The 50,210-nt window shown below is 47.9% G+C and carries 47 protein-coding genes (1 of these 47 running past the window's edge); 14 read left to right on the forward strand and 33 right to left on the reverse strand.

The window, feature by feature from the left end:
- From KQI32_RS00905 to KQI32_RS00925, 5 genes are all read left to right on the forward strand, one after another.
- Positions 1-519, forward strand: partial view of a DUF4091 domain-containing protein gene (locus KQI32_RS00905; protein ID WP_216423565.1) — the 3' end only. The gene continues 1,008 nt to the left of window position 1, outside the view; only the last 519 of its 1,527 coding nucleotides appear in the window; its start codon lies off the left edge, out of view; the stop codon is at positions 517-519.
- Positions 507-1,376: a hypothetical protein gene (locus tag KQI32_RS00910; protein WP_216423566.1), complete on the forward strand. Its 870-nt coding sequence runs from the start codon at positions 507-509 to the stop codon at positions 1,374-1,376. The genes KQI32_RS00905 and KQI32_RS00910 overlap by 13 nt, the downstream gene beginning before the upstream one ends.
- 197 nt (positions 1,377-1,573) lie before the next feature.
- Positions 1,574-2,704, forward strand: a complete 1,131-nt coding sequence (locus KQI32_RS00915) for a nucleotidyltransferase (protein ID WP_177692000.1) — start codon at positions 1,574-1,576, stop codon at positions 2,702-2,704.
- A gap of 178 nt (positions 2,705-2,882) precedes the next feature.
- The gene (locus KQI32_RS00920) at positions 2,883-4,067 is read left to right on the forward strand and encodes an RHS repeat-associated core domain-containing protein (protein ID WP_216423567.1); all 1,185 of its coding nucleotides are present in this window, start codon (positions 2,883-2,885) and stop codon (positions 4,065-4,067) included.
- Positions 4,068-4,069: 2 nt separating this feature from the next.
- Complete coding sequence (locus KQI32_RS00925) at positions 4,070-5,005, forward strand: DUF5050 domain-containing protein (RefSeq protein WP_216423568.1); 936 nt, start codon at positions 4,070-4,072, stop codon at positions 5,003-5,005.
- Between the two features lie 216 nt (positions 5,006-5,221).
- On the opposite strand, the gene KQI32_RS00930 is transcribed toward KQI32_RS00925, so the two are convergent.
- The 7 genes from KQI32_RS00930 to KQI32_RS00960 are packed head-to-tail and all read right to left on the reverse strand — an operon-like array spanning position 5,222 to position 14,434.
- Positions 5,222-5,521, reverse strand: coding sequence for a phage holin family protein (locus KQI32_RS00930; RefSeq protein ID WP_216423569.1), 300 nt, complete (start codon positions 5,519-5,521; stop codon positions 5,222-5,224).
- 39 nt (positions 5,522-5,560) lie between these two features.
- Positions 5,561-6,760 carry an N-acetylmuramoyl-L-alanine amidase gene (locus KQI32_RS00935; RefSeq protein WP_216423570.1) on the reverse strand — a complete coding sequence of 400 codons (1,200 nt, stop codon included), beginning with the start codon at positions 6,758-6,760 and terminating at the stop codon, positions 5,561-5,563.
- Positions 6,761-6,779: 19 nt separating this feature from the next.
- On the reverse strand, positions 6,780-7,913 hold the full coding sequence (locus KQI32_RS13330; protein ID WP_253290959.1) for a phage tail protein: 1,134 nt from the start codon (positions 7,911-7,913) through the stop codon (positions 6,780-6,782).
- A gap of 11 nt (positions 7,914-7,924) precedes the next feature.
- Positions 7,925-10,759, reverse strand: coding sequence for a hypothetical protein (locus KQI32_RS00945; RefSeq protein ID WP_216423571.1), 2,835 nt, complete (start codon positions 10,757-10,759; stop codon positions 7,925-7,927).
- An 11-nt stretch (positions 10,760-10,770) separates the two neighbouring features.
- Complete coding sequence (locus KQI32_RS00950) at positions 10,771-12,117, reverse strand: hypothetical protein (RefSeq protein ID WP_216423572.1); 1,347 nt, start codon at positions 12,115-12,117, stop codon at positions 10,771-10,773.
- Between the two features lie 11 nt (positions 12,118-12,128).
- Positions 12,129-12,518: a holin family protein gene (locus KQI32_RS00955; RefSeq protein WP_177692009.1), complete on the reverse strand. Its 390-nt coding sequence runs from the start codon at positions 12,516-12,518 to the stop codon at positions 12,129-12,131.
- 17 nt (positions 12,519-12,535) lie between these two features.
- The gene (locus KQI32_RS00960; protein WP_216423573.1) at positions 12,536-14,434 is read right to left on the reverse strand and encodes a hypothetical protein; all 1,899 of its coding nucleotides are present in this window, start codon (positions 14,432-14,434) and stop codon (positions 12,536-12,538) included.
- A gap of 163 nt (positions 14,435-14,597) precedes the next feature.
- On the opposite strand from KQI32_RS00960, the gene KQI32_RS00965 reads away from it, so the two are divergent.
- Both KQI32_RS00965 and KQI32_RS00970 read left to right on the forward strand, forming a co-directional pair.
- Positions 14,598-15,656 carry a hypothetical protein gene (locus KQI32_RS00965; RefSeq protein WP_216423574.1) on the forward strand — a complete coding sequence of 353 codons (1,059 nt, stop codon included), beginning with the start codon at positions 14,598-14,600 and terminating at the stop codon, positions 15,654-15,656.
- Between the two features lie 62 nt (positions 15,657-15,718).
- A complete protein-coding gene (locus tag KQI32_RS00970; RefSeq protein WP_216423575.1) occupies positions 15,719-16,807 on the forward strand; it encodes a hypothetical protein in 1,089 nt (362 codons plus the stop codon).
- Between the two features lie 118 nt (positions 16,808-16,925).
- Here the strand turns inward: KQI32_RS00970 and KQI32_RS00975 are convergent, their stop codons facing one another.
- Both KQI32_RS00975 and KQI32_RS00980 read right to left on the reverse strand, forming a co-directional pair.
- Positions 16,926-18,926 (reverse strand): hypothetical protein, encoded by a 2,001-nt coding sequence (locus KQI32_RS00975; RefSeq protein WP_216423576.1) that lies wholly within the window; start codon positions 18,924-18,926, stop codon positions 16,926-16,928.
- A gap of 243 nt (positions 18,927-19,169) precedes the next feature.
- Complete coding sequence (locus KQI32_RS00980) at positions 19,170-19,442, reverse strand: hypothetical protein (protein ID WP_216423577.1); 273 nt, start codon at positions 19,440-19,442, stop codon at positions 19,170-19,172.
- 210 nt (positions 19,443-19,652) lie between these two features.
- Between KQI32_RS00980 and KQI32_RS00985 the strand changes: the two genes are divergently transcribed.
- Complete coding sequence (locus tag KQI32_RS00985; RefSeq protein WP_216423578.1) at positions 19,653-20,432, forward strand: stalk domain-containing protein; 780 nt, start codon at positions 19,653-19,655, stop codon at positions 20,430-20,432.
- A gap of 24 nt (positions 20,433-20,456) precedes the next feature.
- Here the strand turns inward: KQI32_RS00985 and KQI32_RS00990 are convergent, their stop codons facing one another.
- Positions 20,457-21,656 carry a hypothetical protein gene (locus tag KQI32_RS00990; RefSeq protein ID WP_216423579.1) on the reverse strand — a complete coding sequence of 400 codons (1,200 nt, stop codon included), beginning with the start codon at positions 21,654-21,656 and terminating at the stop codon, positions 20,457-20,459.
- A gap of 463 nt (positions 21,657-22,119) precedes the next feature.
- On the opposite strand from KQI32_RS00990, the gene KQI32_RS00995 reads away from it, so the two are divergent.
- The gene (locus KQI32_RS00995; protein ID WP_216423580.1) at positions 22,120-22,896 is read left to right on the forward strand and encodes a stalk domain-containing protein; all 777 of its coding nucleotides are present in this window, start codon (positions 22,120-22,122) and stop codon (positions 22,894-22,896) included.
- 27 nt (positions 22,897-22,923) lie between these two features.
- On the opposite strand, the gene KQI32_RS01000 is transcribed toward KQI32_RS00995, so the two are convergent.
- From KQI32_RS01000 to KQI32_RS01080, 19 genes are all read right to left on the reverse strand, one after another.
- On the reverse strand, positions 22,924-25,494 hold the full coding sequence (locus KQI32_RS01000; protein WP_216423581.1) for a hypothetical protein: 2,571 nt from the start codon (positions 25,492-25,494) through the stop codon (positions 22,924-22,926).
- 5 nt (positions 25,495-25,499) lie between these two features.
- Positions 25,500-28,346 (reverse strand): hypothetical protein, encoded by a 2,847-nt coding sequence (locus tag KQI32_RS01005; protein ID WP_216423582.1) that lies wholly within the window; start codon positions 28,344-28,346, stop codon positions 25,500-25,502.
- Positions 28,346-28,726: a hypothetical protein gene (locus KQI32_RS01010; protein WP_177690166.1), complete on the reverse strand. Its 381-nt coding sequence runs from the start codon at positions 28,724-28,726 to the stop codon at positions 28,346-28,348. The genes KQI32_RS01005 and KQI32_RS01010 overlap by 1 nt, the downstream gene beginning before the upstream one ends.
- Positions 28,723-29,211 (reverse strand): hypothetical protein, encoded by a 489-nt coding sequence (locus KQI32_RS01015; protein WP_216423583.1) that lies wholly within the window; start codon positions 29,209-29,211, stop codon positions 28,723-28,725. Before KQI32_RS01015 ends, KQI32_RS01010 begins: the two co-directional genes overlap by 4 nt.
- Before the next feature lie 251 nt (positions 29,212-29,462).
- On the reverse strand, positions 29,463-29,810 hold the full coding sequence (locus KQI32_RS01020) for a hypothetical protein (RefSeq protein ID WP_216423584.1): 348 nt from the start codon (positions 29,808-29,810) through the stop codon (positions 29,463-29,465).
- Positions 29,811-29,856: 46 nt separating this feature from the next.
- The gene (locus tag KQI32_RS01025; RefSeq protein ID WP_177690172.1) at positions 29,857-30,702 is read right to left on the reverse strand and encodes a hypothetical protein; all 846 of its coding nucleotides are present in this window, start codon (positions 30,700-30,702) and stop codon (positions 29,857-29,859) included.
- A 406-nt stretch (positions 30,703-31,108) separates the two neighbouring features.
- Positions 31,109-32,275: a hypothetical protein gene (locus KQI32_RS01030; protein WP_216423585.1), complete on the reverse strand. Its 1,167-nt coding sequence runs from the start codon at positions 32,273-32,275 to the stop codon at positions 31,109-31,111.
- A gap of 115 nt (positions 32,276-32,390) precedes the next feature.
- Complete coding sequence (locus KQI32_RS01035) at positions 32,391-32,723, reverse strand: hypothetical protein (protein WP_177690176.1); 333 nt, start codon at positions 32,721-32,723, stop codon at positions 32,391-32,393.
- Entirely contained in the window at positions 32,713-34,644 is a 1,932-nt protein-coding gene (locus KQI32_RS01040; protein WP_216423586.1) for a hypothetical protein, read from the reverse strand. Before KQI32_RS01040 ends, KQI32_RS01035 begins: the two co-directional genes overlap by 11 nt.
- A 117-nt stretch (positions 34,645-34,761) precedes the next feature.
- Entirely contained in the window at positions 34,762-34,887 is a 126-nt protein-coding gene (locus tag KQI32_RS13490) for a hypothetical protein (protein ID WP_256443618.1), read from the reverse strand.
- 33 nt (positions 34,888-34,920) lie between these two features.
- Positions 34,921-36,681, reverse strand: a complete 1,761-nt coding sequence (locus KQI32_RS01045; protein ID WP_216423587.1) for a hypothetical protein — start codon at positions 36,679-36,681, stop codon at positions 34,921-34,923.
- Positions 36,632-37,150 (reverse strand): hypothetical protein, encoded by a 519-nt coding sequence (locus KQI32_RS01050; RefSeq protein ID WP_216423588.1) that lies wholly within the window; start codon positions 37,148-37,150, stop codon positions 36,632-36,634. The genes KQI32_RS01045 and KQI32_RS01050 overlap by 50 nt, the downstream gene beginning before the upstream one ends.
- Before the next feature lie 9 nt (positions 37,151-37,159).
- On the reverse strand, positions 37,160-37,285 hold the full coding sequence (locus tag KQI32_RS13495) for a hypothetical protein (protein WP_256443619.1): 126 nt from the start codon (positions 37,283-37,285) through the stop codon (positions 37,160-37,162).
- Positions 37,272-37,451: a hypothetical protein gene (locus tag KQI32_RS01055; RefSeq protein ID WP_216423589.1), complete on the reverse strand. Its 180-nt coding sequence runs from the start codon at positions 37,449-37,451 to the stop codon at positions 37,272-37,274. Before KQI32_RS01055 ends, KQI32_RS13495 begins: the two co-directional genes overlap by 14 nt.
- Positions 37,452-37,631: 180 nt before the next feature.
- Entirely contained in the window at positions 37,632-37,916 is a 285-nt protein-coding gene (locus tag KQI32_RS01060; RefSeq protein WP_216423590.1) for a barstar family protein, read from the reverse strand.
- A 13-nt stretch (positions 37,917-37,929) separates the two neighbouring features.
- Positions 37,930-38,346 carry a ribonuclease domain-containing protein gene (locus KQI32_RS01065; RefSeq protein ID WP_216423591.1) on the reverse strand — a complete coding sequence of 139 codons (417 nt, stop codon included), beginning with the start codon at positions 38,344-38,346 and terminating at the stop codon, positions 37,930-37,932.
- 718 nt (positions 38,347-39,064) lie between these two features.
- Entirely contained in the window at positions 39,065-40,792 is a 1,728-nt protein-coding gene (locus tag KQI32_RS01070; protein ID WP_216423592.1) for a terminase large subunit domain-containing protein, read from the reverse strand.
- An 81-nt stretch (positions 40,793-40,873) separates the two neighbouring features.
- On the reverse strand, positions 40,874-41,782 hold the full coding sequence (locus KQI32_RS01075; RefSeq protein ID WP_216423593.1) for a hypothetical protein: 909 nt from the start codon (positions 41,780-41,782) through the stop codon (positions 40,874-40,876).
- Between the two features lie 84 nt (positions 41,783-41,866).
- Entirely contained in the window at positions 41,867-42,196 is a 330-nt protein-coding gene (locus KQI32_RS01080) for a DUF1492 domain-containing protein (protein ID WP_216423594.1), read from the reverse strand.
- A gap of 101 nt (positions 42,197-42,297) precedes the next feature.
- On the opposite strand from KQI32_RS01080, the gene KQI32_RS01085 reads away from it, so the two are divergent.
- Both KQI32_RS01085 and KQI32_RS01090 read left to right on the forward strand, forming a co-directional pair.
- Positions 42,298-42,438, forward strand: coding sequence for a hypothetical protein (locus KQI32_RS01085; protein WP_177691754.1), 141 nt, complete (start codon positions 42,298-42,300; stop codon positions 42,436-42,438).
- On the forward strand, positions 42,431-42,613 hold the full coding sequence (locus KQI32_RS01090) for a hypothetical protein (RefSeq protein ID WP_177691753.1): 183 nt from the start codon (positions 42,431-42,433) through the stop codon (positions 42,611-42,613). Before KQI32_RS01085 ends, KQI32_RS01090 begins: the two co-directional genes overlap by 8 nt.
- A 362-nt stretch (positions 42,614-42,975) precedes the next feature.
- Here KQI32_RS01090 and KQI32_RS01095 read toward each other — a convergent pair whose 3' ends face one another.
- Both KQI32_RS01095 and KQI32_RS01100 read right to left on the reverse strand, forming a co-directional pair.
- Positions 42,976-43,341 (reverse strand): single-stranded DNA-binding protein, encoded by a 366-nt coding sequence (locus KQI32_RS01095; protein WP_177691752.1) that lies wholly within the window; start codon positions 43,339-43,341, stop codon positions 42,976-42,978.
- 96 nt (positions 43,342-43,437) lie between these two features.
- Positions 43,438-44,382 (reverse strand): Lin1244/Lin1753 domain-containing protein, encoded by a 945-nt coding sequence (locus tag KQI32_RS01100; protein ID WP_216423595.1) that lies wholly within the window; start codon positions 44,380-44,382, stop codon positions 43,438-43,440.
- A 529-nt stretch (positions 44,383-44,911) separates the two neighbouring features.
- On the opposite strand from KQI32_RS01100, the gene KQI32_RS01105 reads away from it, so the two are divergent.
- Genes KQI32_RS01105 through KQI32_RS01115 form a run of 3 tightly spaced genes read left to right on the forward strand, consistent with a single transcriptional unit; the run spans position 44,912 to position 46,570 of the window.
- On the forward strand, positions 44,912-45,517 hold the full coding sequence (locus KQI32_RS01105; protein WP_177691750.1) for a LexA family transcriptional regulator: 606 nt from the start codon (positions 44,912-44,914) through the stop codon (positions 45,515-45,517).
- A 29-nt stretch (positions 45,518-45,546) separates the two neighbouring features.
- Positions 45,547-46,182, forward strand: a complete 636-nt coding sequence (locus KQI32_RS01110) for a GyrI-like domain-containing protein (RefSeq protein ID WP_216423596.1) — start codon at positions 45,547-45,549, stop codon at positions 46,180-46,182.
- A 28-nt stretch (positions 46,183-46,210) separates the two neighbouring features.
- Positions 46,211-46,570 carry an MmcQ/YjbR family DNA-binding protein gene (locus KQI32_RS01115; protein WP_177691748.1) on the forward strand — a complete coding sequence of 120 codons (360 nt, stop codon included), beginning with the start codon at positions 46,211-46,213 and terminating at the stop codon, positions 46,568-46,570.
- 337 nt (positions 46,571-46,907) lie between these two features.
- On the opposite strand, the gene KQI32_RS01120 is transcribed toward KQI32_RS01115, so the two are convergent.
- The gene (locus tag KQI32_RS01120; RefSeq protein ID WP_216423597.1) at positions 46,908-47,471 is read right to left on the reverse strand and encodes a glycerol-3-phosphate responsive antiterminator; all 564 of its coding nucleotides are present in this window, start codon (positions 47,469-47,471) and stop codon (positions 46,908-46,910) included.
- Complete coding sequence (locus tag KQI32_RS01125) at positions 47,468-49,714, reverse strand: EAL domain-containing protein (protein ID WP_216423598.1); 2,247 nt, start codon at positions 49,712-49,714, stop codon at positions 47,468-47,470. Before KQI32_RS01125 ends, KQI32_RS01120 begins: the two co-directional genes overlap by 4 nt.
- Positions 49,715-50,210 lie beyond the last annotated feature (496 nt).

Genomic DNA, 50,210 nt, shown 5'->3' on the forward strand with positions numbered 1-50,210 from the left:
GATATTCTGATCCCTACCACCCGCTTTTATCAGCTAAACAGAGAAGTGTTTGAGCAATACCGAAAAAATGGGAAAACGCTGTGGCTCTATACCTGCTGCTGGCCTTCCGCCCCCTATTTAAACCGCTTTTTGGATATGCCTCTGCTGGATGTGAGGCTGATTCACTGGCTGAATTTTCTGCTGGACTGCGACGGTTACCTGCACTGGGGCTTTTGTTTCAATCCCGACGCACAGGATCCGTGGAAGGAGCCGTCCATCCCCTTCAAAATATTTGACGACAGCTTGGAACAGTTTCTGCCCCCGGGAGACACTCACATTATTTATCCTTATCAGGGAAAGCCGCTTGGAAGCGTCCGGCTGGAAATGCAGCGCGCGGGGGTTGAGGATTTTGAACTGCTCAGCCAAATATCCGACCGGGAAAAAGCCCTTCAAATCGTCCGAAAATGTATCAGCGAGGACTTCACAGGGAACCGGCAAGCCTTCCGGGAGGCGTATCTGGAGCTGTTATGTACGCCCTGATCCTGCTTCCTATTCTGGCGACCGTGGCGGACGGCTGTGTCTCCAAGACGTTCACCCAAGCGCCGCACACAGAGAAAGCCATTCTTTTTTTCTGCGCCGGAAAGCCTTTTTTCGGCGCCCTCCTTTTCTTGATCCTTCCGCTGTTTTCCGGCGTTCCCGGACAATTTCCTCTCCGCGCGCTGGCCGCCGGAACTGCGGGAGGCATTGTCATCAGCCTCACCACCTATTTTGTGATAAAGGCGATGAACCAAGGCCCCATGTCCCTGACCGTGCTGTTCCTGTCCTCCGGCTTTCTCGTTCCATGCCTGGCGGGACCGCTGCTGCTGGGGGAAAAGGCTACTCTGTTCTCCGCTCTCGGCGTCGCGGCGCAGCTTGCGGGTCTTGTGCTGATATCCAATGTAGATCTGAATTTCAATGTAAAAAATAAGAGAACATATCTGTTCTATCTCATCCTGTGCCTGGCCGGGAACGGAACCTTTATGCTGTTTCAGAAAATTCCCTCGGTATTTTTCCCGGAGGCGGGACTGACGCAGTATACTGCAGTTATGCTGGGGACAGCCTGCCTTTTCTCCCTGTTTCTTGCGCTCTTTCCAAAGGGAAGGATGGAAAAAGGAGAAATGCGGGCGGCGGCGAAAACTTCCTTTCTGTCAGGCATATGCCTGGCGGTTGTCACCATCAGCAACCTGTTTCTGGGAAGATTCCTCACCGCAGGCATGAGTTTCACGGTTCAAAGCGCGGGGATTCTTATTCTGAATCTTTTGACAGGAATGATGATCTACCAAGATCGTCTGACGATAAAAAAAGGGGTCGGAGCGCTTCTCTCCCTTTCCTCGATCCTCCTGCTCTCCATTCAATAAGCATTAGGGAGTCAACCGGCAGCGCCCGGCGGAAATATGGAAAACACGGTCTTTCCATAGCTCCGCCGGGCGCTGTTTTTTCATGTTTTTCTTATCCGGATATTGATTTTTCCAGATATTTATATTAATATGAATCTATCAAACAGAAACGCCGCTTCATACGGCGTTTTTCAAGACTTGGAAAGGCGGTGGCTCAATTGGATACCGTAGGAATTGTCGCGGAATACAACCCGTTTCACAACGGGCATCTCTATCACCTGAAGCAGGCAAAGAAAAGGACGGGATGCGGGTACAGCGTCGCCGTGATGAGCGGAAATTTTGTCCAGCGGGGCGAACCCGCCCTGTTCGACAAATTTACCCGTGCCGAACTGGCGGTAAAATGCGGGGTGGATCTGGTTTTGGAGATTCCGCCTGCCAACGCGGTTGCCTCGGCGGAATATTTTGCCCGGGGCTCCGTCTCCATTCTGGAAGCAACAGGAATCGTTGACGCACTCTGCTTTGGAAGTGAAAGCGGAGATCTCCGGGAGCTGAAGCAAACCGCAAGGCTTCTTCTCTCCTCGGAAATACAGGAGAAGATCCATCATGAAATGAAAGGCGGTATTCCCGTTTACCAGGCAATGCAGAAAGCGCTGCCCTGCTATCCCTCCTCGCCCAACGACATCCTGGGAATTGAATACTTAAAGGTGCTGGAAAGCCGGAAAAGCCGTATCAAGCCCTATGCCATACAGCGCATCGGGACAGGTTACCACGACCGGGAAGCCAGCGGAACCATCGCCTCCGCCACCGCAGTTCGGGAACGTTTCGCAAAGGGCGAAGAGATCGGAAGCCTTCTCCCCTATGACCGTCTTCCCTTCTCCGCGGCTGTGGAAAAGGAATTGGAGCCTGCCCTGCTGTATGCCCTGCGGATCAAAACGCCGGAACAGCTGAAACGATACGCCGACGTGAGCGAGGGGCTGGAAAACCGAATTTATGAAGCCTGCCGGAAATATGACCGCATCGAGGATATCATTCTCGCCGTGAAGTCCAAGCGGTATTCCTACACCCGTATCCGGCGGGTTCTTTACAATATCTTTCTGGACATCCCCCGTGAAACGCGGGAGAAGAAGCCGGAATTTATCCGTGTGCTCGCCTTCAGCCGGAAGGGGCAAATACTTTTGAACCGGATGAAGGAGACCGCAAATCTTCCGGTTATCAACGGTTATGCCAAAAAGGATTTTTACCAGTATGAGACGGCACGGCTGGACAAAAAAGAAAACGACCTGTATGCACTGGCCCTGCCTGGAAAGAAAATTTTTGAGGGAGGGCTCAGGGCGGTTATGGTGCCCTGAGAATAAAAAAGTTTTTCCTTCCGAAAAACACAGACGCGCTTCGCACGCTGTTTTTTGAAACATGCAATTGCCCACGATTCCGCGCAATTTCCTATGTTATAAAAAATGAAATATAAGGTCATTTTTCTGCTCTTGCTTTTTCTGGTTCTGACGCCCGCTTGGCAAAGCGAAAAGACGGATGACGAAAGCAACCATAAACAATGTGACAACGACCTACACCTATGACGCCAACGGCCTGCGCCAGAGCAAAACCACCAACGGCGTGACCACCAGCCATATCTATGACGGGCAGAATATTGTCATGGACGACAAGGCCGGGGAAAAGCAGGTGTTTGTCAGAGGCCTCTCCCCTATCTCCCGAACAGTAAACGGAGGAAGCAAGGAGTATTATACCTTCAATACCCACGGAGATACAACAGCCTTGGTCAACGCAAGCGGAACCATATTAAAAGATTATACCTATGATGCGTTCGGGAACCAGAAGCAGGAACAGTCAGAAGACACCAACCCATTCCGTTACTGTGGAGAATATTTCGACAATGAAACCGGATTTATCTACCTCAGGGCAAGGTATTATGATCCGAGCATGGGACGATTTATTACGGAGGATCCAGCAAAAGACGGTGTGAATTGGTTTGTGTATTGTGGGAATAATCCGGTGAACTTGTGGGATCCGACTGGAACAATACGCGAAGGACAGTGGATTGATGGTCAATGGATTGAAAATCCAGATGCTTGGGAATTTGGAGAGCATTCTGATACTTATAAAATTCTTAAAGATTTGGGTGAACGATGGACTTATGTTAGAAATTCTGGTGGAGATCCTTCTGCATATGCTTATGAAGCAAATAGAGTAAGAAGATTGGCTAGAGAAGGAACACCTGTTCAATATGCACAGGACAAAATTATGAATGAACTTCATTCTGGAGTTAAATGGGCAAAATCAATGTTTAATGAATATATGGATGCAAATGATAGATACCTAATCTTAACAAAAAGATTCTATACTCCCAGTGAAAGCAATGCAGGTGGAACTGATGGTTGGAATTATAAATGGAAAAGTGAATGGAGAGTACCATATGCAAAGTATAACTGGAATGAAGATGGTACTGACTCAGATATGAATGCTTATACTTCAGGGGGGTGGTTTGGAGAAGGAAGCTACCCTAAAAATTGGATGCCATGGATGTATTTTGATGGAATGTTCTTGTCAGGAGCAGATATGGGAAATTTAGCATTAGGTTATATTATGAAAAGTATGGGATATGAACCATCTGAATATCATCCATGGAATGATAAAAAAGGCGATAGAGATTGGAATTTAATTGAATATGGTGCTGCAATGGCAAGTCAAGGGAGATAGACATGAAAAATAATATAATCAAACTATTTGTGATAATTTTAATCATTACAACAGTTAGCTGTTGTTCGCCTATGATATCGGACAAAAATCTATTAGAACAAGGCAATTCAAATGGAAATATTAAACAGATGGGGTATGTGGTTGAAAGAGAGGGATGGTTTTATTATTGTGATCCAACTGGAAATGGTGAATATAAGTTAAAAGATTGCTTGTTCAAGAAAAGAACTGATGGAAGTAACGTTCAAAATTTGAGTAAAAATATAGCTTATCAAATTAATGTGGTCGGGAACTTTATATATTATATAAGTGGTGATCCGGGGCCTATATATAAAGTTAATAAGAATGGGGGAACAACTAAAAAACTTGAGGATAAACGTGCAAGTAATCTTATCGTTTTAGGAAATGAGATTTTTTACATAAGTGAAGGCTCATTGTATAAAATGGATGTTAACGGTCGAAATAAAAAGAAATTAAAGGATAATGTATTAGAATTTAGTATATGTGATAAGTTTATTTATTTTACTAGTTATAGTGAGCAATCTTTATATAAATTTAATTTAGAAGGAGAAAATATTCAAAAGTTAAGTAATGATTATGCAAAAGATATTAATGTTGCAGATGGATGGATCTATTATTGGGAATTTAATAATTCTAAAATTTATAAGCTGAAAGAGGATGGTACCGAAAAAATAATTTTAAGCGATGATATATGTAGAAACTTAAATTTACATCAAGGTGTTTTATATTATCGTAATCAAGAAACAAATTCATCAATATATAAAATAAATATAGATGGAACAGGACGGACTAAAATTATTGATGGAAATATAGTTAACATCAATATTATAAACGATTTTATTGTATTCTATAAAATTACAGAAGGGAAAGGATATTATCGGATTAATACTAACGGCAAGAATCTGGAGTTGTGGCCATAGAATATAGTTGACAACACCTCGGATATGTTAAACTGGATCAGGGTACGAAAATAATGTCACCTGTCGTCAGACATCAAATTCGTCTCCTGTCTTTTCCTCTGTATTTACCTATACGTGAAAAACTGATAACCAATACAGCTAACAATCACATCTCATTTATCAAAAACTTGTAAAAAATGGGACTAGAGTAATTTCTAGTCCCCATTTTTTCTCTTATCAGCCTTCATCATTCTTTGAGCTCTGTTTTATTACCTGATTCACATAAACGCTTCCACCCGCTAACAAAATTCCTTGAGTGATTCCTGTAAATATCATAATAGCTACATCTTTATATGTATTTACATCAACCGTTGCAATTAAATAAATGACGGATAAAAGTATCCCGAATGCACCGAGAAGTAACGGAATAAAGTTATCGGAAATACTAGACTTTTTAATTGCCATTCCAATAAAATAGAGAACAGGAATCAGAACAAGAAGCTCCGGTTTTAAGTATTGCTGAATTAATTCATACATAATCGTTTCCTCCGTTTATTAATATTTTAATGATTACTATCAATGCCACATTCCGACATTGTTGATTCTTCTATTACCATCCGTTGTTTCAATAATCTCACCATTGCTGAGAACAAAACTTCCTCCACCATCTAATTTCACAACATCGGTGAGCCCAAGTGAAACCATCAGCCAATGCATTTCTTCATAGGCACATTTTTTTGCTACAAGGTAAATATCATTCCCCGAAATACCTAAAAAGTTGTGCCAAGTATTATATAACTCAGATCCGTCATATCCTTCGGATTTTATTTCGTCCATTGACACCTGCTTTCGATTTCTAGTAATCGGAATGCCGGAAATAGCAGTCTTAATGTTCTTATTCTCTAAATTAGCCATTTTAGATATACCAAAAGTTCCATCATTCTTCACATACAAGGTAGTCAATTCTTTTCCGGCCACGTTAATCCAACTGGGATTGTCCTTGGATTGTGCATAGATGATTCCACTGTCAACCAAGTTCCCCACAGGAATTGTACCTTTATCCGTCCATGCAAAGAATCCGGCGTTAAAATAATTGTCTACATCCACATTATTCTTTGGACAGTCGCATTGACAAAACCCCAAATTAGGAGGATAAATTTCCTGCTTGTAGGTATCTGTAATTTTATAAATGGTTCTTGGTTTACTCACAGTTACATTCTCCTTTTTGTGTCCAACGTGTTCAAACAGTCCGTCTGCAATTGCCTGTGCAAAATCCTGTTGCTTGTTTAATAGCAATTCTTCCTCTGATGGATTGCTAATGAATGCAGTTTCAACAAGGATAGCAGGGCAGTAGGTTTCACGAAGTACCTGCAAATTGCCTGTTTTTACGTCTCTGTCGGATGTCCCCATTCTTGTTATAATTTTTTCTTGAACTTTCTTTGCCAGTTTTTCTGCGTTTCCTCCAAATGCGCATACATATGTCTCTGAACCTTCTGCTTCTTCCGATTCGGAAGCATTACAATGAATTGATATAAAATATTCTGCACCAAAAGCATTCGATATTTTTGCTCTTTGTGCCAAACTGGAATGTAAGCTTGTCCCCAGACAATCGCTTTGTTTCTCCCTTGTCATTTTTACTTCAAAACCGTTGGCGGTCAAAATATCCCGGAGGACGGAGGCAATCCCGTATGTAATGTCCTGCTCCCGTGATTTTCTACCGTTTGCCCCGGTATCGTGGCCGCGATCATTGTGTCCCGCGTCTATACAGATTTTCATGATTCCGCTCCCCCTTTCTTTAATATTTGATGCATGCAAGCATGGCCACGTTTCGCGGTCTGACACGGATAGAACTGCTGGAACCTGCGGAACTGCTTGTACCCGATATTTTGGAAGAGGAAGCGTTATCTGCATTTTCTTCGCCGTCCGTTCCATACCAAGTGGCATTGAATGAGCCTAAATACAACTGTGTTCCTTCCTGGCTGTTTCCGAATACCCTGCCCGAGTCTATTCCTCTTCCATCGTCATAGCCGCGGAGAAACTCTGCCCGCAAATCCGGCAGTTGGAACGTGGTGCTTCCGTCGCCGGCACCGTAAGTCGTCCCGATAACTGCGAACAAAGCGCTGTATGCCGTTCTGCTGACAGCGCTTCCGTCGCATTTCAGATAACCGGCCGGAGGCGTGGCCGCCGCATAATAGATAACGGTGCCTGCCGGCACGCCTGTGTTTGCGTGAAGTTCATTGATTGCGGCTACCACCGACGTTTTCACCGTTGTCAAAAGACCGGAGAGCGCCCCCACATCGGTCAGGCTCCCGTCCGCTTCCACAATCCGCTTGTCATATACCTGCATGGTTTTCGCCGTGTTGTTCGTACCTGTCCCAAGTTGGATAGCGTCGATCGGTGTTCCATCATTTATGGTCACACAATTTGCTCCATTTCCACATGCAACGCCATCACTCGTTGAAGCGCCTGCACCTACTGCACAGCCGGCGTTCGCCATTGAAAATTCGCCAATCGCTCCACCAGATGTGGTTGTTGCATTATCGCCCATTGCTCCTCCGCTTGTTGATACAGCGCCATACCCTACTGAACCTCCATACTCTGAATTTGCATTTTTTCCAATAGCTCCGCCTCTATTTGTATGTGCGCTATCACCGACCGCGCCGCCTTCTGTGGCAGAAGCTTGATTTCCTATTGCACCACCATATCCTGCACTAGCGCTTGATCCGCCTTCAAAACCACCATCTGCTGTACAAACATAAGCTTTTTCATTCAAAGCTGCTTGTGTCTGTGTGCTTATCGGCTTGTTTAAATCGCTTGTATTGTCCACGTTTCCAAGCCCAACCTTTGATTTTGCAATGGTACCGTTTTTATATGCGGTCACCGCGTTGTCCAAATCCTGCCCGCTGTTTTGCATAATATAATTTGCCATGTTAAACCTCCTTAAAATTGAATCACTGTTTTCCCATCGTTTGTCACAACCTTTTCCCCGTCGGAAGTGAGCAGATAATCTGCGGATAACTCGCTGCTGTTTTCCGTGAGGGAGGGATAAAGAACCCGCATTCCGCCCGTCTGTTTATCGGCGGAAAGGCAGGTGTAATATTGTGCTGTTTTGAGTTTCAAAAGCTCCTGCGCCCAAGTTTCGGCAGAGTAATCCGTCTCAACCGGAGTGTTTAAGACATACTGTACAGTAACCGGAGTTCCCAGAGTCTTTTGACTGCTGCAATAATTACGCATTGCGTCCCCCGCCTCGGTTGTGGTAGGGGTGCTTGTAAAACCAAGTGCCGACCAAGGAACACGTATATATGATTTATAGTTATAACTTTCTCCTAAAATAGTTAAATCGAATCCATGAGATGTAAATCCCGTTGTACCATATTTACATGTGTCATAATTATCATTAAACTTTATAAAGTACCAACAATATTGCTGTGTTTCCGAACCCACCGTATTAAGCACACAACGGTTTAAATTGGCGTCAAGCTCAAATTGTCTTATATGCTGATATTTTTTAACCGCGTTCCCATCGCAAATCAGATAATCCTTGTCATCCGATATAGATCCCAGGCTGAGCGGTATCTCCGCGCTGGTGCAGCGGTATTTGTCGACAAACGGTATCGTGTCACCTTCCACAAACATGGATTTTGTGATGTTGGTAATCCTCTGTCCGTTTCCGCCGGTTCCGTACAGCACAAAGGTATTCTCTGTAAAATCCCAATCGACCGGGATTTGTTTTGCTGTGCCTATGCTAAATCTTACCCACTTTGTTTGGCTGCTGTTGTATAAAAGCAGATTCCCGATGTTGTCATTCTCCGTCCCGCTTACAACTTCATAATCACAGCGCCATGTGTAGGTTTTGCCAGCCTTTAGGCATGTCATATCGACATATTCTGTCACATTATTCGCATACTGGTTAAGCGTGATATTCCCGCCGGAAAACAGATTTTTCCCCCTGCTCGTCACTGTCACATTCGATAAGTCATAGAATTTCTGCGGATAATCTGACGATGGTGTGATTGATTCCGGCGGTGTGGGGTTAAAAGGCTCATAGCTTCCACTGTAAGAGCTTCCTAATTCTCCTGTAAACTGTGTTACTGTTTTCCCCACTAAACTAGAGTTCGTGTATAATCTAACGGTGTCTGCTCCTAGTAAATCCTCTGTGATGGTGATTGCTCTGTTTGGAGATTTATTATAGACCTGTACCCCGTCTTTTAAGATGATAAATGCAGAGTTATTACTGTTGATTGCAGTTCCGTCGTCGCAAACACCTCCTCCAAAGTAATAGGTTTCCCCAAGCACAAAAGGGGGTGCTGGCCAGTCCTTTGTAGTTGACCCAGTGCCATTTGTCGTGTACGGTTCAAAAGGTATTAACTGCTTTCCGTAAGCCGTCCACGGCAATACAGGCAATGTGCTTGACTCGACTTTTGTAAAGGTTAAGACGGTTTTTAAAGGGGTTGTCCGCGGAAGGATAGCTATAGGATCGTTTTCATTCAGCCATCTTAAACATGACTGCCTGCATATCTCTCTATCGCTAAAGTCTGTGATATCCAGATGTTCTTTCAAAATGTCAAAAAATAAAACTTGTGGTGTGTCCGTTCCTAAATATAGCCGAATGTTATCTCGGTTATAATAGGAATAAGAGACAAACTTAAAATGGCTACACTCCAACTGATTTGCTTTAATTTTCGCTTTGTCGATGTCGGCTCTTTGTGCAAAATGGAGCGCATCGTCCGTCAGAACACTAAAGCTTGCTGTAGAATTATCCTTTAAGTGATGTTCTTGCGTGTTTTGCTCCAAATATCCTGTTCCGCTCACGCTGTCAAATCGGATAAAATCCCGGTATGTATCATCCAATCCCCGCAAATCCTCTGTCAATGTCACCTCATAAATCCCGTTTTCCGTGGGTATCTGATAGCTTCCAGCGGAGATGTGGGAGGTTAATTCAGAGGGATAAGCAGGAGAAGGTTTGCTGTATTCATACTCCTGATACGTTTTTGATGTGTCGCCTTCCACAATCATCAGATTGCTTATTGTTAATGTTTGACTCAGACAAAACGGATAGATATAAAATTTATAATCCCCTTCCTCCGGTACTGTTATAACCCCGTTACAATTTCCCCAAATCGGTTCTGATATGCCGGAAAAACCAACACTATCAAGCGTTCCGCTCTCAAGATTTCCGCTTACATAATAAGAGCCTGCTTTTAAATGGATCGCTTTCTGATTTTCAAGAAACGAGTTGTAGTTGTCGTTGTCAGCAAAATCAAATGATACGCTCCCTTTTCCGGTCACTATATTGGTGATTCCTTTTTCATCGTCACTGCCTGCCGGAAGCCATTCTGCTTCACAGTCTAAGAGATTGTATCCTGTTTCCTGTATTTGTGTTGTCACCCCCTCCGCCTGATTCCATTTTGCCTTCTGCCCGCTTTTTCCGAACACCTTCAGCGTCTCATAAGGTGCGTTGACGGTATTCTCCAAAACCAATCCGCTTCTCTCGTCCGGTGTAATCGTTCTGAAATCGAGGTAGGAAACCACTCCGTCTCTTTCTGTCCAGGCTTTGCCTGCCGCCGGATCGGCGTTCAGGCTTCCCTCCGTCAAGTCGGAGGGAAGAAAAAGAAGCCAATCCGTGCCGTCCAGAGATACCTGGTATTTGCCGGCGGCAACAGGAGGGAGACAGGTATAGCTTCCATCCGCTGCGGAAAACAGCAAATCCGGATAAAGCCCGGGTGATTGCGCGGCGGCCGTTGTGTATAAAACGCGGTTCTGTTCTGTAAACATCCTCTTCCCTCCTAGGCTTTGCCGTAGGGCATGCAATTCCAAACCATCTTGTCAGCAAATTTCTTTGCGGTGTAGACCATGGCCTGGTTTCCCACCGGCTCCAGCAGACCGAAGGCCGCGCTCCGCTCCTCCTCCGGAATCTGCAGAAGCCCGCCGCCGCTGACATAGATGGAAAGCTCCGCCCCGTTGGGCATATTGGTTATGTTGATCGGTTTATCCGAACCGATAGCGACCATAGCGTTTTCATTCTGTGAGAAATCGTACGCGATTACCTCCGCCGTGCCGTCCAGTACCAGCGGGGCAATATAGCGTCCGGAAAGATCCCGGTAAGAACCGGAATAGGCAACCTCCGCCAAATCCAGAATACTGGAAAGCGTCTGTTTGTCAAAGACCGAATAGGGAATTTTCCCGATCAACAGCCACTCGTTGGGCACATGATTGCCGTCCTTGTCCACCGTGTCGTAGATATACCACTGGGTTTCGCCGCTGTTAAAATCCGTGATAAAGCACCAGTCATCCGTCTTTTGATCGGTGATTGCCGTCATCTCCGCTACGGAATTTTTATAGTATATGCGCGGGAATTTTGTGACGTTGTCCATCATTTTCAGATAGAGCTCATTGCAGGCCGCCTGTGCCGCGGATGCGGACTGTGCCGCGCTCAGGGCGTTGTCCTCACTGATTTCACTTCCATTTTGTGCTTCCAGTGCCAAATCCTTGGCACTGCTTGCGGCGACCGCCTGCCTTGCCGCTTCCAGCTCGCTCTGCTTGGCGTTGTCCGCACTGCTTTTTGCCTCTTGTGCGCTGTCAGCTGTTTGGCTTTGATACGCTTCGGCGGTCGTCAGCATCGACTGCATATCCGCTTCATAGTTGATGATTCTTTCATCCACCTCTGTTTTGGTGTAGGTGTCGGCCTTGTCCGCCTTTCCCGTCTCCAGCGCCGTGAGCCTGGTGTTCGCAGCGGTCAGATCGTTTATCACCGTATCCATAACGGTTTCATCCTGGGGCTGTCCGGGAATATTGTCCATGTCCCCGATGCCCTCCTTGACCTGGTAATAGACCTTCTGCACCGTCAGGGCGCTTTCCCCGTCATACAGGGCGACAATCAGCTGGTTCTTCCCAATCTGAGAAACCGCGCTCCCGTCCAGCGGAACGCACAAGGTATCCCCCTGGATATTCGTCTGAAGCTTATAGGCGTCGTTTAGCTTGACCACTGCGGACTTGTCCGCCAGCGGGATGGGAACCCCTTTCTCCTCGAACTGTATCACAATCCGGTTTCCCGTGTCGTGCTGGCAGAACACCAGATTGGAATAATTTTTTTCCTGATAGAGATCCAGTGTGATGTGATAGCACCGTTCCATTTCGCAGCCTCCTATTCCCCGTCGTTTTTGAGTTGTTCCAGTACGTTGGTGAGTTTTTTTGGCAGAGGAACACCCAGCGTGCCCGCGTTTTCCAGAATGCTGATGCCCTCGTTTGCCGCGTAAAAGCCGATGACAAAGGAGCGCACCTCACAGATGCCGACCGCCTCCCCCACTAGATGGGCTACCGCGACAATGCACAGAATGCACACCTTTTTGATGATTCCCCGAAATCCAATCCGGGAGGACAGCTCCCGCTTGGCGATGCCGCACAGCACGCCGGTCAGATAGTCCATCCCCATCAGGACGAGCAGGACAAAAAGCAGCATGTCCAGCCCTCCGAACAGATAGGATAACGCCGCCGATACCGCCGCGGCACACAGTTTTATGTATTGCTGATTCATTGTTTTCCTCCTTTTCCTTACAGCGCCTGCGCCTGCCGCCGGAGCTCCTGCTCCGCTTTTTTCTTGGCGTCGTACAGGGCGAGCATTTTTTCCGTGGAATCCATGGATGTAAATTTTGGATTTTCCTTGGCTTCACTCAGAGCCAAATCAACCATTTTACCGTAGTTCTTTTTATAATAACGAAGCTGTTCTTCCGTCAATGGAGCTTGCTTTTCTTTTTCCAGGGTGATCTCTTTTTCTTTCTCCGGTAAACGGAACGCGTTTTTCACTATTTTTTGATATCCCTTGTCCGCTGCTTTCCACTTTATTTTTTCCGGATCCCCCATATCCCGAAGCGTCTTTTTCACATCATAGGGATCGGAATAATCGTCCGGTTTCTTTGTATCGGATTTCATTATTTTGGAAGGCGCGGTGAATCGTCCCGCCGTTTTCTCCGCAAACTGCATTGCCGCCTCGTCCAGCGATTTCTTATCTTTTACGGCATCGATAACGGTTTCATACAGATCGCTTACGACACCCTCTATATTCTCTTTCACATTTTCGGGAATCCGGTCATAAATTTTCTCAAACGTTTTGGTATATTTCGTGGACTGAAAAGGCAGCTGAAACAAAACCTTCGGGCTCAAGACCTTGCCGTAGACCGCTTCAAGAACTACGTTGGTCGCTTTGCCGGCCAGCGTCGCCCCAGGATGCTCCTCTTCCGCCCGCTCCCGGCGCTGCGCCCTGGCGTCCTCCACCTTTTTGACGCCGAACACGTCGTCCTCTGGATCATCCAGAAGGTTCCGAATACCCCTTTCCAAATCAAATCCTTTTTTGGTCAGTTGATTGAAGTAAGCCTCCCCCGATGTGGTGGCGCTCTGCTCCAGCTTGTCGGCACGATAGTCGTTGAGAGCGATTTTAGCGTCCGCTTCCGCCTGTCCCTGATAGCCGTGATTCATAACCCATTCCCGGTCATGGGAGGCTTTCACACCGGGGAGCTGTCCTCCTGCCGGCTCCTTTAAAAGACCCATTTTTTCCTCGATCTTTTGTTTTCTTTCAAATTCCTGATAATCTTTCTTTTTGAAAAACCGGTCCAGATGGTTATACATTTGGTTTACCGTTTTGGGATCCCACTGGGTCATATCGTCCACGTCAATATGATTCTTCTGAATATAAGTGTCGTATCCCTGCCGGTGCAATTCATCCGCAAACTCCTGCGCGGCGGCGGCGTCATCCCCAAAAAGGCGCTTTGCCATCCGCAGGGAGGCAGATTCCTGGGCGTATTTTTCGGCAAGCTGGGCATTCCTCAACTCTTTTTTCTGTTTTTCCGATTCCTGTCTTTCTTTGAAATGATTGATTTCTTCCTGTAAGGAACCAATGTTTCCAAGCTGTTTCAGCGTATTTCCTTGTTCAAATATATTTTTCCGGGAAGTGGGAACAGACGCATTTCCGACGATTTCAAATCCGTTGGACATGGTTCCCGTGTTCTTCGGCTGTGAAGGCGTATCGCTGCCGGCATTACTTGACGCTTCCCCATTCTCTCTATTCGGATTGGGAATCAGCTGTGTGTTGGGATATTTCGGGGGTGCGGCGGAAAGCGTTGTCCCCGGATAGGACGCAGGATCCTTTTTTGGGGCATTTTCGGAGGAAGGGCTGTCCAAAAAAAGCTTTTGATAAAACGGCGTCTCCTTTTTTTTCGGTCCGAAAGACGGAGAAGAGGTTTGGAAAGCAGACGCATTTCCCGCCGGGGATTCCGTGCGGACAGAGCTGCCGCCCTGGGCGGCGGCGCTTCGGTTCCTTTCCTCCTGCGCGGCTTCCTCCCCATAATATTCTTCCAGAAACTGATCAAAGCTCAGATTGGTTCTGCCTCCCCGCACGGTTTCATACTCCCGCAGGGCAATTTCTCTCTCTTTTTGTTTTCTCTGTTCTTCTGTCATAGAAACGGCCTCCTTTATGGTAAATATATTGATGACTTCCAATTATATGGGAATATTGGAAAATTTCTTGATTATTTCTTTTGTTGTGTTATAATAATAAAGTCGAATTTTGAAGGAATATGTTTGAAAATAAAAAATTTATTTATGGTTAGGAGATTGTGATATGAAAAAAACAAAACAGATGATTTGTATGTTTCTTGCATGTTTGCTCCTTCCGCTGAGCGGCTGTACTTCTTCGGAAGATACCATTTCCGAGCTTCAGAGGGCGTCCTTTGTGATGGAGGAGCTTGAAAAGCTGCAGATGACTCAATTCAATATGGAATATCTGACAAATCTTCTCGACTTTTATACGGATGGATTTTCTATGCTGTCGGATGAGCTGATAAAGCATGGCGCGGAACAAGCGCTTGCTACTGCAAAGGAAAACACGCAGTATCTGGAAGAGAGCCGGGAAAGCCTGGGTGCCATGCGGGAAAACATTCGTCTGATGCATCTTCCCGGAATGGATGAAACCACGCTGGATGAAATTTTCAAAATATATGACAATCTCCTTTTGTCACTGAAAGATTATTTCACAGCGCTTTATCGGAATGGGGAATATACAGATTTTCAGCAGCTTTCCAGCTATTATCTCGACGAGTATTTTCTGGAGCGCACCCGCGATCTTTGCGGACTCTATTATGACTCCTGTACCAAACACCTGGAAAATTATAAAGGAAGCTTCCTGAAAAAGCGGATTGCAGACGATTTTAAAAACGCAGCCCGCCTTTCCTCCTCCTTGTATCAGCTGACAAATCTGGCGATTGGCATACATGACTCGGTTTATGAGAATTACATATCGCTGACAGCCGCCGTGATTGAAAACTCCACTAGCATCGTGCAGTATGCTAAGGAGGATCGCGACCGGCTGGATACCCTTTCCAAACAGCTGGATGAGTTTTCCGCCTCCGCCGCAGAATTTCAGAACACTGCCGCTGAAATTGACGTTGACCTCTCCGGGCTGGATGACACGATCGCCTCCCTTAAGAAAAGTCTGGAAGATATTTACCGGCTGAATGACGGCATTATGAATTATGAAAAATCAAAGGGTTCTGAAATTTATCTGGAGGCAATCGACACCGTATCGGAACTGGACAAAACGATAGCCGAAAATATCCGGCAATGCTCCGATTACAATTGGAATGTCAAAAAATTTATGGGCCTTTACGGTCTGGAACAATAAAAATTTTAAAAAGCACAAACCCCGCCGCTATTTTTTTACCGCGGCTGAAAAGGAGAGACATGATGAAAAAAAATTTACGGCGGCTGATTCCGCTCTTTGTTGCATGCACGGTTCTTTTCGGAGGCTGTACCTCCCCGCAGAAAGCGGAAAAACAGCTTATTTTGGATTTGAAAAGCGCGGCTTCCCTGCTGCAGTTCTCCGGCGAAACAATGGCAGCCCGATACCGTATGCACGTATCGGCAAACAACGCTTCCCTCTTAAGCGCCCAAACGGTTATGACCGAAGAAAACTTTCAGAAACAAGTGAAAAGCGGCAAGGAATACCTCGTGAAGAACGCGGAAATCCTGCTCGGCATTCAGGAGCAAACCCTGCCCAACGCAATTATTTACATCACCAGCCTGCCCTCCCTCGGCGTTACGCAGCAGCATCTTGACGCCATGTTTGAGAACTACCGGACGGCGAATGTCTCCTTCTCCACCTGCTTCAGCAAAGCGGAGAAGAGCGGCACCAAAACCAGCTTCAAGGAGTTGGAGCCCACCCTCAAGGAGGGGCAGGAAGCCCTGAAAAAAGCGGATGAAACCATCCAAAAGCTTCAGTCGGCTTTAAGTCAGTTTATCACGGATTACAACAAGGATTCAGGTGATTTGGGCTGGAAGATAGCCATGAAATCCAACCTTTCTTCTGTTGAACAGGCGCAGGCTTCCAACCGGGTTCTCACACGCTGTTTCGAGCTCACCGACTTAACGATTTCGCTTTCGGATTTCTACAGCCAGTTTTCCAGAACCATCTTCAGCCAGAATCAGGCGAATGGTTTTCCTTCCTCCGCGATCAGCGAAAACCGGACGCTTCTCCGTTCCATTTCCCAGAAGCTGGAGGAATGGAAAACAAGCGGGGAGGAGGTCAAACAGAACGCGGACTTGCTTGGTCTGGATTCCGCCGCTTATACCAAAGTCCTGAGTGAAATGCAGACGGCTGTGCAGAAAGCGGACGCCGCGCTTTCGGCGATGGAAACGAAGAACGCCAGCCAGCTGTCCTCTTCGGTATCGGCGTTTGAAAAGGCATACGAAAACCTGTCCGCCTCCCAAAATGAGCTTGCCACGCTTATCCATACCTGCTCAAAACAATTGCTGGATCACTTCAGCAATCCGTAATCTCTTGCGGTTGCCCTTTCGGCAGCCGCTTTTCATAATTACGGTTTGGGTTCGGGACGATGCCCACATCGACCCGTTCCCCTTTGTTCTTTGCGCTCTGTTCTCTGTCCTTCGTTCCCTACCTCTGCCCTTCCACAAATCTCTGGAAAGAGGTCAAAACCTGGTTTCTGCGCTGCTCCTCCAACATTCTTTGCTCCTTCCGGCCTGTCATCTGAAAGGCAGGGCTGTTCCGCAATTTTTCAAGCTCCTGTTCCAACACGCCGTACAGCTCGGTAAGCTGATCCCGCGTATACATTCCCTTATCCAGCTCTGACAGCGGCGCTTCCCCCTCGTTCTTTTTCGATTGGTTCACGCGCTGGTTATAAGCCTCCGCCTTCTCCCGAAACTGCCGGTCGGTCACTTCCTTGGATTCCTGTTCCTGCAATGCCTTCGTCCGAAGCAGCTCCGCCCCGGACTTGCGCTGCGGCAGGCTGAAATCCTCTTTTATGGTTTCCCCCGCCCAGTCTATGGCAGCGCCAACATTCTTTTGCGTCCGTTTCTTTGGCGATTCCAATGCCCATTTCCCCAGCACATCGCGCCCTATTAGAGCGCGTTCAAGCTGCTCCGGTGCAAGCGCTTCCCCTATTTTAAGAGAGCCTCCGACCGTATCCAATACTTTTCCGGTTCCCAAATCAAACAGGGTTCCCGTCACGGTATCCCTTGAAGCTTCCCAGCCGTTTTTTTCATCCATCTTATAATCCGAAATATTTTCAACCGCGTTATCCAAAGCCGTGGCGGCGGGAGCAAGCGCTCCGGCACTGCGTATCACGGCAACATTTGCAATGTCTCCAATGGCCGATCCAACGCCGGAAACAACCGGATTCGCCATCCGGCGGATTTCGCTGTATGTATAATCGCTGGCCTTTGGATAGCCTTTCTCCGCCCAGCCCTCCTTATTATTCACATACCCTATTGCGTCCGGCGCCCCCTCCAAAAAACTGTTTAGACCGGAATAAAGAAAGTTCAGCGCCGGATTGGCGGTCCGCGCGACCGAATAGAGCGCGTTCCGATAGTACTTCGCCATCTCGGATTTCTCGTCGTCTTCCCTGGCGGCCGTGTTGATCAGGTTTTCATAGGTTCCGAAGTTATCCTTGATTCCCTGCTTGAAATCTTCGTTTAAATATTGCTCCGCGTTTTTGATATTGACATTCATGAAGTCCGGCATCGTGCCCTCAAACATCTCGCCCAAACTGGCGCGGTAAGCCGCGTCTGCCGCCTCATGCTCCTCCTTCTTCTGTTTTGCCTGTGCTTTCTGGTTGTCCTGAGACTGCCGGTTTGCCATACTGGATACCATCATGTTCCGCATCTGGTCAAAATTCAGTTTTTTCTGCGTTTTCTCCTCATCAATATTCAGCCTTTCGTCATATACCTTCTGATTAAAGTGGCTATCCTTCAGATATTCCATTGCATACGCCTGTTTCTCCGGCTCTCCCGGAAACAGGTATTCAGCCGCCTTTTCGGCGGGTGTTTTTTCCCGATAGCCATCCCAAAAAGCGTCCTCTTTTGCTTGCAGGCGATTGTGATAAGCGTTTGCTTTTTCGATGTTGTTTTTTTCAATCACCTTCTGCGAAGCCTGCGCCTCTTTTGCTTTCTGATACGGCGCCCCGAGGAGCTTGTCCAAATCAAGCTTGACATATTCCGTGCCCAGTTCGCGGCTACGCTCCATCTCCCGGTTCGCCAGCCGCTCTTCCATGCTGATTTCGCTTCCGCGGTTCGGTTTCTCCTCCCCGCGTGGGCTTGTCCACGTTTTTGTGTAAGGGAGCTGGAAAGGATCCTTTATGCTTGTCCCGCCAAGCTGCGGCTTGTTTCTGGAATCGCCGGTTTGGTACGTGCCTGCAGTGCGGCCGCCGGAAACGCTTCGGGAAACGCCCGCTCCTCCGGAGCTGCCTCCCCCGCCGAAATTTTTTCCGATTCCGGAAATCCCCTGCGTCGTTGACATCGTTGCCGTGTCCGCCCCTTTCTGATACTCCGGCGGAAGATCCAAGCCATATTTTTTGGCAAAATCTTTCGGGGATATGCCCGGATTCTGTTTTAACTCCTCTGCGTATTCCTCGTCAAATAATTGTTTTTCACTTTTCATGGGTACCTACCTCCTTTTTTGTATATTTCGTAGGGCGCTCCGCTTTGTTTGGGATGAAATCTCCTCAGAAAATAGAATTAATATTACAATTTTATCAGATATTATCCGATTAATTTCCAATATACTCATCCTTAATTTGTTTGCATTCTGTTTATTTCAGAAATCTCTCCCGCGCCATTCCGTTTTTCCTGCGTTCGCCCGTTGTTGCCCCTGTTATCCAGTTCGTTTCCACAACCTGTCATTCTAAGCGAAGGGAAGTATCTCATTTCCTTCTCGTACCGTAGGGGCGGATATTCCGGCGGTTTCGTTGTAGGGGAGGGGTTCCATCCCCTCCCGTCGTAGGGGCGAACTGCGTTCGCCCGCCTTCCCTATCGTTTTCCGCAATCTGTCATTCTGAGCACTGCGAAGAATCTCATAGCCATCTCGTATCGTAGGGGCGGATATCATCCGCCCGCATATTTCACATATTTCCCCGCCTGATTTCCTGTGAATTTCGTCCGCAACCGTTTTCGACATTTTCCAATTATTTTGGTTGATTTATATTCTCGTTCTGATGATTTTTGAACTTTTTTATGATTTTTGCCCTTGTTTTGTCAATCTTCCTCGAATAATATCGAAATGATTGAAATATTTTACTTTTTATTCTAAAATAGGTTTGACGTTACGTTATATTCTTCTAAAAGAGAAAAAAATTACAAATTATTTCAATGTTTTTCGGAGGGAATTATGAAATCTTTTCAGAATACAAAAATAGCAAAACTTGCTGCCATCGGGGCGGCAATTTCTCTGTTCAGCGGCGCAGTGGGCTATGCGGCGGGCGAATGGGAAAACATTTGGGTGCAGTTTGACAGCGTCAATCTGAAGGTGAACGGACAGAACGTAACCTCCTCCAACCTTTTATACAATGACCGCACTTATGTTCCCCTCCGGGCTTGTGCGGAAATGCTTGGGAGTACGGTAGGCTGGGATCAGAATACAAATACGGCGAGTATTCTTGCAAATACAACCGATTCTGCGGAATTATCAAAAGCTATTAAAGATATGAACACCGTAGGTATTTTAATTGAAAAACTTGATAAAATTTATCTATTAGGATATGATTTGTATAATAGCTATATATTTTGTGTAGAATATTCAAATGATATAGTAGCTGATTTTGCAAACAGAGAAGACTCTTACAGCAAAAGTATAGAATACTTTAATACTGCAATCGATGATTATAATAATTACATTAATTTTATTGATGGCATTGTAAATGGTGGAAAGAATATAAATATAGACCTATCAAAAACCTTAGAAGCAATGACACTTTATGGCGAAAGTATTGATGATCTGAAAAGTGCTTTTACAAAATTAAGAGATTATGATAATAACAATAATGAAAATAATTTTAATCAAGCAGAAAAATTATGGGAATCGGCAGTTCAAAAGATATATAGTGGTGACACAATCATTAAAGAATATCGAAATTTGCTCTATGACTATATGCAAAAATATTCAAAATAATTTAAGTGTGGTTTACCGCACTTTTTAATTTCCTTTATTTTTATTATAATCAATTATTTTTTTCTCTTTTTCTGTTTCCTCATTAATTCTTTGAGTATTTGTTTTCCGTGTTTGTTCACCTTGTGCTTCAGTAACTTTAATTTCTCGACCGGTATTTGCATCAACCAGTTTTAAGTCATATCCGAATTGTGCCGCCATTCTCTGCAATTCGAGATATGCTTTTTTCTGATCCTCAGCCATCGTATTCCAATGCTTCAGATTGATGGTATAAACCTCGTGCTCTCGATCCAATTGTTTCTGAATGTTGCTGTTGAGCATGTCAGCCAGCTTAAATGCCAAATCTCTGTTATATTGCTGTTCTGCGGTGAGGGCTTTTACTTTTTCCAATCCAACCTGCAAAAGCTGTTCCGCTTCCTTCATTCTTCCCTCGGCAATCAATTTATCCGCTTCCATGCGTGCCTGCATGATGGTTTCATTTTTGGCGATTTCCAGTTCATTGCGCTCCGCCATCAGTGCGCTCTGCATCATCAAATTTTCCTGCCGTGACAGACCGCCTGCAGCGGAAAGACCATAATTGGCGATTCGCTCTTTAAAAGCGGGTAAATCCTCCTGATAGAATTTCTGGTATATCGCAGTGATGTTTTTGTCCGCGTCCGCCTGGGCTTTGTATTCGTTATAGCGATATTGCGACTCTGCCATATCTTCATATGCGCCCGACATTTTTCTGATATTCTCAGATACCTTATCAAATTCTTTGCCTGCATTGCTATTGTTTTCGGCAATCGCTTCATAGATATTGCGGAAATTTTCATATGGATTGTCCGACATCCCGGCAAGTCCGGAACCGCCATTTTCAGAATTGTTTTGACCGTTCCCCGTATTCCCCGTACCGAATCCATTTTCTATTTTCTGCTCCCTCAGCCGGCGGTAGGTTTCCGCAAGTTCTTTATCCCCCGCCTGTTCCGCTTCATTGATCAATGCCTGCAAATCTGAGTTTCTCAGAAATTCTTCCTTCTGATTATGCAGAGCCTCATAAATCTGCGCCATCTCCATATCGCCGCTTTCCTGCGCCGCCTGTGCCAAAGCAGTGAAATCACTGTTGGCAAAGAGGCTCAGTTTCTGATTGCGTAAATTCTGATATAATTGGATTTCACCTTGATCGCCATCTTTTTCGGCAGGAGCAAGCCCCTGCCCTACGGTTTTGGTTCGGGACGATGTGGGCATCGTCCCCTACAATGCATTTTCCGGTGTTTCCATTGTAGGGGAGGGGTTCCATCCCCTCCCGTCGTAGGGGCGAACTGCGTTCGCCCGTTGCCGCCCCTGTTATCCAGATCGTTTCCGCAACCTGTCATTCTGAGCGCCGCGAAGAATCTCATAGCCATCTCGTATCGTAGGGGCGGATATCATCCGCCCGTATATTTCACATATTTCCCCCGCCTGATTTCCTGTGAATTTCATCTGCAACCGTTTTCGACATTTTCCAATTATTTTAGTTTATTTATATTATTATTCTGATATTTTTGGATTATTTTATGATTTTTGCCCTTGTTTTGTCAATCTTCCTCGAATAATATCGAAACGATTGAAATATTTTACTGTTTATTCTAAAATGAAAATACAAAACGACATATTATTCCACATCAGAATGATATTGTAAAAGAAAGAAATTTTTTATACGGAGGGAATTATGAAATCTTTTCAGAATACAAAAATAGCAAAACTTGCTGCCATCGGGGCGGCAATTTCTCTGTTCAGCGGCGCAGTGGGCTATGCGGCGGGCGAATGGGAAAACATTTGGGTGCAGTTTGACAGCGTGAACCTGATGGTGAACGGGCAGAACGTAACCTCCTCCAACCTTTTATACAATGACCGCACTTATGTTCCCCTCCGAGCATGTGCGGAAATGCTTGGGAGCACTGTGGAATGGTCCCAGACTTCCAATACCGCAAGTATTACTGCAAATACAGCTGGTTCTGCGGATACTGCAAAAGTTATAAGTGATATGCAATCAGCTGGATATTTATTGGAATCTTTATATAAACTTAAGTCTTTAGAATTAGACTTATATATATGCTATACAGATTGTGTTAAGTATTCCAACAATATCACTGCAGATTTTTCTAATAAAGATGCTATTCATGAAGCAGATATCAACTTTTTCAATGAAGCCATTAATGATTATAATCAAGCTGTGAATGATATACCGAACATACTTTCTAAGGCAGATTCAATTGGATTAGATTATAGTAAAACATATGATATTTTAGATTATTATAATTCTTGTATAACAAATATTAAGTTAGCTTATGAAAAGTTATATTTATATGACGATACTAAAAATAAGAATTATCAAGACGAAGCTGAAATCTTTACTGATAAGGCTTTTGACGATATGTCATCAGGTGGAGATATAAGAAAAGAACTTTTAGATAAAGCTTCAAATTATATTAAGAACTATTCATAAATAAAGCTTTCTAATTAAAATATCTAATTATTTATATTGCTTATTAACTTTTGCCTGATTTTTTGCTTCTTCTTGAATATTCTTCGATTCCGCATCACGTGCATCAATCTTGTTCTTTGTCTGTCTATCGTCAAAAATGCCTTTTAATCCATATTCTTTCACAAGCAGATTAACTGCTTCCAAGAAGTCGAGATCTGATAATTCCATTTCAAAAATATGTTTCAAGCGGGTGATAAATTCTTCCTGCTTTTCTTTTCTTTCCTGCATTGTCAAATCGTGCTCTCGATCCTTCTCTTTTTCCTGCTTATCGCTGATCAACTGAGCCAACTGCATCGCCAGATTCATATTATTCTGCTGTTCCTGGGCGATGGCTTTGGCTCGCTCAATGGTAAGCTGATATACCTGCTCCGCTTCCTTCATTCTTCCCTCGGCAATCAATTTATCCGCTTCCATGCGGGCCTGCATGATGGTTTCATTTTTGGCGATTTCCAGTTCATTGCGCTCCGCCATCAGTGCGCTCTGCATCATCAGATTTTCCTGTCTGGAAAGTCCTCCTGCGGCGGAAAGACCATAATTGGCGATTCGCTCTTTAAAAGCGGGTAAATCCTCCTGATAGAATTTCTGGTACATCGCAGTGATGTTTTTGTCCGCATCCGCCTGGGCTTTGTATTCGTTGTAGCGATATTGCGACTCTGCCATATCTTCATATGCGCCCGACATTTTTCCAAGATAGTCAGATATCTTATCAAATTCTTTGCCTACATTGCTATTGTTTTGGGCAATCGCTTCATAGATATTGCGGAAATTTTCATATGGATTGTCCGACATCCCGGCAAGTCCAGAACCGCCATTTTCAGAATTGTTTTGACCGTTCCCCGTATTCCCCGTACCGAATCCATTTTCTATTTTCTGCTCTCTCAGCCGGCGGTAGGTTTCGGCAAGTTCTTTATCCCCCTCCTGTTCCGCTTCATTGATCAACGCCTGCAAATCTGAGTTTCTCAGAAATTCTTCCTTCTGATTATGCAAAGTCTCATAAATCTGCGCCATCTCCATATCGCCGCTTTCCTGCGCCGCCTGTGCCAAAGCGGCGAAATCACTGTTGGCAAAGAGACTCAGTTTCTGATTGCGTAAATTCTGATATAATTGGATTTCTCCTTGATCACCCCGCTGGACCGCATCGCCAAGCAAAGCGGCAAAGTCGGAGGTCAGCAGGGTGACTATCTTCTGGTCACGCAGTTCGGTATACGCCTGCTCCATGTTGACGTCGCCCGCCTGCTGTGCCTGGGCAATCCGCTCGTTGAAATCGGTGTTGGCAAAAAGGTTCATCTTCTGAGCGTGAAGTTGATTATAATAGTCTTCCCTGACGGTATCGCCGCTGTTCCTTGCCTCGTCCGCCAGAGCTTTCAGATCGTTGGCGGCGAGGAAACGGATTTTGTTGTCCCGGGCATAGAGCAGTTTCTGCTTCTTGTCCGGATCGGTTTCCGCGTCGGCCAGCGCCTGGAAATCCTGGGTATAGTCGGAGGTGTTGTAGCCTTCGATTTGCAGGGTATCGGCGTCTTGCGTCTGCGGGGGGATGGTATCTGTCCCTACGGCGGGGATGTCGGGATTTTGCGGGATAGAACCGTCTGTTTGCGGGCGAACAGAGTTCGCCCCTACATCGGATATTCCGGCGGTTTCGTTGTAGGGGAGGTCGTCCGTTGTCAAACCGTACCATTCCGGATTTTGGAGCTTCTGCTGATGGAGGGCTTCGTAATAGTCGGCCATGGTTTCCGACCCTTCCGCACGGGCTTGATTGGCAAGCGCCCGCATATCGTTTCCGGAAAGAAAATCAATCTTCTTCTGTCTGTCCTGCAGAATCTGGTTTGCCGTGACGGTGTCGCCCCGCTTCATCGCGTCGTTGTACAGGGACTGGAAATCCTGGGTGTAGTCGGAATCGTTGTAGTTTTTCTCGTTTTCTCCCTGCAGAGCCAGCTTCTGGTTGCGCATCTGGTTCCAGAAGGCCACGGTGGTGAGGTTTGGGTTCTTCTTCGCCATCTCGTCGTTGATCAACTGCTGAAAATCGTTGTTTTGCATATACGCCAGCTTTTGTTCGCGCTGGGTGCGGGCTTCCGCCTTCTGCGCCTCGGTGGCATTGGGGTTGTTTAAGACGGACTGATAATCGGCATGCGCCCAGTCATAATTGGGGGTGCCCTTCTGACCGCCGTAGGCGGCGTTCCCTTGCCCTACGGCGGCTTTCCCGCCATTATTCGCCGCCATGCCTTGGTAAACCTCTGCCTCGGTGTATTTTTTGTTTGGATCCACCGCGCCGGCTCCGCCGCTCCAGGTGGTTGTACCGTCAGCCTTTACCCGCACGGTCTCCCTGGGATGCGGACGGAAAGCCGCCTGCATCTTCCGGTTCAGCTGACTTTGATACCGTTGCTGTTCCGCCTGCTGGCGGTTTATGGCCTCCTGCTGCTGGTTCTTCAAAATGGTCTCGTATCTTTGATTCTGCACGTCTGCCAGAACTTTCGAGCGGTCTTTTAACTGGTTTGTCCGGTTGTATCCGCCCGACAGGGATTGTTTCGGTATGGTCTGGCGGTATAAATTTTCATAATCCATGCTGTTTACCTCCTTGATTTATAGATTTCATATTCGATTTTGATGTTGGAAACATCAAAGGCGGTACCCTGCTCCCCGTTTTCCAGATGGAAGCCCAGATACAGAATCCGTTTATGCTTCATGCGCCGGGTCATCACATTTCCGAAATGGCGGTTGGCGTGAAAGGAAATGGTGTGCCCCAGACATTCTCCCTTTTCGTTTACGCTCTTGAAATACAGGGGGAAATCCCTGTCCGAGGTGATATTCATCCATACCTGCCAAACGGCTTTCAGCGCGTTGGCGTCCCCGAAATCAAAGGCTTTGGTGGTGAAGGACGCCCGGATGGCTTTCCCCCCGTCATCCTTGGCGCCGTTGAAGGCATACAGGGCAAAGGATCCCCGCGGCACAAACGCCAGGCAGTCCCCCGCCGTGCAGAAGGAGGAAACCGGGATATCCCGCCACACATACCAGCTTATGTTTTCCTGATAGCCCTGGAAGGGGGTAAGCTCATAGTTCCAGATATAAATATCATCGCCGACGGCAAGATAATATTTGTTTTTGAAGTCGAAGCTCCGGGCATTCTGCTTCTCGAAAACGGAATATTTTCCAAGCCCCTTCCTCCCGTTTAGATTCATGCTGATGGGAAAGACATTCCGCTCGTCGGAAAGCTCCTTGATGGAGAGCAGGTGCAGCCCTTTGAGCGCGTTGCCGAAAACCACGTCGTTGTTCACCATCTGGATGGATCCGGGCATATCACAGCCGATGGAATCGTGCACGTTGACCACCGGGAAAACCACCTTGCTTTCCCCATACTGATAGGAAAGCTTGGAAATGCTGTCCGACTTAAAGACAATCAAGTCCTGATAATGCTTGGCAAAGCCGGTGATGGGGGCGCTGGAGTTGTCCAGGATGTCAAAGTTCAGCTCGGGGAAGTATTCAAAGTTGTTCACGTCGCTGTAGTAATAGGTGTTTCCGTTTTTCGGATCGCCCGCCGCAAACAGCCGTGTTCCGGAGCCTTCCGTGTAGCTGGAGCCGCCGTAGGGGATGGCGAGGTGACAGTTTTCCGGTCCCTCTACAGTTCCTGTATCTGCTGAAAGAATCAGGAGCTCCTCGCCTATTTCAAAGGGCTTTGCATTGGTTACCAGTGTGTTTTCTCCTGATTTTGAAATGGTAATATCCTCGCTTCTTGTGCTGATAATACGCTCCACTGTATGAAAAGAAATGGGAAGTTCCACTGTCAGAACATCAGAGGAAACTGCTTCGGCAAACCGAACCTTCGCATATCTGGATAAAATATTATACTGTTCCACCGCAACGGTCTGATAGTTGCCGGCGGAAGTTACAAACCTTGCTTCCAAAACCACAGGCACGTATCCCTCCGCTTTAATTGCTGTAAACTCTGCAGAAGCGAGACGGCAGCAATTGCCCTTGTAATCGGTAAAATCATATCCGGTATAATCAACTGTAGTTTCGGAAATGTATTCATAGCCGGCTTGGATACCTGCTTTTGTAAAATGATAGGGGGTGACAACGCTTCTATCGACATAAAGTCCGATCAGCTCATAGAAATCCGGCTCTACAGGCAAATCGTAAAAATTGCTTCCGATTTTCTTCAGATAACCTATGACTTTACTGGAACTGTCCACCTCATAGATGGCGTTTTCAAGAATTTGAAACAGCTTGGTCATGTAATTATTTCCGGTTGTTCGATAAGTAAGCACAAACAAATCGTCCGCCACTGCTGTCAGATAGGAAAGGCTTGCCTTTCCATAAATGCCGGAATCATCATCGCTGATTTTCATAAAACTGCAGCGTATCGTCTTGCTTTGACCGGTTTCATAATTCTGGATTGTGAGGGTTGTTCTGTCGGTGTATTTTCTATCCTCCTTCAGGGTGAGCACCGTATCGTTCCACTTGGAGTAAAGCTCATAAATATAGTTTGAGTTTGTAGTTGGAGGTGCGCTTAAACTGCTGACCTCTCCAGTCTCTAAATTATATTTTATTACGACAGGGCAGTAACCGCTGTAAGGATTTGTAACACCGTTTGTAGTTCCATTAGGCCATACAATCACATCGCATTGAAACAAAAGATAACCTTTCACCGCATCCATTCCACGAATAAAATTTCCGTAATTTGTTATATATTGTGTTCCGCTTTGAAACGGAAACGTGACGGTAGTATCTAACTGACAGCATACCGCAGAATAGAACGGTTCGCCGTCCTCCGGAGACAGCTTTTCAAATTCGATACCAACAATGCGTACCGCACCATCAGTCGGGGAGTTTTTCTTCACTCCATAAATGATATTTCCGTACTTGCACATGTGGTCAAAGGAAAATGTTTCAACGGATGTCACATCATAAACGTTCACTTCCACTCCGCTGAAATCGTAAACCTTGTTTCCGTCCGTATAAATGTTTTCCTCCAACTCACAAACAACGGACGGCACTTCAACATTCAATTTCTGAAGATTGAATTCACTGCAATTTTTCCCGAATTTATAGATTGCCTTACCGGAAAAATAATAAAGGATATCTCCCCGAAAAATAAAGGTTCCCGGCTTTTCGAGATTCAGATTCCTTGCGAGCACGGTAAGCTCATTGCTCTGCATGTCAACACTGACCAAAGCGTCTGTACATGCGAAATAAATCTTTCCGTCAAATTCCTTTGCACACAACACCTGCCCAATCCCTTCATGACTGATAAGCATTTCATACCCGCTTCTCTGCCTCAGAATACCGTCCTCAAACTCCATATTGCACACGTCCGCAAGCTGATTGTCCCGTATCTTGTGGGGCTCCTCATAATAGTTCACCCCGCCGTTTAAATCGGGAACCGTCTTAAGCTTGGCATTGCTGTTGATGTAATCCATCACTGCATCCCTCCCAGCGCGTTGAAGGTATCCACAACCCCTTCCTCCAGGGTGGGAATCAGCGCCTTATTACGCTCGTACCAGGTCTGGTAGAAATTAAAATTGTTCATGTCGTTATCCATGAAGGCCAGGTGGGAGGCCAGCCCATAGGAAAGGCATTTTTCAACGGTGTCGTCGGTGAGGGCGATCTCCTCCTCCAGACTGGAGACCGGAACCGCCTCCTCCCGCCGCTCCGCCTTGGAAAGCTCGGAAATCAGCGGATTTAACAGCACCAGAGCCTTGTTCTCGTAGTCGGCGGTGTTCTCGGTGTCCACCATGCCGTCACAGTCCACCCGGTCCATCAAAAGCAGCGCCCGGTTCAATACATCCCGTCCGGTCATTTTTTTCCACCCCGCATTTCTTTCAGCCCTTTTATCGTTTCCTTTCCAATCTCCGCCCGGAGCCTTGCGATGATCTTCCCATGAAAGCCCTCTTCGTTTGCAAAGACGGCCTCGCCCTTTTCATCGAAATGGACGTATTTATGCAGCGGCTTGCCATGCAGCCGCAGGCGTACCATCACGTCAAAGTTCTTTTGAAGGCATTTGAATTTTATCATGTTATCCACTCCTTTCATAACGATTCTTGCAGGGGCGGATACCATCCACCCGAACATTTCATCTGTCCGCTTTTCGGGACGATGAAGGCATCGTCCCCTACGCTGAATTTTCCATCTTTCCCGATGTAGGGGAGGGGTTCCATCCCCTCCCGCCATCGTAGGGGCGAACTGTGTTCGCCCGCCCTTACAAGCGCATAGAACAGCGTGCAAAGTACATCTTCTCTGCGCTTTGTTCTCTCTCCCTTGCCCTCTGTAGGGGCCGATGCCCACGTCGGCCCGCCTAGTATACCGTCTACTGTTTCCCATTTTCCGTAAGGACGGATGGTATCTGCCCGAACATTTCATCTGTCCGCTTTTCGGGACGATGAAGGCATCGTCCCCTACTTGGTTCTAAAAAAAGGGCTCCACGGGAACGCAGAGCCAATCAACCAATGTTCCCTTGTTCTCTGCGCCCCGCGGCAGCCCTTTTTTGATTCTTTCGATACTTTCGATTATTTCGATTTTTTCAATTTTTCCATTATCTAGATGACAAAGGGAATCACATCAACCGCGGCGGTTGTGGTGAAGGCGATACAGCCCGCATAATCCCCTTTTCCAATTTTATAGCGCGCGCTGTCGCACAGCGGAATGACAACCGCTTTGCCGGCGGCAACATCGATGGTATTGTCGCCCAGCGACTTTTTGTATTCCGTGCCGGCCTTCAGTGTGATTTTCGCAGCGCCGGTTCCGCCGACAACCACCAGCCCCATGCTCTGTTCCCGTTTCATGGGAATGTAGTAAGTATTGCCGGATGCTGTTGTAATTTTATCTCCTGCTGCGCCGTTGTCCGTTCCTGCGGCGTAGATCAGATCCTTTTTGATATCAGCCATATGTTTCTCTCCATTCTGCCTTTGCGGCGTTTGATTTTGGTATGCTTTAGATTGCGGTTTCGGTGCCCGGAGTGAATTTCGCCACCACGATCTCGGCGGGACGGATGATTCTTCCGCCGTACAGGCTCAGACCTTTGACCTTTTTGCCAAAGTTGTTCTCCGCCCGGACGATCTCCATCTTCTGAATAGTCTGCGCAAAAGCGTATGCTTTTTTTGTACGCAGTACACAGCATTCCGCCGAGCCGTCCTTTGCCAGATTGTTGGTTAGGTAGATTTTCATCTTGCCATACTGACCCATGTAACCCTGTTCAAACAGCTTGTCATTATCGGTCTGATAGACAATGCCCGCCAGCGTGATTTTCCCGAACATGGAGGGGGATACCTCCAGAACAATCTCCTCGTCCGGCGGAACGTCGCTTTCGTACAGCTTGGTGTTCATCGCGGTCAGCAGAGACAGCACGTTGGCGCTGGTAGTGCTGGAAGCGTCAATCACCTGTGCGGTTCCGATCTGCTGCGCAATCTGGCTGTATATGTATTTGTCCTGCTCTTGGGCAATCACCTTTCCGCCCTTGCTGGCAACCTCTTTCACCGTGTCAAATTCCGACTGTTCGGAATCCACGTCCGGAATGTAGGTGCCCACATATTTGGACTGGGTGATCACCAGTTTGTCATCGGTCATCTGCGCTTTCTCAAAGACCAGGTCTTCCCCGGTGTAATCCATCACTTCCGGATCGATTAATCCCAGAATGCGCACAGAGTCCCCTTTCTTTTTGATTTTACCGCTGTAGCGGTTCATGGAATTCTTTACGGCTACGGCGTTTCTCAGCCTGCCCAGATCCGCTTCCTTTAAAACGGCTTCCTGAAAATTTACTTCGTTTATTCCTGCTCCCATGTTTCTTTCCTCCTTTGTGTGTTTTGCGTTTGCGGCATACAAGCGCATAGTACAGCGTGCAATGCGCATCTTCTCTGCGCTTTGTCCTCTGCCCCCTGTAGGGGCCGATGCCCACATCGGCCCGCCCAGTATACGCTTACCGTCTACTGTTTCCCGTTTTCCGTAGGGGCGGATACCATCCGCCCGAACATTTCATCAGTCCGCTCTTCGGGACGATGAAGGCATCGTCCCCTACGCTGTATACGGCATTTTACGGGACAGGAAACCCGTCCTCTACAGTGGATTTTCCATCCTTCCCGATGTAGGGGAGGGATTTCATCCCCTCTCGCCGTCGTAGGGGCGAACTGTGTTCGCCCGCCCTTACAAGTGCACAGTACAGCGCGCAATGCGCATCTTCTCTGCCCTTCTACCTCCGCTTACTGCCCCGTTCCAGTTCCGCCCAAATGGCGTCCCTGTATTTTTCGTATTCCGCCAGGCTCATCCTGCCGACACGCTCGGTGCGGGGCCGTGCCTCCGCGCGTCCCCTCGCCGAACCGGTTGACATACCACTGTTGGCGCGTCCCTCTTCCCGGATGCTCAGCTTCCGTTCCAGTTCCGCTTTCTCCACGGCCAGCTTTTCATAGCCGGCGGTCAGCCGGTAGGCTTCCTTCAAGGGCATTCCATACCGGCTTCTGTAATAGATGGCCTCGCTCGGAATATCTCCCGAACGCAAATCGGGATTCTCCCGGAGAAGCTCCTGAAATTCCCGGTTAAACCGGTTCTCCTCCGAAAGGCGGTCATTTTCCTGCCGCGCCCTATGAATCTCCCGCGCCTGGTCAGCGGTCAGCCCGTCCTTCTCCGCAATCCGGCTGATTTCATCCTGCTGCCGCTGTCTGTCGATACCGTCCAGGTATTCCTCCGGCGATATGCCGTGCCGGGCGGATAAATCCTCCAGAAGCGAATAGGCTCGTTTCATGGCGCTGTTGTCCTCATAGGCCTTCAGTCTGTCGTGGATTTTGTCGTAGTTCATTCCCTTCTGGGCATAAGCCACGGCTTCCTCCCGGGAAAGCTGACGCTGGGAACCGTTGTATTTCACCGTGAGAGGCTGGTATGCCTCACCGGTTTCCTGCTCCGGCTTACGCGCGCTGTCCCCTTGTATTTCTTCTGCCTGACCGGATTGCGCCGTTTCCTCCATCGGTTCCGATTCCGCCGCGCTTTCCATGCTGTTTTCCAAAATTATGGTTTCTTCCATCTTGATTCCTCCTGCCTGTGGTTGGGCATTTGTCCGGGACTTCTCCGTCCCGCCTGTGCCTACTATACCACCGGGACAGCCTGACTTCCCATGACATTTGACCAAAAATATTTCTTGCCTTCCGAAGCATGACGAAATCTGCGCCAGATAGGCCTCCTGTTCTCCCGGACTCAGTTTTTTAAATTCCGGCAAATCCATCAATTCTTTCATTCGTTTATCGATGTTGGAATCCAGGTTATTCCGGTAATACCGGTATTGGTCTGCGTTCAGCGCTTTGCGGCCAAACAGGTTTTTCACGCCCTTAAAATTGGTCGCAGCTCTCATCAGTGCGTTCAGCCCCAAATCGAAGCCTTCCTTCTTTGCGAAATCGTTTGATGAAAAATTATAGTATATAGAAAAATCCCTCGGCAGATGTCATTCTCTGCCAAGGGATAACAAACAAAATCTTTCAATTATTCTAATTCATATTTTTACGAATCAATCGGTCAAGCACTTGAAAATTATATAGTAATTTCTCTTGTTTCATACTGTCAAATCCTTCTATTATTCTCTCATCTGTTAAATCACTAAGCCATAGATATTCATTATCTTTTCGTACAGAAATATCTAAAATAGAGCGATCATATACCAAGAGAACATCCATTTCCCGATAAAGCTTCATCGGTAATTCAAATTGAGAATAGGGTGTATTCAATACATTTATTTCTCCAAAGATGACGTTAGAACCCCAAATCTGTTCTGCAACCGATTTGATTAAATGAATGTTTCTTATTGCTTCCTCATTTAACATACCAGAAACCTCCCTCATAAACTAAATTTTTATCTGTAACATTTAATATGGATTTTAAATATTTCCATTCTGCTTTCAAGAATCCTTTTCCTTTTCTCGGATCATGTGAAAATCGAATTGTCTTTCCGCTGGCAATCGCATCATCCAATGCCGGTTTATTGAAATATTCAAACATATCGGATTCAGATAGACCATATTTGTCCTGAATTTTATTCCAGTCTCCTCCCATGTCAAAATAGGAAGATTCTTTTCCTGCCTTGGCAATATAAGAATCGGAATCATTGGTGTATTTTCCAAGCGTCATAGAATTAGCCTCCGGATTTTTTATGGATGCTTTCCGTATTGTCTGAAATTCTTCGACCGGAACCTTTCCTCCGACCTTCCCATCTATAATTTTCAAGTTTCCTATGGCATCCGGCAAATCCATTATACCTTCCGCCGCATCCTTTGTCAAATCCTTCCGCGCCGCGTCATACACCTCTTCCCGCGCCGCTTTTTTCATCTGCGCCAGATAGGCCGCCTGTTCTCCCGGACTCAGCTTTTTAAATTCCGGCAAATCCATCAATTCCTGCATTCTTTTGTCAATATGGGAATCCACATTATTCCGGTAATACCGGTATTGGTCTTGGTTCAGCGCTTTGCGGCCAAACAGGTTTTTCACGCCCTTAAAATTGGTCGCCGCACCCATCAGCGCGTTCAGCCCCAAATCGAAGCCTTCGTTCTTCGCGAAATCGCTTGCCGCCTGCGACGCCTTTTTTCCTCCGGCAACATCCGCAACAAATTCCCCTGCATTTACAGCGGTATCCCCAATCGCATTCGCCGTAAAATCCCGCAGAAATGGATTGTTGATCTTGCTCAGCCCTTTTACGCTTTTTGCCGCTGTACCCAATCCCTTGTATAAAGCGGCTTCTCCTGCCAGGTAACCGGCACCGTAATAATTGGGGTGCTGTTGTTTTGCAATATCTTTTGAACTTTTCGTCATGCCAAACGTAGCGCCATTTTTACTCCCATAGTTCTCAAATTCGTCATAAATTCCAAGGGATAAATTGCTCAAAGCCCCTCTTGCTACTGCAGTTCTCTTTGTTGTCATATCCAGTGCTTGCCGAAGTCTTGCGTTTAATCCATTTACTGAGTTCTCTCCCAGTTCAAAAGTCATCCTATCCTTGAACGAAGGATTCAAAACAGCCCCGTATCCTCCATTTTTTATAATGTCCTCTTTTAACTTTTCGGACAGATACGGCAATGCCTCCGCAATCTGCTTTCTCTGCTTATCCGTCAGATTTTCATCCTTTGAAAGGGAATACGTCTCGGAGACAAGCTTTTTCTCCGTGCTGTCCCCCCACATGGGCATGCGGTTTTCTCCCTCGTGCTCATTGCGGTATGCATTGGCTTCCCGCCGGATTTCCTCGGTCTTCTGCTCCTGCTTCCCGATATCCATCCAGGAGTTATCCGGAAGCAGCGGATAATCGGATTTTTTCGTTTCCTTTGTCTTTTTGGCGCTGGTTTCCTCGATTCCATTATCATGCAGTTTCACCGGGGCTTCCACAAGCAAGGGATACGGCTCCTCCCTATTTTCTGTTATGCCGCCCGTCTCTTGACGAATTGCCTCCGTCTTCTGCTCCTGTTTGCCGATGTCCATCCAGGAATTGTCCGGAAGCAGTGGATAATCGTTCTCCGGCTTTGCCGTATTCTGTCCGCCCTGATTGGAAGCACTGCCCGGCTTTACGACCGCCGCCCCCAGTCCGCCCTGATTCGGATCCAGATTGTATTCCCGGGGCGGATTGTCCGGTCCCGCCAGATTTCCGTCCCAGCCTAACTCTGCGTCAAGCCCCATCTCTTTTTTGAATTCCTCGTAGGTCAAATCCGGCCGGGATTTCCGCATCTCTTCATATTCCAGCCTTCTCGCCTCTTCCTCCGTCATTTCTTTCACCCCCTTTTTCCTGTAGGTGCTTTCCTGTGTTCGCCCGCCATTATGTATGTTTCTTCTTTCTGTCATTCTGATCGAAGGGAAGATTCGCCTTGCCGCCACACCAATAGATCAGCCGTGAGATTCCTCGTCCCTCGGAATGACAGGTGGCGGTAATTTTCCGGCATTCCCATTGTAGGGGCGGATAGCATCCGCCCGCAATTCCAGACCTCTTCCACTATCCGTCATTCTGATCAATGCGAAAAATCTCCCTGCCATCTCACCTTGTCATCATTCCATTCCGCCGTATTTCTCCTGCACCTGCGCCATGATATCCTGCGGCATCGGCACGCTGGTGCCGGAGCCCTGCAAAAGCTGGTTCACCTCCGCCGCCTGCTGTTCATTCATGCTGTCGGAACCCGGCTGGGGCATAGGCTCGCCGCCGGCCTGCGCCTCCTGTCCCTCCTGCTGGATACGCGCCATCACCTCTTCTCGCTTGGGCACATAGCCGCTGGGCAGACGTTCCAGATATTCCTCCGGCGTGATGATGCCGTTCGCCAACAGGTTATCCAGCGTCTGAACCGTAGTGATTTCCGAGAACTGGGAGGAAGCCCCCACCTCGATTTTCAGGCGCACCGGCAGATCCCGGTAGAAGGACGGATCGAACTCGACCACCGCTTCCTCCCCGTTTTTATCAAACATCGCCAGACGGGGCGTCTGGTAATAGGTGCTCCACATACAGAGCCATATTCTCCCCATGTCCTCGATAAACTGATAAAACCGGGTCTGAATATTTTCCAGCGGCGCCATGGACGCCTCCCGCATCATGACAAAAGCGGAGGTGTTTTCCGGCCGCACGTTGCCCAAGGCCACATCGTTGGCACCCATGCAGTCCTGGGTGTTGCCTTTGATGTCGTCCTGAATCCGGTAGGAGTCGGACGACAGGCTGGGCGGCTCCAGATAGCGCGCCACATCGCCGATGCTGCCATTGACCGGGATTGCCCCGCCCACCTTGTTGCTCCAGGATTTCACCCGGGAATTGTCAAACAGCACCTTGGGGGAGACAAAATTCATCAGGGAGATTTGTTGCAGGGCGGACATCTTGTTGTAGACCACCTGATTGGGTATGACCTCCTTTAATTCGGACACGCCGAAAAAGCTGTTTTTCCGCTCCCGCCAGCAGAAATTCGCCACCGGATACATCGAAAGGCCGGTATCCCAAGGCTCTTTCACCAGCACGTCCTTGGTGCACTTCACCGCCCAGACGGTTCCGGTTTTCTCGTTTTTCCACAGCTTCAGCAGGCAGGTCACCTTTTTGGTATCATTCAGTTCCTCCTTGGCGCGGTCGCCCGCTTCCCTGTCACGGTTCTCGTCGTCGGAGATATCCTCCCAGCCCTTGACTCCGTTCTCTTTCGCCTCCCGCTGCACCTCGGCAATCAGCCGCCGGAAGGACAGAATCAGATAGGGCTGCTGCTGAATCTCGCCGCAGTTGGGATCGCCGGGAAAAAAGTTCACGCTGTCAATAAGCTCCGCGTTGATATCCCCCTTGATTTCATCCCCCTGGGGCGAATAGCTCGTCTGCTTTTCATCCCAGTAAAAATACAGAATCCCGTTGCCGGAAATGCCGCCGTCCAGCAGAATCTTCTGGTTCAGGCTGTCGATTTTCAGTCGCTCCCAGGTCGCCGTGGCATAGTCGTTCAGCGCTTCCGCCAGAAGCTCTGTTTTATCCGTTTCTTCCGTTTTATTCGTTTCTCTTGTTTTTTCCACATTTTCATCCGCCGTCTTTTTCGCCGTGCGGAATTTCATGGGGGTAAACACCATCTTGACGTTGCGGGAACGCACCGCGCTGACCAGATAGTCCAGCACCCGGCGCAGGAAGTTAAATACCGGCTTAGGCACCCCTGTGCTCTCGATTCCGTACCAGTGGTCACCGGCGTAAAACCGCTCGTTTAAGTCCACTGTGGTGTACAGATCGATCTTGTTCTTGTAGTCCACCCCGTTTTCATATTCCGTGAATATCTGGGCTGGATTGATTTTTTCCTGTTTTTCCATTGTTCCACGTCCTTTCCTTTTTTCGTATGAGATTCCATTTTCCGTTTTCCATCGTAGGGGAGGATACCATCCATCCGAACATTTCATCTGTCCGCTTTTCGGGACGATGAAGGCATCGTCCCCTACAGTGGATTTTCCATCCTTCCCGATGTGGGGGAGAGATTCCATCCCATCCCGCCGTAGGGGCGGATAGCATCCGCCCGCATTTCAGTACATAGAACAGCGTGCAATGCGCATCTTCTCTGCACCTTGTTCTTTGTCCTCTGTAGGGGCCGATGCCCACATCGGCCCGCCCAGTATACCGTTTTCCATTTACCATAGGGGCGGACAGCATCCGCCCGCATTTTTCATTCGCCTGCACCGTTCTAAGCCTCCCTTGTGTAAAGGGAGGGGGACCGCTTGCGGTGGTGGGATTGTCCTCCCACTCCCCCGCCATTCTGACCGAAGGGAAGAATCGCCTTGCCGTCACGCCAATGGTTCAGCCATGAGATTCCTCGTCCTTCGGAATGACAGGCAGGCGGCGTTTTTCCGTTTCTTTCCGGCGGTCACCATCCAATGCAGAGAATGGGCTTGCGCCCTTCGCGCCGTCCTCACTGTTTTCCATAAGGATCGTAATCAAACACTTCGTTCAATTTTTCTTCCTTCCCCCTGCGTTCCGCCTCATTTCTTTCGTCCTCCTCTGTCATAGGGAGGTTCTTTCTCCTTTCCTTCAGCAGGTACAAGCAAAGCGCTGTGTTCAGCAGGCATAATGCCAGGCAAATAAAAACCATGTTTCTTCCTCCTTGTATTCTTAAAAATAGATGGTTACAATTCCGCTTTTATCATAGCCCGCCTTCCTCCTGACATGCCATGACCGAACCGCTTGATTTTCCTTCCGGATAAACAAAAAAGGACGCTGTCAAACAGCGTCCAAAGCAATCCGTCTATTTTCATTTGTCGACAATACCGTATCAGGAAATATACTCAAATACAATATTGGGCGTACTTTTGTGAACGTCAAAGAAAACTTCAATAATTCCATCCATTTCTTTCTTCCACTCCTTATGCCTCCTTACAATTGTATGAATACCTTTCACTGTGACATGAATTGGTTCATCACAATAATTGTCCAGCACATCCCAAAGCGCGTCTAAATTTTTCCCCATATATCCTCCATAATCAAATCCTTTCTGAATGATGTCATATACTTCATCGATAGAACGGCAGTTCGTAAAATCCAGTACAATTTCTTCCATATCGCATGCCTCCTTATATAATTTCATAAAACGTTTCATAATGATCATAGGTAACAAAAATCAAACCATCGCTGGAAAACAATATTCTGCAATCATTTCTGTAACCGTTTGTATAATTAAAATCCGCTTCATACCAAATTCGTCCAAATTCATCTGGTAACTTTCTTTTTTTATTTTGATATACACCACCAAATATTGTTTTTCGAGGCGCTATATCTGCAAGGTTTCCTCCCTTATTTTTCCACCCTAATTCTTTCGCCTTCTTCTTGGTTATGTAATTCTCCGGCAATTTTCCATACTTTTTCAGCCAAAAATCCGCACCCTTTTTTCCGTCCTTGGTGGCGGTTCCCGCAGTCAGAGCTCTCATACGCTCCATCACACAGCGGCAATGGGGATGCAGCGGCGGAGCCGGATCGGGCATTTCATCCATCCTGTAAATTTTCCCATTTTTATCCCGACACTACAAGCATTAGAGAGACGAACCCCATATGCCCTGCACTTGTTAAATTTCCGCCTTTTCGGATTGTCGGTCTTGCAAGGCGTCAGCCTTGCTGCACCCTTACGCACCAAAAAAACGAAAATGTTCCTATGTGCAGGGTCGCAGAGTTTCCACAGAGCAAATTTTTTCGTAAGACAAGGAAAAAGCGCAGATAATCCTGACGGATTGACGAGCATTTTGACGCAGGATTGCGGAAAATTTGCTTGTGGAAACCATATTGTGTTCGTCTCTCTAATGCTTATACAAGTTTTTAAATCTCCAAAAGCTCTCCAGTTTTTCCAGTTCTTGCTCTTTATCCCTTCCATATTCTTTTCCTCCATTATAACAAGATAAAATTGCTTTTTCAACGCTGCATGTTCCGGTATTTCCATCATAGGGGCTTTCCTGTGTTCGCCCGCCCTTACAAGCGCATAGAACAGCGTACAATGCGCATCTTCTCTGCACCTTGTTCTTTCTCCTCTGTAGGGGCCGATGCCCACTGAGTCGTGAGTATACAGTATACAGTATACAGTTCACAGTAGAACGGCATGTTCTGCCGAGATGGCATCCCTGTTCGTTACCGTATACTGTTTACCATTTACCGTAGGGGAGGGATGTCATCCGCCCGCATTTTCCGCCCCGCTTCCCTTCTCCTCACAAACGGCTTGCGTCAATACTCCAGAAAATCCCTTGTAACCTCCCCGTCCAAAACCGCTTCTATCCCCTCCTCCGCCGGGCGTTCCACGCTGAAATGATAGGTTGGCATAACCGTTTTCGGATGGCTCTGGGGCTTCGCCATGATGTAATACCGAAGCTCGTCCATGGCATGGTCATTCTCCTTCTGAGGCTCGTCTTTTCCGTTCTTCGCCCAGCGGTAGGTTTTGAATTCCCGAATCATGTTCACGCAGTCGGAGAAAATAAAAATCTTCGGCTTTTTGGTTCCGTCCAGTCCTTCCCGCGGATGGAGATACTCCTTCACCCGCTGAATCCCGGCGAATTTGGATTTGTTCACCCTCGGATCGCAGAGAATGCCGTGATCCAAAAACAGCTCCACCACCGACCGCTCACTGGCGGCGGTGCGCTGGGTAGCCGCGCTGTCAATCAGCGCTTCCAGATAACCGGTTTCCGACCGCTTCCATCCAAGCCGGTCTGCCGCGGCGAAAATCTCCTTGGCGTGCTGCTCCACATTCTGCTCGGAGGCGTAGTGCTCCCCTGCCACATAAACGTTTCCGTCGCCGTCGCAGGCATAAAAATGGCAGGACAGCGGATGGGTGTAGCCCGGGTCGATGCTGATTCGATCCTGCCATTCCTCCGGAATATCGAAGGGCTCAATCACATGAATGTTCTCGTCAAATTCCTTGTACACCAGCCCATTGACCGCCACGAACCGCCCGTATTTTCTGGCTTCCAGCTCCTCCTTGGACAGGGTGCTCTCCAGAGCCTTAATCTCCTCCTTGGAAAGGTAGGGGTTGTCATCCCAGTTCATGAACCAGCACTTCACGTCCGGATCGTTGCGCTCGTTCACATAGATCAAGTCATACACCCAGGTAAGCCCTTTCAGGGGCGTCATGGTTCCCCAGATATCGCCCCGGGTGTCCAGCACCCGCATCCGGCACTCCTCGTAAACCTCACGGGGCGGCTCCTCGTCAAACCATACATAGTGAAGCGAAGTCCCTTGAAATTTCTCCCGCCCCTGATCGCAGGACTTGAAGCCGATGATGCTCTCCCCTCCCCGCTCGTGCTGCACCACGATAAAGTCGATGGTGGCGTTTTCCGGATTGTCCGCCTTGCCCTTGCGGGTCACAATCTTTTTGATCCAGTCCGGGTTGAGCCATTTCAAAATTTCCCGCTGGGCAACGTCCCGCTGTACCTCGCCGGTCAGGGACACCACCCACCCCTTGGTGGGATGGGGAATGTCCTTGTAGGGATGGTTTCCCCGGGCGTACCACACCGCCTCCACCGCGCCGGACACCGTCTTTCCCGTCCGGTTTCCGCCGAACATCCATCGATTTCGGTGATTGTCCTTGTGGAATGCTACCTGCTTTTTGTGGATCCGGTCTCCCCGATTATAGAACAGTAAGCGGTTCTTCCGCACATATGCGTAAATCCCTTTCAGCCTGCTGTATGCTTTCTGTATTTCTTTTTTCTCCATCTTTTCACCTCCGTTTTGTAGGGGAGGGGTTCCAGCCCCGCCCGCCGCCGTAGGGGCGGATTCCATATCCGCCCGCAAAGCGCATTCCGCTTTATCCTTCACAGGGGAGAGAATCTGTTTCGGGACGATGTAGGCATCGTCCCCTACGCTGGATTTTCCATCCTTCCATGTAGGGGAGGGTCTCCGTGCCCTCCCGTTTTGTTCTCTGTTCTTTGCCCCCTGCCCTCCGTAGGGGTCGATGCCCACATCGACCCGCCCTCAACAGCGCTTTGCGCTATGCCCTTTTCTCTTAACAAAAAAGCCCTCCGTCAGACCGCCGGAAGGCTTTTATTTCATATTGCGGAACAATTCGGATGGAAGCTCCGCGATGCTTCTTTTCATTTCCTCCAGCGCCTCCTCGGGCTTGAGGTGATCCAAAGGATTCCCCGCCTCCGTTTCCTGCTCCAGCTTATCCCGCCATTTTTCCGGGCACCTGTTTTTCAGCCAGAACAGCGCCGAGTTGGTATCCGGCGGATAATACTGCTCCTCCTCGGCGATTTCCAGCCGTTCGCTCTCCCGCACCTTTTTGCCGTTCTCATACTCGATTTCTTTGAGCTTCACCGGTTTGCGTACCCGCTGGACATAACCGGTGGCCTTTTTGAAAAGCGCCTTTTCCACCTCACTGTCCACACTGTGCCTGCCCCTCTCCAATGCCTGTTCAAACGCCGGACGAGATTTCTTATAGCGGTAGAAGGTGCTCCGGCCAATCCCGAGCCTGGCGCTGATTGCGTCGTCACTAAGCCCTTCCCTCGCCAGAGACTCCAGTTCTTCCAGTCTTTTTTCGATCTGTCCGTATTTTCCGGGATTCGTCTGCACCCTCTCCACTCCTTTTGTGCCTTCTATCGGAAACCATGCGTTTGAGCGATACTTGCCCAGACGACGGCTCTGAAATGTTATTTTAACGCTGCCTCCCACCCCTGGCTTTCCGCGGTATCCTATCCCAAAAGGCGCCCTGCGCCCGTGCTTCCTGTACGCATTATACCGGGGAACCCCCATGACATGCCATGACATAAACGCAGAAGGTTTCCTGTAATCCATTTCTCTGCCCTTCGTAGGGGAGGGGTTCCATCCCCTCCCGCCGACGTAGGGGCGGATTCCATATCCGCCCGCCCTTGCCAGCGCATCGTACAGCGTGCACAGCGCATCCCGCTTTGCCCTTCGCAGGGGAGAGGATCTGTTTCGGGACGATGTGGGCATCGTCCCCTACGCTGCATTTTCCGGCATTCCCATTGTAGGGGCGGATATCATCCGCCCGCATTTCAGTCTTCTCTGCGCCTTGTTCTACGCCCCCAGCTCCCGAATCCTTTCCACCTCACGCACCGCCGCTCTATGCAGACGGTACACATGCCGTTCGCTCAGATACAGGGTTTCCGCCACCCTCTCAAAGGTCATTCCCTCCAGATAATGGCATTTTAAAATCATTCTGAGCTTGGCCTGGGAAACGTTCTCCACGGCGCCGCGGATTTCCACAGCCTGCTTCTTAAGCGCTTCCACTCTGCGCCGCAGGATGTCCTTCAGTGCGTCCGGCGCCTGTTTCAGCTCCCGTTCCGTCTGCTCTATCTCGCAAAGCAGCGCCGGATAACGGCTTAAAAACTGTTTTGTTTTCTCCATTTTCTTTGCTCCTTTGGTATAAAATTTTTCCAATCCGGCAACCCTGTAAACAGACAGCAAAACCTATTTTCCGTTTTTTCGGTCAGAAAGGAGGGTATCTTATGACCTTTATTGATCCGCGGTTAAAGCCTCAGTTCGACTCCCTTTCCAAGGAATTGCAGGAAGTGATTCTGAGCAAAGATGTCCAGATCCACAGCCTTCAGGATCTGATCCAATGCCTGGAAACCATCGTCAATGAATAGCGGACTTTTTGAACCGCTCCGCCCCCTGTTTCATATACTGAAAACAGGGGGTGGTTTTATGATGTCGCCCAATGAGCTGGCAGCCACGGCATCCGCAATAGCCTTTGCGCTCGGAAACGAGCTTACCATCGACGATGCGCTGACGCTCTCCGCTGTACTCAAGCAGATCGGTTAAGCATTAGAGAGTCGAACGCAATATGCCCTGCACTTGATAAATTCCCGCCTTTTCGAATTGTCGGTCTTGCAAGGCACCAGCCTTGCTTCCCCCTTACGCACCGAAAAAACGAAAATTTCTCTGCGTGCAGGGTCGCAGAGTTTTTACAGAGCAAATTTTTTTGACGCAGAATTGCGGAAAATTTGCCTGTAAAAACCATATTGGGTTCAACTCCCTAATGCTTTCACAATGGAAACGATTGTGGTCCAGCGGGAAAATATCGAAAAATGCCGAACAATTGATAGCTGATTCGTCTCTATGCGGTAGGATAGAGGCTCCCTTCCGCCGCGGGCAATTTTGCGCATACCATCCAAGCGCCTATTTTATCTGGCTTCCTCTATGGTTTCCCTTTTATCTGTGTGCTTCCTTCCGCAGAAATAGGCCTCCTGCGCCAAAATTTCAGTGACATGCCGCCTGGTGCCGTCCGCCTCTTCCCAGGCCCGGTTCTGCAGGGAGCCATACAGGGTGACCGCCTGTCCCTTTTCAAAGTATTTTTTGATAAACTCAGCCGTTCCGTAAAAGCAGACCACAGGGAAAAAATCCGCCTGATTCGTTTTATTCGCTTCATTCGATTTTCTCCGCTGCTCCACCGCCACCGAAAACCGGCAAACCGGCACGCCTGCCGCGGTTATTTTCAATTCTGGTTCCCTTGCCATTCTGCCTGTCAGGATCACTTTGTTCATCGTCATGTTTTCTTCCTCCTCAATCACTGTTTGTATTTGGATACATATTCGCCGTACGTCATGCCGGCCTGCCGCGCAAGCCTGCATACCTCCTGAATGGATTTATGCTTCCGCTTTGTCTTTTTTGGTTTTCTGCGCATCATCTGCTCGATGGCTGTCCCCTCCTTTCCCCTCTCTCATTGCCCGCTGGATGGCGTCATAGTCGAAAGCCTGCTCGCTGAAATTGTGAAACCCTGATTTTTTTTCGTTTTTTCCGTTCTTTTCGTTCTTGTTTTTTCCGCCGCCGCGCTCCTTCACCGCTTCTATCCCCCACCGTTTGATAGCCAAAGCGCAGTTTTGATACCGCTTTCCGGTCATCTCCATATACTCGTCCAGCAAGCCGGCCGCCTTATGCACCATTTCCTCCCCATACTGTCCGTTCAGCTTCTCCAGCTCTGCGCTGTCCAGCAGAACATGGCCGTATTTGCCGAAGGTTTTTTGGCGTGTGCGGGAGGCGCAAGCCTCTCTCTCTGCTTTCCTTTCCTTTTCTTTTCTTTCCTTTCCTTTCCTTTGTTCCAAAATCGATCGATTTTGGCTCGAAATCGATCGATCCTCCTGCTTTAAAAAGTTCTCCAAAACAGCGCTCCGCCCTGATATGGCGCGCATTTCCGCCTCGTCCAGAAGCCAGAGGGAAAAATCCATCTTCAAATTTTTTCGAGCGCAGGTGATCCGATAAAATACCTTCTGAATTCTGCAGGAGGTGAGCACGCCGGCACGAAACAGCGTCCAGTCAAAAAGTCCGTCCCGGGCAAGCCCTTCTATTATCCCGGTGATTTCCTCCTCCTCAGGCTCGTTTTTTCCCCGCAGATGGTTGAGAACCTCCCATACCACATCACTCCGTGTTTGTTCGTTGTAATTGAGATAGTATCCCTTGTCGCCGAAAATCATGGTCAAAAGCGACAGGTAAACCAAAACGGATACCGCGCCGTACTTGCTTCGCAGCTTTCGGAATTTCCGATCCTCAATCAGATCCAGGTAAAACGGAAAATAGTCGATTCCCTGTTTCACAGTCAAATCTTCTCACATCCTCTCTATATTGTGTCTTAAAAGATACCAAAAGGACGCAGAATTCCCGCATTTCAGTGCATAGAACAGCGTACAAAGCGCTCTGTTCTTTGTTCTCTGCCCTTTGCACTGTGTTCCTTCCCTACGTTTGGATTCGGGACAATATGGAATCGTCCCCCCGCGCTGCATTTTCCGGCATCTCCATTGTAGGGGAGGGGTTCCATCCCCTCCCGTCGTAGGGGCGGATAGCATCCGCCCGCCTTCCCTACCGGTTTCCGCGGCCTGTCACGCAAAACACTTTCAAGCGCAAAAGTTTCTTTTAAGATACTTCTGATTTTACCTCTTCTCTCATTATTTGTCAAGAACGAAAAGACACTTTTTCAAAATATATGCAAAATTTGGTTGCATTTAGGACACTTGTGTGTTATAATGCGTGTATCGAAACATCGAAATATCGAAGAGGAAAAATGGAAGCATTTTGGCATGGAACTCCGCTGGGTTCCGCTTTCTAAAATGAAAAAAGGAGCAGGCAATGGATCTGAAAACAAGACGGCAGGAATTAAATATGACTTTGGAGGAAGTGGGCAATATTGTAGGCGTGGGCAAAAGTACCGTCCGCAAATGGGAAACCGGAGACATCGCCAATATGAAGATCGACAAGGTGACGCTGCTGGCAAAAGCTTTAAAAACGACCCCCACCGCCATTCTCGGGACGGAGGAAAAAACGGAGGAGAATCCCTCCGCTCCGGTGCGGATTCCGGTCTTAGGCAGGGTGGCCGCCGGTATCCCTATCGAGGCGGTGGAGGATATTCTGGACTATGAAGAAATTTCCGCCGATATGGCCTCAAAAGGCGACTATTTTGCCCTGCAAATCCAGGGGAATAGCATGGAGCCCCGCATCTGCCAAAACGACGTGGTTATCGTGCGCTGCCAGCCCAGCGTGGAAAGCGGTGAAATCGCGGTGGTGCTGGTAAACGGGGAAAACGCCACCTGCAAAAAAATCATCAAACAGCCCAACGGAATCAGCCTGGTCTCTCTGAACCCGGCCTACCCGCCCATGTTCTATACCAACGAGGAAATCACTTCCCTTCCCGTGACCATACTGGGCAAGATGGTCGAACTGCGGGGAAAATTCTGAAATATCCCATTTTGACAAGGAGGATACCTATGCCCGCATTTGATTACAAAAAGAAGTACAGGGAATATTACCTGCCGGGAACCTCGCCTTCCCTGATAGAAATCCCGCCGATACAGTATGCCGCCGTGGAGGGACAAGGGGATCCCAACGAGAAAAACGGCAGTTATCAAGCAGCCCTGAATATTTTATACACCATATCTTATACCATCAAAATGAGCGATAAAGGCGGTCGATCCATCGAAGGATATTTCCCCTATGTGGTTCCGCCGCTGGAGGGACTTTGGCAGATGGCGGGCGGCTCTCCCGGGGTGGATTACTCCAACAAAGCCGGCTTTCAATGGATCTCTATGATCCGCCTGCCGGAATTTGTGACGCCGGAAATCTTCCGCTGGGCACAGCAGGAAGCGGCCCGGAAAAAGAAGCTGGACACCGCCGCCGCTTCTCTCCTCCTTCTTAAGGAGGGGCTTTGTGTCCAATGTATGCACATCGGCTCCTATGACGAGGAACCCGCCACGCTGGAAAAAATAGAGCGTTTTCTACAGCAAAACGGATACCAGACCGATCTGTCCTCCAGCCGCCGGCATCATGAGATTTATTTAAGCGATCCCCGCAGAACCGCGCCGGAAAAACGGAAAACGGTACTGCGCCTGCCTGTTAAGCGTTAGAGAATCCGTGCGGAAAGGAAGTTTTGCCATGCGTTACCTTTGGATGGATGAATACATGCTGAAAAAAATCGGAGTGTCCAAACATTTTAAGCCCAAATGGCAATGGAACTGCTATCAGGTGGGCGGCAAAATGTTTGCCGCTTTCTGTTCCGACAAAGAGGGAGAACCCGTTCTCACTCTGAAATGTGAGCCGGAACACGCAAGACGGTTGATGGAAGCATCCCCCCATATCATGCCGGGCTACTATATGAATAAACAGCACTGGATCTCGGTGCGGCTGGAAAGCCCTGTCACCGATCAACTTCTTAGGGAGCTGATGGACGAGTCTTACCGCCTTGTTTATGATAAGCTTCCCAAATATCGGAAAGCGGAAATGGAATCCCGGTGAATTACGCGGGTTTATTCCCTGTTTCGCCGCGGCCAAAAAGCGGAGACGCCTTCCACCGGAAAGCGCTCCGCTTTTTCACATGCTATTTCATTGTCTCCCATTGAAAAAAGAAGAGAGTCCCGCATTTGCAAGCAATGAGAACACCTTCTTTTTCGTCTGGCAAGAGTTTCAATAAGGGCTTGTCCCGTCATTCAACGAGGACAAGTGCAGGGCATATAAGGTTCGACTCTCTAATGCTTAAGCATAGAACGCAGTATCCGAACCCGCCGAAACCAACCAAAAACGGGTTCGTATGCTGTGCTCTATGCTTAAGAGGCGGGGGACATCTTGCCCGCAGTTATAAATCCCACAGCGCCTCTTTTCCCGTTGAGACGGCAAAAGCGCCCGCCGCGAGAATCTCCATGATCTCTTCCTTCGTGTCAATCAAGCCTCCGGCAATCACATGCATGTTCAAATCCCCCGCGATATTGTGAATCACTTTGGGCATGACAGCGGGCATGATCTCCACCATGTCCGGCCGCACACTGCGCGCGGTTTCAACCGAGGAGCGGTAGGAGATGGAGTCCACGATGAAAAACCGCTGCACCGTCAGGATTCCCGCTTCCTTCGCATACTTGATATGGTTGGTTCGGGTGCTGATGATGCCATCCGGCTTTATTTCCTTGGCAAGATACTCAATGGCCTTTTTGTCCCTGCCGAGCCCCTCTAAAAAATCGATGTGCAGAAAGGCAAGCTTCCCTTCGGACTGGACAGTCTCCACCAAATCGCGCATATGAAAGATGTCTCCGCACAGCAGAAATACCGCCTGCACGCTGGAACACACGGCGGCCTTCCACTTCTTCGGATCGCGCACCGCCGCGATGATGGGATTTTCCTCTATCCTGCTGATAACTCCGTTCATTCCGCACCTCTCAAAAGGGCTTCAAACTGCCGGATCGGCATCGGCTTTGCAAAGAGATAGCCCTGTGCCATATCACAGCCGACCTGCCGCAGAAAATCAGATTGCTGAGGGGTCTCCACCCCTTCGGCCACCACTTTGATTCCAATGCTTTTCGCCAGACGAATCACGCCGTTGACAATTTTTTTGCCCCTGTCATTGTTCATAATTTCCTTGAAGAATCCCCTGTCCAGCTTTAAAACATCCACAGGAATTTCCTTCAGCAGGTTCAGGGATGAATACCCGGAACCAAAGTCGTCCATGGACAGCACAAACCCATTCTCCTTCAGGCGGTTGAGCACGTCCACAATATACTCAACATTCTCAAACACAACCGTCTCCGTCAATTCCAGCTCAATCAGGTTTACCGGTACCTGGTACCGTTTGAGCAGATTCACGTAAATTCCCGTAAAATCCACATTTTCAAGAAGATGGCGCGACACGTTCACCGAGACAGGCACCACCGGAAGCCCCTCTTTGATCCATCCGCTGAGCAGCTTGCATACCTCTTCAAACACGAAAATATCCAAATCTGCTACAAAACCGTTTTTCTCAAACACCGGGATAAACTCGCCGGGATACAGAAGCCCCTTTTGGGGATGGTTCCATCTTGTCAGAGCCTCAGCGCCGGAAACCTTGCCTGTGTCCAGATCGATTTTCGGCTGAAGGTAAACCTCAAACTCCCGGTTTTTCAGTGCGGATTTCATGCTGTTTTCAATTTCCTTCTCCCGCACCATATCGTCATAAAGCGTGTCCCTGTAAAAATTGATTTCTGTGGAATGCCGTCCTTTTCCCAGCTTGTGAGCCAGGTTCGCCTTGTCCATCATATCTGAAATATCTTTGGGATCCTTTTGATCAATCAGCTTGTGTATCCCGTAGGAAATGGTCAGATCAAAGTTTCCGCTGATTTGATTTTTAAACTGCTCTATCTCGCCGGTGATCTGCTCCAGGCGGCGGATGAGATCCTCCCTGTCGCTGAAATGCATCAGCACGGTAAATTCGTCATTGTACAGCCTGGCAATGCGTTCATTCTCCTTAAGATGCTTGCAGAATACCCGGACAATGTGCTGAAGCAGCCTGTTTCCCGTCTCATATCCATAGACATTGTTGACAAACTTAAACTTCTCCACGTCAAAGCGTATCACCGCAAAGCGGTTATCCTCCGCTTTTTTTATAATATCCAAAGCGTCCTGCCTAAATTTATTCAAATTGCAGGCGCCTGTCAGAGAATCCGTGAAGGCCAGGTTAAAAAGTTCCCTTCTGGCCTTATTCTGCATAAATAAATTGTAGGCCAGAAGCAAAGCAAAGACAATGACTACCCCCAGACAAACCCACAGGGTATTCATCTGCACATAGGCTGTCCTCTCGCTGGCCACGCTGGCCGGCACAACCGAAATCAGATACCAGTCATTGATCTCCACCGGCACATAGCTCATATATTTTTTGATTCCATCCTTCTCATAAATCAGAATTCCGCTCTCGCCGTTTTTCATATTCTCCATCATTTTTTCCCGCCCGCCCTCGGACAGGTATTTGCACCGCTCATCCATTTTTCCATCCAGCAGCCCCAGACTTTTCACACTGTTTGGATGATCCGAGAGGGCGATGGTCTCCCCGGTACTTTTGACAATATAGGAATAGCCGTTCCCCTGAAAGGTTGAAACGGACAAAATACTTTTATATACTTCATTGCTGTGGGTGGCAAAGACAGCCCCAATAACCTCATTATTACGGTATAACGGGATGGAGTAGACATTGATGAGATTCCCGTCCGTCCGATCAATAATGGTATCCGATAAGCTGGATTTTCCGTTTAAAGCGGAGGAGAAATAGGGGCGGTCCGCCAGATTCATCTCCGCCTCATCTGTTGTCATAACGCTGCCGTCCAGTTCAATAATCCCCATCCGCTTAAAATCATGGTTTGCGGCAACCGCCCGCAGATTTTGCAGTACAAGTTCCTGAGCGGAATCCTTATGACTGATGATAAAAAAGGACAGATCCTGAAGCGTTGTGATATCCTCTTCAATCTGTTTTCGCAGGATATCCCTGCTCTGCTGGGCAATCTCCTGCAAATAGACGTAGGTTTCGCCGGCCAGGTTATCGGAAAGAAAATGAACGTATAAGCCCGACAAACCGCTCAGCAAAAGAACGGTTGCAATCAGAATAACAACCGTACTTATGGGAATTCTGCTCTTTTGTCTTGGCATATGCTTATTTCACCCCGTCTATGGTCTGCCGGTCATACAAGCATCCCTGCAGCCCGTATGCTTTTCAGCACCGTCCCGGCGGAACCAGATGTATCAAATCAGGAAGCTTTTGTTTTATGGTTGTCCAAGTGCACCGTTCCTTATTTCGGATGAGAATCTTGGATATATATCGTGTATATTATACCCAATTTAGAAAAAAACACAAGTTTTTTCAACAAAGTTTTGCATCTTTTGTTCATAAAAATCCCCCAGTCCATAAGATGAACAAGTCCAGTAAAAACGGACAATAGACAAAAGCCCCCTATTGTAGGATAATACTACAGTAGGGGGTTAATGTTATGTCGAGAAAATATCAACACACATTAGAACTATTGCCTCAAATTAAAGAAATGCTCAACCAAGGGATGACACATAAAGAAATAGAAAAGGTATTAGGACTAACAGGAGATCGACCTGTGCACAATCTGTTAAAAAGGGAGCGCAGAAAAGAAAAACG

It is taken from the genome of Acetivibrio sp. MSJd-27 (genome assembly GCF_018918095.1).
Lineage (GTDB): Bacteria > Bacillota > Clostridia > UMGS1840 > HGM11507 > HGM11507.

Excerpts from the sequence above, each read along its gene's own strand:
- KQI32_RS00910 (WP_216423566.1), top strand. The coding sequence starts at position 507 with ATGTACGCCCTGATCCTGCTTCCTATTCTGGCGACCGTGGCGGACGGC.
- KQI32_RS00920 (WP_216423567.1), top strand. The coding sequence starts at position 2,883 with ATGACGAAAGCAACCATAAACAATGTGACAACGACCTACACCTATGAC.
- KQI32_RS00925 (WP_216423568.1), top strand. The coding sequence starts at position 4,070 with ATGAAAAATAATATAATCAAACTATTTGTGATAATTTTAATCATTACA.
- KQI32_RS00930 (WP_216423569.1), bottom strand. The coding sequence starts at position 5,521 with ATGTATGAATTAATTCAGCAATACTTAAAACCGGAGCTTCTTGTTCTG.
- KQI32_RS00935 (WP_216423570.1), bottom strand. The coding sequence starts at position 6,760 with ATGAAAATCTGTATAGACGCGGGACACAATGATCGCGGCCACGATACC.
- KQI32_RS13330 (WP_253290959.1), bottom strand. The coding sequence starts at position 7,913 with ATGGCAAATTATATTATGCAAAACAGCGGGCAGGATTTGGACAACGCG.
- KQI32_RS00945 (WP_216423571.1), bottom strand. The coding sequence starts at position 10,759 with ATGTTTACAGAACAGAACCGCGTTTTATACACAACGGCCGCCGCGCAA.
- KQI32_RS00950 (WP_216423572.1), bottom strand. The coding sequence starts at position 12,117 with ATGGAACGGTGCTATCACATCACACTGGATCTCTATCAGGAAAAAAAT.
- KQI32_RS00955 (WP_177692009.1), bottom strand. The coding sequence starts at position 12,518 with ATGAATCAGCAATACATAAAACTGTGTGCCGCGGCGGTATCGGCGGCG.
- KQI32_RS00960 (WP_216423573.1), bottom strand. The coding sequence starts at position 14,434 with ATGACAGAAGAACAGAGAAAACAAAAAGAGAGAGAAATTGCCCTGCGG.
- KQI32_RS00965 (WP_216423574.1), top strand. The coding sequence starts at position 14,598 with ATGAAAAAAACAAAACAGATGATTTGTATGTTTCTTGCATGTTTGCTC.
- KQI32_RS00970 (WP_216423575.1), top strand. The coding sequence starts at position 15,719 with ATGAAAAAAAATTTACGGCGGCTGATTCCGCTCTTTGTTGCATGCACG.
- KQI32_RS00975 (WP_216423576.1), bottom strand. The coding sequence starts at position 18,926 with ATGAAAAGTGAAAAACAATTATTTGACGAGGAATACGCAGAGGAGTTA.
- KQI32_RS00980 (WP_216423577.1), bottom strand. The coding sequence starts at position 19,442 with ATGTCGAAAACGGTTGCGGACGAAATTCACAGGAAATCAGGCGGGGAA.
- KQI32_RS00985 (WP_216423578.1), top strand. The coding sequence starts at position 19,653 with ATGAAATCTTTTCAGAATACAAAAATAGCAAAACTTGCTGCCATCGGG.
- KQI32_RS00990 (WP_216423579.1), bottom strand. The coding sequence starts at position 21,656 with ATGCCCACATCGTCCCGAACCAAAACCGTAGGGCAGGGGCTTGCTCCT.
- KQI32_RS00995 (WP_216423580.1), top strand. The coding sequence starts at position 22,120 with ATGAAATCTTTTCAGAATACAAAAATAGCAAAACTTGCTGCCATCGGG.
- KQI32_RS01000 (WP_216423581.1), bottom strand. The coding sequence starts at position 25,494 with ATGGATTATGAAAATTTATACCGCCAGACCATACCGAAACAATCCCTG.
- KQI32_RS01005 (WP_216423582.1), bottom strand. The coding sequence starts at position 28,346 with ATGGATTACATCAACAGCAATGCCAAGCTTAAGACGGTTCCCGATTTA.
- KQI32_RS01010 (WP_177690166.1), bottom strand. The coding sequence starts at position 28,726 with ATGACCGGACGGGATGTATTGAACCGGGCGCTGCTTTTGATGGACCGG.
- KQI32_RS01020 (WP_216423584.1), bottom strand. The coding sequence starts at position 29,810 with ATGGCTGATATCAAAAAGGATCTGATCTACGCCGCAGGAACGGACAAC.
- KQI32_RS01025 (WP_177690172.1), bottom strand. The coding sequence starts at position 30,702 with ATGGGAGCAGGAATAAACGAAGTAAATTTTCAGGAAGCCGTTTTAAAG.
- KQI32_RS01035 (WP_177690176.1), bottom strand. The coding sequence starts at position 32,723 with ATGTTAAATGAGGAAGCAATAAGAAACATTCATTTAATCAAATCGGTT.
- KQI32_RS01040 (WP_216423586.1), bottom strand. The coding sequence starts at position 34,644 with ATGACGGAGGAAGAGGCGAGAAGGCTGGAATATGAAGAGATGCGGAAA.
- KQI32_RS01045 (WP_216423587.1), bottom strand. The coding sequence starts at position 36,681 with ATGGAAAAACAGGAAAAAATCAATCCAGCCCAGATATTCACGGAATAT.
- KQI32_RS13495 (WP_256443619.1), bottom strand. The coding sequence starts at position 37,285 with ATGGAAAACAGTGAGGACGGCGCGAAGGGCGCAAGCCCATTCTCTGCA.
- KQI32_RS01055 (WP_216423589.1), bottom strand. The coding sequence starts at position 37,451 with ATGGTTTTTATTTGCCTGGCATTATGCCTGCTGAACACAGCGCTTTGC.
- KQI32_RS01060 (WP_216423590.1), bottom strand. The coding sequence starts at position 37,916 with ATGGAAGAAATTGTACTGGATTTTACGAACTGCCGTTCTATCGATGAA.
- KQI32_RS01065 (WP_216423591.1), bottom strand. The coding sequence starts at position 38,346 with ATGGATGAAATGCCCGATCCGGCTCCGCCGCTGCATCCCCATTGCCGC.
- KQI32_RS01075 (WP_216423593.1), bottom strand. The coding sequence starts at position 41,782 with ATGCCCACATCGTCCCGAAACAGATCCTCTCCCCTGCGAAGGGCAAAG.
- KQI32_RS01080 (WP_216423594.1), bottom strand. The coding sequence starts at position 42,196 with ATGGAGAAAACAAAACAGTTTTTAAGCCGTTATCCGGCGCTGCTTTGC.
- KQI32_RS01085 (WP_177691754.1), top strand. The coding sequence starts at position 42,298 with ATGACCTTTATTGATCCGCGGTTAAAGCCTCAGTTCGACTCCCTTTCC.
- KQI32_RS01090 (WP_177691753.1), top strand. The coding sequence starts at position 42,431 with ATGAATAGCGGACTTTTTGAACCGCTCCGCCCCCTGTTTCATATACTG.
- KQI32_RS01095 (WP_177691752.1), bottom strand. The coding sequence starts at position 43,341 with ATGACGATGAACAAAGTGATCCTGACAGGCAGAATGGCAAGGGAACCA.
- KQI32_RS01105 (WP_177691750.1), top strand. The coding sequence starts at position 44,912 with ATGGATCTGAAAACAAGACGGCAGGAATTAAATATGACTTTGGAGGAA.
- KQI32_RS01110 (WP_216423596.1), top strand. The coding sequence starts at position 45,547 with ATGCCCGCATTTGATTACAAAAAGAAGTACAGGGAATATTACCTGCCG.
- KQI32_RS01115 (WP_177691748.1), top strand. The coding sequence starts at position 46,211 with ATGCGTTACCTTTGGATGGATGAATACATGCTGAAAAAAATCGGAGTG.
- KQI32_RS01120 (WP_216423597.1), bottom strand. The coding sequence starts at position 47,471 with ATGAACGGAGTTATCAGCAGGATAGAGGAAAATCCCATCATCGCGGCG.
- KQI32_RS01125 (WP_216423598.1), bottom strand. The coding sequence starts at position 49,714 with ATGCCAAGACAAAAGAGCAGAATTCCCATAAGTACGGTTGTTATTCTG.